Below are 57,671 nucleotides of genomic sequence, written 5' to 3'. Positions count from 1 at the left end.
TTCGATCCCGCGGATACATATGTGTTGTCCAGTTTGGTGGAGTCGCCGCTACCGGGGGCACCATCCCGGCTGATCACCATGCTTGGCCATTACGCTGGTCATGGTCATGAGAGCAAGGGTGATAAAGCAAACAGTAAATATACAGAGGGCACTCATATGTTATCTGCAGGAAGTAAACAATCCACCAACGACCACATCTGGCATGGTCAGGCAGGGTATCAACCTGCGACTGCGACCAATCCAAGGATCAACATAGGCTTGGTGGAGCACTGGCTCGCCCGTTATCTGGACTGCTCACTGCTACCGCTGGTAAGAGCGGCTGGAGAGAAGGGCATTCATTTTGAAGCCCATCTACAGAACACTCTGGTGACGCTTGAGCGGGGCATGCCTGTTGCTTTTATCGTGCGTGATCTGGAAGGGGTAAGTGTTGACCGGGAATTCGTCAGTGAACGACTGCAGGATGAACAGATGCAAGATCAGGCAATTGCAGCAAACAAAGCTACAACCAAAGCCGCAACCAAAGCCGAAGTTACATCTAAACCTATAGAAATAACAGGGCTGTTATATTATTCGCGTGAACAGGCGTGGGCGCGGACCTCGTATTATTTTATCGTCAACCACCTTGGAGCCTTGCTTCATGTTCTTGCCCGGGATATGGGGGTGCCGGAAGAGCACTTCTGGATGCAGGTGCGACATGCGCTGGAGGCAGAGCTGGCTCGAACAGGCAACATTTATGTACAGCATCTGCTGACGGCAGAGGCTTTTCTCGCCAAACAAAATCTGGTCAGCTGTCTCACGGGCATTAGTCAGACCCCGGCATATGTGCCGGTACGTAACGTCATGAAACGTTTAGGGAGTGAAGCATGTGACAGTCATGGATATCGAAATTAAGACAGGCGAGAGCCCTGTATATGTGGAAGTTCAGGAGCGAATCATGCGGCAGACGCTGGAGGCGCTATGGTTTGAGGGGATTTTGGATTGTCAGGTGAACGGACAGGAGTGGCGTACCAGCGGAACTACAGCTTCAGGCGAATCCGTGGTGTATACCTGTGAGGCGGAGCAAAAGTTTTCGTTTGGCCGAGTGAAGGTGAAGAAAGGATCTATTATGCGTGAGGGCATCGTCTGCTCCGATCTGGATCGGTTTCTGGAGGAAATGGTGTTGAACCACCTGAAGGGTGCGAATGTATCGGCTTTTATTCAGGAGCTACAGGAAACGATGGCCAAGGATAGTCAGTGCCGCGCAGTATTGCCACAGAGCATTCCAATTGGGGATCGGCACTACGATGCACTGGAGAGTCATATGACTGACGGTCATCTGTATCATCCAAGCTACAAGTCACGGCTAGGGTTCTCGCTACAGGACAATCTGGCCTACGGCCCCGAGTTTAATGCAGACGTTGCACTGATCTGGGTTGCGGTGAGAAAGGAACTGGCCCAAACGGCTGTATCCAGCGGTTACACTTGTGAGTCTTTGCTTGAGCAGCACCTGACCGTGGAGGACAGGCAGCAGTTCCGCCAGAATCTTTTGGCTAAAGCAGGTTCGAACGATATCGGTTCCTACAGCTTGATTCCTGTTCATCCTTGGCAGTGGGAGCATGCACTGGAGTCTATATTTGCCCGGCAGCTGATGGATGGCGACATCGTGTATCTGGGGGCTTCTTCCTCCACCTACCGTGCGCAGCAATCCATTCGTTCTCTCTCGAACCGGAAGAATAAGCAGGCCCCTTATATCAAGCTGGCTCTGAGCATTACCAACACGTCGAGCACGCGTATTCTTGCCCAGCATACAACGCAAAATGCGCCTCTGATCAGCGATTGGCTGGATGAACTGGTGCGTGAGGATGAGCTGTTGCGGCAGGAGCAGTTTGCCATTTTGAAAGAAATCATGGGCCTTTCGTTCCGCTATGAACAACTGCCTGTCACTCAATATGGGCGCGCTTACGGCACTCTCGGTGCAATCTGGCGTGAAAATGTATCCGTTCACCTGAGCGCAGGTGAGACGGCTTGGCCGCTGAATGCCCTGATGCTGGTGCAGCGGAACGGAGTTCCTTATGTGCAGGAGGCCATTCAGCGGTATGGGGTACAGGAGTGGGCAGAAGCGCTCGTTCGCACACTTACCTTGCCGATTATTCATCTGTTATATGCGCACGGGATTGCGCTTGAATCTCATGCCCAGAATATCATTCTGGTGATTGAAAACGAACTGCCCAAACGCATCATCATCAAGGATTTGCATGATGGCGTCCGGTACGTCCCGGATCAGCTATTGCACCCGGAACGTGCGCCCAAGCTGCATCCCGAACCGGAAACACACCGTAAGTTCAACCGGTATTCGTTCATCTACGCTGGTGATGTGTCGGAGGTGCGTGACTATACGTATGATGCTTTCTTTTTTATCTGCATGACGGATATTGCGCTGGCACTGGAGCCCTTCGGCCTGTCCGAAGAAAGCTTCTGGAAGCTGTGTGCAGGTGTCATTCTGGATTATCAGCGGCAGCATCCCGAGTATGCGGAGAGGTTTAAGATGTTTGACCTTTTTGCAGCAGATGCCTTGATTGAAGAGATGACCAAACGCCGGCTGTATGGGGATGGCGAGCTATATTTCCGCAAAGCAAGTAACCCGCTCAAGCTGGCTAAGGATACGCTCCAACAGAAGGCAGAAGGCCAATGAGGGTGAATACACTCAAGGATAAGATCGCTCGTAAACAGGAAGTATTCGGCCTGTTTGTCTCTATTCCGCATCCCATCATCATAGAGTTGATCGGTCAGGCCGAATATGACTTTGTCATTATTGATCTGGAGCATACAGCGACGTCGATGGAATCCGTAGAAGAATTAATTCGAGCGGCCGAGCTGGCTGAGCTTACACCCTTGGTGCGCATCTCGAGGGTGGAGCGGACCGAAATTCTGAAAGTGCTGGACTGCGGGGCACAGGGCATCGTCATTCCGCATGTAGAAACGCTGGCTCAAGTGAAGGAAGCGGTACATCATGCGTATTATCATCCGATAGGCATGCGTAGTCTGAACAGCGGACGGCCTGGAGTATTCGGCAAGTTTCCGCTGATAGACTACATTGCGGAGGCCAATGAACAGGTGATGATTGTGCCTATGATTGAAAGCGTGAAGGGTGTGCGGCAAAGCCCGGAACTGATGTCTCATCCGCAGGTGAGCTTTGTGCTGGAAGGGGCGGCGGATTTGTCGCAGTCGCTGGGTGTGCCTTGGCAGACAGATCACCCGGACGTGCAGGATGCGCTGCGGACACTCCATGACACTGCACAGCAGTGCGGCGTGCCCTATGCCACGGTGACAAGGGGAATCAAGGACATGCAGGTGTGGCGTGAACGGGGTGTGCACATCTATGTGCTCGGGGATGACCGTAATACAGCATTCCGGGCATATACCCAAAAGCGAAACGACTACAGAAATGCAGGTGGACAGACATGAAAGCAGGGGTACAGCAAGCGCTGGAGGAACTAAAACGGGTAAAGCTGGACGAGCCAATCTGTTCATATATCTACGATTTGGCTGGAATACAGGCACAGGTGCGTGAAATGCTGCAAACGATGCCTGTGAACACGAGATTGTTCTATGCGATCAAAGCGAACCCTGATCCACGTATTATTGAAGCCTTGCTTCCATGGGTGAAGGGCTTTGAGGTGGCTTCTATTGGCGAGCTGCTGAAGGTGAGGGCGGTAAGCCGCGATGTTCCGATTCTGTTCGGAGGCCCAGGCAAGAAGGAAAGCGAGCTGAAGCAAGCGCTGGAGCAGGACGTGAGCTATATCCATGTGGAGAGCGTGCTGGAGCTGAGGCGTATTATTGCCATTGCGAAGGAGCGCATTGTAACACGTGATGAACATATGAAGCAGTCAGAGCGGAATGATGATCGCGAGCCAGAAGAGCAAGTACAGCAGCAACGGAGGCAAGCAGGGAGAGAAGCTGGTGAGCTGGCGGTTAAGCTGGCAGATGAGCAGGTAAGTGCGCAATCAGGCAAACGGACAGGTGAGCAGGAGGACGATACGGAATACTGCGCCCACAAGATGGTGCTGGAACACCCGGAGCAAACATGGGAGGTCGCAGGTCACAGGGGAGATGTGCCTGAGGTTCGTGTGCTGCTGCGAATTAACCTGCGAAGCAGTGCGCTGCCGCAAACGAAGATTGTCATGGGAGGCAGTCCGAGTCCATTTGGAATGGATGAAGAGGATCTGGAGGAGGCGATCGAGCTGCTCCGCGTGGAAGGCGCGGGGGTGATTCGGTTGTGTGGATTCCATTTTCATTCCTTGTCCAACAACATGGATGCAGGGCTGCATGCCGAGATGATTGAGCTGTATTTGCAAAAGGTGGAGCAGTGGCAGCAGCGATATCACGTGCAGGTAGACATTGTGAATGCGGGTGGTGGCTTCGGTGTGACGTATGATGGCAGTCCTGGCTTCGACTGGCCTTTGTTTACGAAGCTTCTGGAGCAGAGTGAGAGCAGAAAGCGCCTTGCTGCCCGCGGAGGTGAGCTGTTCTTCGAATCAGGTCGCCTGCTGGTTGCCGAACACGGTTATTATGCAGCAGAGGTCACGGATATCAAGCGTTCGCATGGAGAGTGGTTTGCCATCGTGCGAGGAGGTACACATCATCAGCGTCTGCCTGCCTCATGGGGACACAATCATCCATTCCAGATTGTATATACAGAACAATGGCAACATGCGTTCAGCAGACCCGAAGTCAAGCAAGGGCGAGTCCACATCGCAGGTGAGCTATGTACACCGAAGGATCGTCTGCATTCAGATGCAGAAGTGGAGAGGTTACGGGTAGGTGATATTGTTGTTTTTGTTAAATCCGGTGCGTACTCCTGGACGATCTCCCATCACGATTTTCTGGGACATCCGCACCCGGCATTTCACTATTTGACGGAGGAGGATGAACATGTCAACGCTAATTCAGTGTTCCAGTCGGCAAGCCGCTGAGCTACGGGTGATGTCTGATCTGATGAATAGTCTGCTGGCGGAGCAGTTGCTTCCGCTGGAAGGTCAATCCTTTGTTGATTTGGCCGTTGCTCCTGCACCGCTTCGAAACTTGTATAAGAGATATGAGACTCAAGTGGCAAAGAGCACCGGGAAGCATCATACGCACCATCACCCTGTCGATGTGCAGAATAAACATGAGCACAGTTCTGGTGAGGATACGCCTGCGGCTATGGTGCCTTTTCGTTTGGGATTGCATACAGAGGGTGTACTGTGTCTGGTGGAAAAAGGGGTACGGCAGGCAGTGCAGTGGGTTCCGGGTTCGCCCATCTATGAGGAGAAGCCGGATGGCAGCTGGAGTGAGATTCTCACTCCTGCCGAAGTGGCCCAAGCGGTGCTACAGCGGGCATTGTCTCAGGATGCCTATTCACAGCCCGGTGTGGCGGATTTCCTGGCAAGCGTGAATCTGGCGGTAGAACAGTACGCACTGGGCTGGGATCAGGTACAGACGTTATCTGCATGTCATCCGAAGTCAGCATATGATTGGTTTGTGAAGGGAGAGCGTATTGCTGCACTGCGAGATCGTCCGTTCCATCCATGCTCCAAAGCAAAGGTCGGATTCAGCGCAGAAGATGTTGCCAGATATGCAGCCGAGTTCGGGAAGACGATCCCGCTGCGCTGGGTGGCAATCAAGCGGGATGCAGTGCAGCAGGGATGTGAAGGTGGCATGTCCATTCTGAATGTACTGTATGATTCCCAGCGTGAAGAGATGCAATCGGAATACCTTCGTAGAGGTCTGAGCATAGACGCTTATGTGCCAATGCCAGTCCATCCGTGGCAGCTAGAGCATGTGATTTTGCCCCGCTTCACCAAAGAAATCGTAGCGGGCACGATTGTAGTGCTGGATACACAGGTTGGTAACGTATACGCTACCTCTTCCCTGCGCTCCATGGCTCAAACTGCGGAGTCTGCGCTTATGCTCAAGCTGCCGGTCAGTGTTCTGTCGTTAGGTGCGGCGCGTTATCTTCCGGTGGTTAAGCTGCTGAACGGGCTTGTGGGGGAGAGAATGCTGAGACAGGCAGTGGCTTGTGACGAGACGCTGCAAGACAAGGTGTATATGTGTGAGGAGCAGAACTGGTGGGGATACATGCCGGAGGCCATGGGGCTGTTCGATGATCACCCGCGCCATCTGGCAGCACAGATTCGGGTTTATCCGGCTGAGCTTCTGGACGATGCTTATAAAATCATTCCGATGGCTGCACTTGGCGTAAATCTGGACGGGCACCATCTGCTGAGCGACATTGCAGGCAGGGAGCCGAGTGCGAAGCATGTGCTGGACTTCTATTCTGACATAGCTGCCACGTTCTATGATATTGTCATGCGGCTATTCAAGGTGGGGGTTGTGCCGGAGATTCATGGTCAGAACTGCTGTCTCGTCCTGCGGGATAATCAGGTGAAGGGGCTGCTGTTCCGGGACCATGACTCTGTGCGTCTGCATCAGCCGTATCTGGACAAGCATGGGATAGCCGATCCGGCATATCACATTCGCCCCGGATATTCCAACAGCCTTTACAATGAAACGATCGAGAAGCTGATCTTCTACGTGCAGTCTCTCGGGACGCAGGTGAATCTGGCTGCGATCATGGAGGCTTTGAGCGAAGTGTATAACATCCCGGAAACGGAGTTCTGGGAGATCACGGAGCAGGCCTGGCGGGAAGCGCTGCATGCTGTGCAGCTTCCCGAAGCGGATCGGGCCGCGCTTGCTCGGGTTATTTTCGAGAGCGAGACGTGGCCTGTGAAGTTAGTTGTCCGTCCGCTGCTTGAGGCGGACGGTGTGCCAGGCGCGATGCCGTCGGGCAAAGGCCAGGGGTGGAACCCTTTTTACAAAGGGGAGATGGAAGGATAGGAGCGGAACGAGGCAATGCTTAGGATGCATGAAAATGTTGAATAGGATGTTGATGGTGGCTTTATATAGGATGTCTCTTGCTGGGAAGAGAGATTTAATATCGGGGCTGCTTCTAGATTGTGGGCTTGGTCTTATAGCTAGGGTTCATTGGATTTAAGCGCCCCCACATCTTGTTTATTCTAATGAATTCAGATGAGCTTATCTGAGCGATATAGGACTTCTGGAATTGTAACGATTCACAGAGCCCTTATTTTGCTGAAAACACATGACAAACGCCTATTTTAACATCAATTTCTCCATATAAGATTTCCTCGGATCGTTAGAAAAATGTACATTTCGATTAGGGGCTTTAAAGTCCGGGGGAAGTAGGCAGCTTTAGATTTTAGAAAAGGAGTCCCCATTCCGGCAGTGGCAGCAAAATGTAAGCAGTAAAAGGCAACCCGTGCTCGGGTTGCCTTTTTGTGATGTTGAGTATAAAAATGAAAGCGCCAACTATTTGTAACATTGACTTCGGCCCGTACGGTTCCGATTCGAGAAGTAAGCATGTACAAGTAGATAAACCAATCCTCCTTAAATCATGGCCGTTCCGCTAGAATAGCCCGTGATTTGAAGGAGGATTTTTTCAGTTATTATGGTGTGTTTATCCTTCTGTAAGTGTTAATCCATGTGCAGATCCATGTGCTCCATATACTTGGTGTTATCATTATCTGCCCCTATTCACTTCATCTCATCTATAGTTAATCTGGCGGCGCTGCGGTCCCAAGTGGCATTTAACCCAAGCCCTTGCAGCATTTCGTATGGCGCTGTGGTAGCCCCCGAATAGTTGCCAACTGGCTCACGCAGTGGCACAACCAGTTCTTTCTGCGGATCAAGTGTATTTATACGGGTTACCGTGTATCGCGATTCTTGCGGTTTGATGGTAATCATTCGATCGTTATATTTTAACGTGTAGTGAGTTACTATTCCTCCCGCTCCCGCTGTATGCACCTGAAATTGTGCTCCAAGTGCTGACGCAATATCCTTGATCGGGACCTGGATGGTTTCGGATGTTTCTACGGCTGCATAGATCGACTGGAGCAGCTTGCCTTTCACATCAATATCTGTACCGAGCTTGGCTTGAACTGGCTTATAAACCATACCTCCGTCAGACGTTGCAGGCGCACCTGCCTCCTCATATTTATCTCCCCCCCATCCCCAGACGGTTCCATTGGAGGAACGTGCAAGACTGTGGTAATAACCTGCGGATACATCGGCGATATTGGATAACGATGCTACTTTACCTTGTTTGCCCGTTACGGTTCTGCCATAACTGTATACTTCGCCTGCCGTAGTTACCAGCAATACATAATTCGAGTTGGCATCGATCTTTTTCACTTTGAGTTCGTGATGATAGGCAATTGGTTTTCCTTGTTCATTCAGTCTAAAGACACGGCCTTTAGAGTCGAGGGTTAGTAAATCCTCGCTTTGATCTGTAATGAAGGAGATGTTGCTCAGACCTTTAATTATTTTGGCTTTGGAAGGTTTGCTGTTTGTTTCGCTGGCTTCCTTCCACGTCCATACGGTACCGTCTTTCTTCAATGCATACCCGTCCAGTCCTGCAAGAGTGGTTTGAACGACGTCATTCAATCCGGCGATTTTGTGCAAAGCAGGTTTCGGTTCAGCCTCTGCGCTTGAACGACCGGGCAGCTTCTGCTCGGGATTCGCCCAGGATTGAACGGTCCCATCTCGAAGGAGGAGCAAAGTTGTAGAAGGTCCCGCAGTAACATCAACAGCGTTGGTGATCCCAGAAACTTGGCTAGGGGTTCTGCCCGCTCCCCAATGCCAGGCCGTTCCGTCTGCTTGAACAGCTACACTGTACCCTCCACCTCCGGTAGAGATAGCTGTGATATCGGATAACTGCGGAATACGTACAGGACCGGATGTATGGCGATACCTTACGGTGTCGCTGATCCCAAGCTCTCCTAACAGATTACGGCCCCATGCCCAGACGGAACCATCACTTCTTAATGCCACCGTGTAGTAGTATCCACCTTCTACTTCTGTGTAGTGGAGCTTCTGAGCAGTATTGGAAGATTGCCCGTCATTGGCCGCATACGTTGGAGATACCGAAGACAGCGTGGCAAGGAGCAGGGTGGATACAACTCCAACAGACAACAATACTTTGATAAAGTGATGGGGAAATTTGTTAGTTGGCCGGCTCACTGGCTTGAGATGTGAATATAGGGAGGTTTGTTCTGTTGTTACATGATTGGCTGGATGATTCGAATACATGAGATCGCCTCTTTTTGAAGGGAATGGGAAAGCTGGGTGTGCTGTTAACTAAACGCAGTGGAACGGATTAAGGTTATGGAGAGAGGGAGAGTTTTTACAAATATATTAAGGAGATCCATTCACATACCGCGCATACTTTGTTCAAAAAACGTAACCTATCCCTTACCGGGCATGTTGTACATAGGAGGTGATTTCAATGTGGAAATACTTGCGCATGCTGTTTATCGCTTCCGCACTCATTGCAGGCTGTAGTCCGAATGACAAGCAGCAGACTGTCAAATTGGATGCGGACAGGGCTCCATTCCCTCCAATCATCAGTTTGATAATTATGAGATTTCACATTGAATGAATTAAGGAAAATCTTAAATCGTATTTTTGGGAAATTCTGAAGTAATAGAAACAGAGAGAAAAGAATGTACGAACAGTATCTTATCATGGAAACCCGCAATGATATCATTAATTTGAAAAGTGAAATCATCAATAATGATCTTATTTTGAAGAGAAACAGGTTGATTTCATGCAGGATGCCGTGTGGAAAGAGACTTTGAACCCAAGGTATGAATGATGAAGAAGGGGCATGTGAAGGGTAAGAGGGATGTATTTCATTGGGCGATAGTTATTAGCACACTCTCCGAATGTGCTAATAACATAGTTAAGGCGTATATACTGTGTTTTCCCTAAGGAGAGTGACGAACTTGAAGCTTTCGAAGAAAAGAAAGAGCAATAAGAGCGAAACGTTCGAAGGTACAGGGATCCTGCGCAGATAAGCTACTGCTAAGCAGAGTGCTGTTGCTGAAACAACAATCACAATTGACGTGTAATATAGAAACGGGTGACTCAAATTCAAAGCTACGAGAGTATCAATTAAAATTATCAGTATCTATTCTTCCAAATTCAACATAATTAGCATGAGGCACATTTATTATTTTCTGTGCGCTTTTAGTTTGAATTATTCCCTCCAAAGTTAATCGAGCAAGATTCAAATCATATAAGCTAAGTTTAGTTAAGAAAGTTTTATTCATAAGAATATCAGTTTTCAAATATACACTAATTGTCTTCGAAAAGATCTTCTGTTCTTCTTTAATTAGTGAATTAAACAAAATGATTATTCTTTCTAATTGATCTTCGTTCATTATTGATTCCTCCTGAATTAATTTTAGTCAGTAATGGTTGGAAGGATCTCTTTTATAAGTTGAAAGGTAGTTAAAGTGGGTTTTTTGTTTTGATTAAATGCTTCTGAATCGGCTAATACCTTTTGATTTCTATTATTGATTACTACAAAGAATTGTCTTTTTGTATTTTCTTTCATAATGTCTAAATATCTTTTTTTGATTTCTAATTTAAAATTTTCATTTTTGTTTAATTGCACATTTTCCGCTATTATTTCTGTTTTACCCTCTTCATCTATCCATAGTATATCAACAATAGTGTCATACATAATATTAGCTAATTCTAAATGAGACCAGTTTTTACTTAGATAAAGCTTATCCTCGCGAATCACTTCATTGATTCTATTACCGTTTATATCTGTTAACTTGATGGATGGACGAGGGTGGAACGTTTCAATATCTACATCCGAAATAGTTTGTTCATCAATCATAGCTTTATTTAACTTTACATTATCAATCGTCACTAGACGTATGACACCTGAGTGTTCACCAGAGTAGAAAAAATTATCATTAATAATTGGTATTAATAGTATATCTTCGGAATTGTTTATTGATATGTCAATCTCGAATGGAATTTTTAACATATTGTCGCCTGTTTCAGTATATTTTAAATTAGAAAACCACTCTTTATCCCCAGGTAGTCTAATTGGAGCAAGTTCATTTCCTTTCAATGATATTATTTTTAAATCAGTATCCTTGTTGACTTGTAGACTAAAAATGCCGCTTAAAATATCTTCATTAGAATTTAATATAAAATATGGATATTTAGTTCCCTCATAATGGTTTCTTACAGCAGATTCTGGGTTTATAGTTACATCCATTGAGATAGAAGAGGTATTCATAGCTACTTTATTTTTATTTTTTTCTTTATGTGCTTCAGATTCGTTAATGAATCTAGTATTTAAAAAGCTCTCGTTAAAAGTGGAATCACTTTGAGATATTGTTATCCATGCAATGGATGACAATACTAAAACCAGAGAAGCTAGAATTAAATTTTTTTTCTCAATGTAAAACCTCCAGGTATTTAACTTTTTAAGATATTTAAGTTTTCTTTTTGGACTTATTCAAATTTTATAATTTAACAGTGAACTGTTTTAGAATGGAGTTTTGTTAGTAATATACCACGTTATAAAAAAGACCATTAGAAATAAAACTATATATTCTAGTTACTATTAAGAACAGTTTTTAGAATAAAAACCCCTCTTGTTTGCAAGATTAAGTTCACCAAAATAGATGTCTTATTCTTGTGCATCAAAAGGGGATTAGGAAGATTCAGTTATTGTTCATAAAATTCATTTTCGCTTAGTATCCATTGTTCCGGCGTAATAAATTTGAGTTCCAAAGGCAACGGAATGTGTACCAACAGTTCTATAAGCACCGCTTTTATCTGTATACATTCCAGCAATCGAATAAGTTGAAGATAAGCCTACTGACCTGTCTCCATATCTTTCATTTACAAAATCAGTGAACCCATTATAACTATAAAAGATAGAAGTTTCTGCAGATACTGAATAAAGAATGCTAGTTGCTTTGGTAGATGACTTTGCATCTATGTAAGAACCATTCGGAACATTAGGAAAAGGCGAAATTTTAATTTCAGAGGACCCTGTTGCTGAATTCTTAAATTCCGCTGTTTCAATTAAATCGTTATCTGTAGAGTTTTGGATTGTACCAAAACTTACTTGTGAAGGTATATCTTCACGTTGAGCCAATTCATTCATAAATTGAATAGTATTTTGAGATGGAGTTATAGATACCATGTCCTGAGAGGCAGATGCTGCTCCACTAAATCCAATACAAATTCTTGTGGATTTTGAATCTAACAAAACTAAAGGAACAGTTTGCCTCGAAGCCTAAAAATCTGGAGTATTCCTGTCGTCCAGAGGCGATAGGGGTGCTCTTTTTTTATACTCAAACAACTAATGAAATTTCTCACGTGCTGGACGATAATAGAGTAGAGACCATATTTACCAATACGAAGCAATATCTATGGAGCACAACTACATATCCACAACCTATTCTAACTCTCGCGAGGTACATTCATGAAACAAGGCATATATGAACAGCTTATCAACACCATCACCAGGCAGGAGATTTCGGCGCTGGACCCGGATGTGTATCACATTGGGACAGAAAAGCTGGATGCAGAGGAAGCGCGCAAGCTGTTGTCCACGTATTTGGCGGCGGTGACCCGGCGAGCGCTTAAAATTGTAAGGGAACAGACGGAAGACAAAATGGCCGTATTAGAGCAGATTCGAACCTGTAATGAGATTATAGCAACTTTGAAGGACACGTTGGGGGAAGAGGAGTATAACGATTTGCAACTGGATGAGCAGGGAGAGGTGCTGACCCATGTGTATTCCAGGCTGAACAGCATTCGTGCCATTCGCGATACCAAAATCCTTCGCCCGGATACGCCGATTGCCCAAAGCTCGTTATTTACAGGTGCGAAGTCTGAACCGAGCATGCTGCTGGAGCTGCAAAAAGAGATCGTGACCGCCGACCGGATCGACTGGCTGGTGTCTTTTATCAAATTCAGTGGGCTTCGCCTGCTGCTGGAACAGCTCCAGCAATTCACATCAGGCGGTGGGAAGCTGCGGATTATCACAACCACCTATATGGAGGCCACCGACCTCAAATCGATTACCGAGCTCAGCAAATTACCGAACACCGAAATCCAGATTTCGTATGATACCAAAGTCACCCGACTGCACGCCAAAACGTACATTTTCCACCGCGATACCGGATTCACTACTGCTTATGTGGGATCTTCCAACCTGTCTAACCCGGCCCTGACTAGTGGCATGGAGTGGAATCTCAAGGTGACGGAGAAGGATTCACTTGATGTGCTGCGCAAGATTGAAGCGACCTTCCAAAGTTACTGGAATGACCGTGAATTTACGAGATACATTCCTGAGGATCAGGAGCATGAGGCACAACTAAGAGCAGCTCTGAACCGTAAAAAAGACCAAATCGGACACTTCCACCTCGACATTCAGCCTTATGATTATCAAAAGGAAGTGCTGGAACAGCTTGAAGCTGAGCGTACGCTGTATGGTCGAACCCGCAACCTGATCGTCGCCGCCACAGGCGTGGGCAAAACGGTCATCTCCGCCTTTGATTACAAACGATTCCGGGCAAGCCATGCGGGAGCCAAGCTTCTTTTTGTCGCCCATCGGGAAGAGATTCTCAAGCAAAGCCGGGACACGTTCCGGTATATCCTGAAGGATATGAACTTTGGCGAGTTACACGTCGGGAGTCACCGGGCTGAGGCATTGGAGCATCTGTTTGTCAGCATACAGAGCCTCAATTCCATGAAGCTGACGGAGATCACCAGCCGAGACTATTACGATTACATCATTGTGGATGAATTCCATCATGCCGCGGCACCTTCTTACCAGAAGTTGTTGTCTCACTACGAGCCGCAAATTTTGCTAGGACTTACAGCAACACCTGAACGGATGGATGGTAAAGACATAACCGCTTACTTTGATCATACGATTGCCGCCGAGATTCGTCTGACCGATGCCATCGACCGGAAGCTGCTGAGTCCGTTTCAGTACTTTGGTGTCACCGATACCGTTGATCTGTCTCAGGTGAAGTGGTCGCGCAAAGGCTACGATCTGAATGAGCTGGAGAAGCTCTACACCCATAACAAAATCCGTGCCAACCAGATCATGCAAAGTCTGAATCGTTATGTCACCGATCTGGATGATGTCAAAGGGCTGGGTTTTTGCGTAGGTGTGGATCATGCACTGTATATGGCTAAAGTTTTCAACGAAGCCGGCATTCCATCTATAGCTTTGCATGGCGGGTCGAGTGAACAGGAGCGTCATTCTGCAAAAGGACAACTAGTGAACGGGGAACTGCGCATGATCTTTGTTGTCGATCTGTACAATGAGGGCGTGGATATTCCTGAGGTGAATACGATTTTGTTCCTGCGTCCAACTGAAAGTTTAACCGTATTCCTGCAACAGCTCGGTCGTGGGCTGCGGATGGCGGAGGGCAAAGAGTGCCTGACCGTGCTCGACTTCATCGGGCAAGCGCATCAGGAGTACAGATACCAGGATAAATTCCGGGCTCTGATCGGTGCAACCAAGCACTCCATCTCGTACTACGTCGAGAACGGCTTTTCGAACCTGCCTCGGGGCACGTTTATTCAGTTGGAAAAGCAAGCCAAGGATTACGTGATGCGTAATCTGAAACAAATGAGCCGCAATCGCAGAGCTTTGATCCAGAAGCTGCAAACGTTCCAGCAGGACACTGGACTGCCGCTGACGCTGGCCCATTTTGTAGAGCATCACGGAATGACACTATATGAATTGTATGGCGGGCGTTCTGGCAAAAGGTATTTCCGCGGCCTGTTGGCCGAAGCCGGACTAACCGAGCCAGTGGAGGATGAGCAAGAGGAATATATCCGCAGACTGCCATCCGTGCTGACGATCAACTCTCGCAGCTGGCTGACTTTTCTGATCGACTATATTGAAAAAGGTAAAGAGCCCACCAATGCCGATGAACAGCGCATGTTGATCATGTTCTACTACACCTTCCACCGTGCCGCACCCGAGAAGCTGGGGCTAAGCAGCATCCAAGAAGGGATTACACGCGTCCTGTCTTGCACAGTATTCCGGGCCGAGCTTGTGGATATTTTTAGATATAATCTGGCTCATCTGCGATTTGTGGATAAAAGTAATGCGTTCCCGTACACTTGTCCACTGGATATCCACTGTATATACTCCATCGACCAAGTGCTCGCCGCCTTCGGCTACTGGAATGCCGAGCAATCGCCAACGTTCCGCGAAGGCGTAAAATATTTTGCAGATGAACAGACCGATATCTTCTTCATTACACTGAACAAATCGGACAAAGATTTCTCTCCATCCACGCTATATGAGGACTATGCGATCAATGAGTGCTTGTTCCACTGGCAGACGCAGAGCCGGGTATCAGAGCACACTGCTACCGCGCAGCGGTATATTCATCATCGGGAGACGGGGAATCGTATCGCACTGTTCGTGAGGGAGTATAAGGAGGAGCATGGTTATACATCTCCATTTGTCTTTCTGGGTGAAGCGGATTACGTGAGCCATGAGGGGAACAAACCGATGAGCTTTGTATGGCGGTTAAGAGAAGAGATGCCTGCGAAGATGGTGGCGGTGGCGAATAAGTGTATTGTTTGAGGAATATTTTGAAGGGAGCTGTTAATTTATATGAGAATTATAGACCATATTGTCGAAATATATAAAACAAACGAAAACATTTGGCTAAATTATAATGAAATTTATGATCTTATTAATAAAGATGTGTTTGGACCTAATAAACATGGTGAACGTGGGAAACGCAATATAGTCTACAGACTTTTGTTAAACTATACTGATTTATTTGAAGTAGATGATAACTATAGACCAAAAAAATTCAGACTCGCATTAAATGATAATGAGAAAGAAAATGTAGATTTAAAGAAAAAGTATACAGTAGGAGAGTCTGCTCTATATTTTAATAATAAAATGTTTAATGAAGTTACTTTTTCACTTGAGAGAGAGTATGAGAAAGAAGTGGAGAAAAATCATAAATTCATATTTGGAGAAGGGGCAAATTATTATAGTGTTAAAAAGAAAATCGGTAATAGAATATGTGATGGATTCGTTTATGATCAAGATTTAGGAAAATTACTGGTGATTGAAAATGAGCTAGGAATACATGATTTATGGGGGCACATAATTCCTCAAATTATTGAGTTTTTTAATGGTATGAACGATGAAGATACTAAAATGAAGCTTAAATATAATGTTGAATGGCAAGATAATCATAAGTTATCAGTTATCGAAGCTATAGATAAAGCAGCATATGAAATAATAGTGGTAATTGACCAAATTAATTTCGATATAAAAAAAGCAAGAAAAGATATTAATGAGCTTCTTAAGTATTTCACACGTAACAAGGAAGTAAGGATATATTTTAAAGAATTTAAAGTTTTTAGCTCAGTTGATGGAGAGTTTATCTATCAAGTGAAATAATTATTATGGAGATTCTAATAAAGAAGTATTAGCTTTTTGTGTAAAATAGGGGGATTGAGTGAATAAATGAATGAGTTCATATGGATCATTATTGGTGTTGTTATATTATTTGTTATTGCTGGAATAGTACAACCTTCTAAAAAGAAAAAACGAAGAAACTCTAACACGCGTAAGAAACAAGCTATCAAAAAGCCAACAAGTAATAGCTTTAATCGTTCCTCCTCTACTTGCAGATCAGACGATGTGATTCTAGCTTTACCATTAGATAAGATGACAGGAGCAGAGTTCGAACGATTACTGACTCTGTATTTTAGAGACAATGGATATACGGTAAAAGAAGTTGGTGTTGGAGGTAGAGATGGTGGAGTAGATTTGGTTATTACTGATAAGCGTGGCGAAAAAACAGCTGTTCAGGCAAAATGCTATGCTGATCATAATAAGGTGCAGGTGATGACTGTTCGGGAACTGGTAGGTGCGAAGAGGAATTATGATTGTATCCTATCTTTAATCGTAACCACTTCTGATCTTACGGGTCCAGCAAGAAAAGAAGCTGATCAATTTAAAGTAGATTATTGGCACGGCGGTTTAGTGGACAGCAAACTGCGCAGTTGGGGAAAGTGGGTGCCATCTAATAAAAAGATAAAAACAGCTACCACCAAGAAAGAGCAAGCTTTATCTAAAGCAGTATCAAATGTTAAATGTAGTTGCGGGGCTGCAATGGTAAAACGTAAAAATAAAGCAGGATCGGAATTTTGGGGGTGCAGCAATTTCCCAAATTGCCGCAAAACAAAGGCTATCTGAGTAGACTTAACAGAAATGAAGAACCAAAAAAGGCAGAACGGCTTATATCGTTCTGCCTTTTGTCGCTGTGTACTTCGGGGTTCACTTTAGAATCTCGCGTATCACATTTTTGACCAAATGAATACTATCTGGAGAAGCTTCTCTTAGCATGGCTACAATCTCCTGTATAACTATTTCTGACTCAGTAAAATGAAATTGTTCCTCCACATACGCAAATAATTGAATCAAATTTACATCAAGGGACTCAGCGATCTTTGCCAAGTTCACCAAAGAAACGTTCTTTTCACCGCGTTCAATCTGACCTATGTATGAAAAATGAAATCCACCTTTTTCTCCGAGGGATTCTTGTGAATACCCTCTTTCTTTGCGTAGTGCACGGATTCTGGCTCCGACCAATTTTAAAACTTCTCTGTCCTCGTTCATGGTATTTCACCTCTATGTTCAAAAGTGTAGACAAGTTTCCTAAAGGTAAACACCAAACGAAGAATACAAAATAAATAATTGATTACTATAAGTATTATTTTATTGTATAATACTGGTATTAACTCATTGGAGGGATGACAATGGCAAGCAATTGGTCCATTACCGAAGCGCATTGTAATCACCAAGTAGATTTTACCCCACCTTTTCAAGAACGTTATAATTCTATGCAATCTGTGTTCAGACATAATCTAGATGACTATAGACTCCGTAATACAATGATGGGCTATCTCCAGCATTCAAAATATCACATCAAACTTGCCAGCATCATGCAAAGTCACAATCAGTTCCAAGCCTGTCTGATACTCTGCGATTGGTCACTTTCCTCAATGATTAAGGCATTATATATCCAAAAGTATCGTACAGTACATTCACCGAAAGAACTCACTATGAATGAGATTTTACCTTTGGTGCATACGGATACTGTACCTGGGTTGGATATTGCTTTGTTCATTGGTACGATTCAACATATGTCCTCCATGGGGGAGTCTAAACAGGATCAGACTCTAAAGGCAAACAACATCAAGAAGCTTCTTCAACGAACAGAAGAAATAATGAAGGAGTTAGAGAAGCGGTTGAAGCATGAACTATCAGAGCTGAAATAATCTATTGATTCAATGTGTGTATAAATTGCTCAGTTTTTTTGAACATAGGACTCTAAGAGCACAGGGGCTTAAAGAACACTTTTGATAACAAGGAAAAATCAGGATATTGGACGGATGTATATATCACGTACTTCTGCTAACATAGTAAAATCTTATTTACTTCGGAGAGAAATCTATGAGTACAATTAAAGTAACACCAGAGCAACTACTACATGTATCTAAACAGATTGAGCAGGGAAGACAGCAACTGGAATCGATACGGAATGACCTGACTGCAAGAATCGGCTTTATTGAATCTCAGTGGACAGGAGCCACACAGGAGCGGTTCTTCTATGATTTTCAGCAATCTCGTTCTGTACTGAATCGTGCACTGGAGAGTATAGTGAAGTCCTCTCAGGATCTCAGGGCCATTGCCGAGAGGTTCCAACAGGTGGATCAGGAACAGGTGAGCTTGGGGGCCGTTATTGGGCAGATTGCTGCTGGCAGCATAATGAATCAGGATACAGCTAACCGGGAAGAGCAACAAAGAATGGTATACAATCCTTTGTTTGGTGTTGTTATGCCTGCCAGTGAAGCTGAGGATGGGATGCCAGGACAGAAGGAACTAAGAGAATACTTTAATAATGGTGGTTCATTAGAGGAAATGAGAGCAGGGCCGAAGCAATCCGAGTCTGGTGGGGGAGATATATACGAGGAACAAATTAAGGCATTTGAAGAAGGTCGACATCCCATTACCGGAGTATCTATACCTGCATGGCAAGCAGGAGTTTCTATCGCAAGTTTACAACTCGGTAAGATCGCGATGGCTTTTACGGGGATGTATAATAAGGGCTACAAGGTTAAGAAAAATGGATTGAAGCTCTTTCCTAAATCTAAAATGGAAAATCTTAATGTAAGGCATTCTGTATATGTGAATAAAGAAACTGTGTTAAGTTCTGCGACAACTTCCAAGAAAGGCGGTGAGACCATCGTAGGACATGCCTTACAGAAACATGCGGGGCGAAATCCTGATATTTGGGGAAAAGTTCGGGGTGGGCCCGATCAGATAAACGAAGTAGCCAAGAAGCATCTACAAGATATACTGGATTCCCCAGGAGGATTTGATAAAGTTACAAATGATAGAGGTATAACATTTCTTGAAAAAAAATTACCTGATGGACGTGGGGTAAGACTTAATCGGGATAGATCATTTAAGGGTTTTATTGACCAATAACGGAGGCTGTAACTGTGGAAAGTTTAGAAATCATCCTATTAGATTTCAAAAAAAGCAATCTGGATCAATTCATTAAAAAAGATTTGAGTATTCAAACGAATCAAATTCGAAGTTCTCACTTTTATGATAATAGTAGGGGAAAGGATACTGAATTTCAGGATATAACAAGCTTCGAGGAGATACTCTCCCCTAAGGGGACGGGAAACCTGTTTCTGTCTGACCTTAACTTAGGGCACAATTTTATTGATGTGATGATTGTGTTTTCGTTTGACGAGCAATACGGAGATATTACAATGAATTTTCCTGAAGAAGAGTTGTACAGTGGAGAGAAATCCGAGACAGCGTTAAAAGCTGAAGGATTAATACGATATATCTTTGATATGATGGACAAGTACGAAATTAAAAAGGTTAGAGTCGGATATGAACCAGCTACGGACGATGACACATGCTTGGTGGAGATCAATAAAGAAACGAAGAATTTCAATGATATTGTTACAAAGTTATTGGGATAGATTCATTTAATCGGAAGCCCATTTCAACTCCCGAATGAGTAGTTATGGGCTATTTCTATTTCCTCAATCCGCTCCCATCACTTTACAAAATCCACCTCTATCCATCCATGGCAAATGGTATAATGGCAAAAAGGGAGATTCTGGCGTGAAGCTGGAGAGCTTCCACAGCAGAGAGGATGATAAACCACATGCCTACATACAACAAATTGGTGCGGGACAAGATTCCGCATATTATCACATCCAGCGGTAAGGAGTGTCGGACGCGCATTCTGGACCCGGAGGAATACAAGGAAGAGTTAAGAACAAAGCTGAGCGAAGAATCGACAGAATACATGAATGCTGGAAGTGATCAGGAAGCGCTGGAAGAACTGGCGGATATGCTCGAAGTGATCCGGGCGCTGGCAGAGGTTCATGGTGCCAATGCGGCGCAGCTGGATAAGCTGCGTGCAGATAAAGCCGAGGCGCGCGGAGGATTTCAGGAGAGAGTGTATCTGATCGATGTCGACGAAGCTTAATGTAAAACTGATTACCGACAATCTGGCCGATGAACTTATTACCCGGATGCAGCATGCGTCCGGGATTTATATTATGACCTCCTTTATTATGCAATCTGGAGTCAAGCTGCTTGCTCCGCATTTAAAGCGAGCGGCAGAACGTGGGGCAGAGGTGAGGATGCTCGCAGGAGACTATTTGTACATCACACAGCCCGAAGGATTGCGGGCGCTCTGTGAGGTTGATTCACGAATTGAAGCAAGGCTATGGCGAAGCATGGGCACTTCTTTTCACCCCAAAGCATATCTGTTTGATCATGAGCATGGGGAAGGCATGCTGATTGTTGGCTCTTCGAATTTCTCATTCACGGCGCTCAAGACGGGGTATGAATGGAATTTGGCAATGAATGCGGAGGCAGAGCCATATACGTTTCAGTCGGCATTGGAAAAATTTATGCAGAGTTTCTATCACGAGACAACCTTGCCAGTAAACCCGGATTCCATCGCACTGTATGAAGAAGAGTATCGACAGTATCACCAGAAAAACCCAGAGATGATCCAGCGGATCACCGAGATGGAGGAAGCGGAGTTAGGCATGAGGCTGCCAGAGGAGGAAACCGAACAAGAGTCTGTTGTCTTGCCTCTCCAGCCTATTCAGCCACGATTTGCTCAATTAGATGCCCTCGAAGCATTGAATGCCACGATGGAGGAGCAGTACGAAAAAGCTATGGTGGTCATGGCGACTGGACTTGGCAAAACGTATTTGGCGGGCTTTTTCGCCCAAAGGTTTGAGCGGATTTTGTTTATAGCGCATCGGGAAGAGATCCTGAATCAGGCGAAAAAGTCGTTTCGGCAGATCATGCCTGAGCGCAGTCATGGGATATTTAATGGCAAGCAAAAGGATGGAGAGGCAGACTGTGTATACGCTTCGATCTATACGCTGAGTTTGCAACGACACCGGGATGTATTTGAGTCCGATGCATTTGATCTGATCGTGGTGGATGAGTTCCATCATGCGGCGGCAAAGACGTATGTAAAGGTCATTGAATACTTCCATCCGCAGTTTTTGCTGGGCATTACAGCAACCCCGGATCGACTGGATGGCAAGGATGTATATGCACTGTGTGACGGGAACGTCGCGTACCAGATGCATTTTATTGAAGCGATTCGGCGCGGATGGCTGGCGCCTTTTCAATACTATGGCGTATTCGATGATACGGACTATTCGCAGATTCGCTGGCTTGGCACTAAATATGATGAAGAACAGCTCATGTCTGTTCAACTGCAAGAGGAGCATGTGGAAACGATCTATGCGGCTTGGATACGGCACAAGCAGACAAGAACCATCGGTTTCTGCTCATCCATTCGTCAAGCGGACTACTTGGCTGCGTATTTCAGAAGTCAGGGAGTGAGGGTGCTTAGCCTGCATTCGCGTACATCGGAGATGTCGCGAGAGGAAGCCATCCGGCAGCTTGGAGCGGGTGAACTGGAAGTTGTGCTGACCGTAGATTTGTTTAACGAAGGGACGGATATTCCGAGTGTAGATACGTTGCTTTTTGTGCGTCCCACCGAGTCACTTACGGTATTCACCCAGCAGGTGGGGCGAGGTTTGAGGTTGTCAGAAGGAAAGTCTCACTGCGTTATCATCGACCTGATCGGGAATTACCGCAATGCGGATGTGAAGCTTAGTCTGTTTGATGTACGTGGAAATGAGGAACGTAGTGGAAAAGCACTGGACTCGGCTATACCGGAAGTTCCAGACAACTGCGGTATTCATCTGGAGACCCGAGTGGTGAACTTGCTTCAGGAGCTAAGCCGCAAACGAATGCCACGCCGCGAGAAGTTGCTTCAGGATTTTCTGGATGTCAAACGTGAGCTGGGACGTATCCCGACCTATCTGGAGCTTCATCTTATGGGGCAGTCTAAAAGTATCGGATACCGGAGTGAATTTGGCTCATATGTCGGTTTCCTGTACTGGGCGGAGTTGTTATCTCCTGTAGAGGGAGATATCTATGTTCGGCATGAAGCATGGCTGCGAGATATAGAAAAGACAATCATGAACAAAAGCTACAAAATGATCGTGCTGCTTTATATGCTGGATCGAGGCGAAGCCCACTGGCTGGACCCGGTCACGCCGGGAGAGATGGCTGAATTTTTCTATAGGTATCTTACAGAGAAGGAGTATCGGAAACGAAAGGACTTTTCGGACAAAGGTAAGGCTTCGCTCGTGGAATGGAATGAGAAAACGGAAATGGAGATTAGAAAGCTTATTATCGATATGCCCATGTCCAAGTGGAGTGGGGCAAAGAACAGTATGACCAGATTCGAAGATGGCGTGTTTTCACTGAATGTAGAAGTGCAGAATACGGAGGAACGTGCAGTGTTATATCGCTGGACACGGGAAGTATGTTTGTATCGCTTGCATTCATATTTCGAACGGGGATAATCTCTCCTCACATTGAAAAACATAATATGGCTTTATCTTCAGAGGGGATTGAAAATCTCCAATAGAACTAGTACAGATCATTCAAACGAAACCCAGACTAAAACACCGTTTTAGAGTATATAGCTTCTGGTTTGCAAGTATTAACACTTCTTTACTTAATAAAACTGAGATCTCTAAGGTGTGTACTACGAAGAGATATATTAATTGGCATCTGTAATTATAAAAAAATGCCCCCTAAGACCTCATTGATTAAACCGCGGTGGAGTAATCAATGCCTGTTTTAAAGGGGGCAAATAATGATTGATTTATTAAATTTGTTTCCTGCATCTTAATGCTCCAAGGTTTTCTTACCTGTGAACCACTCCAGTACACTAATGACCAGACATAAAATGAGGATATGCCATGAAATTGTAAACTCGGGGATAAATGTTATTAAGGAATAAAGCATAAAATAAATACTATCAATCAAGATTGAGACTCCTAATACTTTCTTTGCAGTTGCTTGTTTGGTTAGGAGAAATATTATTGCTGATAAAAGTACGATTACTGCTATCACTACAGAAGGTAGATAAAGAATACTACTTAATTCCATATGATAAAAAGGGAAGGGGTTGCCATGTATGAAAGGTACAAAATGATAATAACCTCTGCTTAAAATGAGAATTATAACGAGAGTTTTCGCGACAATCCAATTACTTTTCATATGATTTCCTCTAACTTTCCTTATGGAATAGTAATCTCTTTGGAGTCAAACGCATAAATAGGTACTGGCCCTGCTTGAACTACTCTTGAAGCTATGGAGTAAAGTATAAACTTATTACTACTTGTCGAGGGTTGTTTTATTGGATAATCTTGAAAAGGTTGTGTAACATCAAAAGGTGTTGTATACACGAAACCATAAGGAGAATCTACATTTTTAATTCCAAAAGAACCAAAAGGTCCTAATTTTTCAATAGTTGCATTAAGTTTATCAAAATAAATTTTAATTCCATCCGGATCATTAGTGTATCTAGTATAATATAATGTACCATCATTGTAACCCGTTCTTACGAATCCACCCATTTCAGATGATTTATGAATTAATCTAACATTCAGATCTTTTGCCGTTGAAAAGGTAGAAAATCCACCTTGTTCTTCAAGTAATATTTCCATTTCTCCTTGTCCATCATTGATAGTATCAATAATTTGTTGTGAATTTTTAACAGTTTCTCCTGTATTATCGATAACAAAAGCATGATGAACTACTTGATGAGAATCAAAAACCACGCCACTTAATCCGTATTCATTAGTTACTATGTCTGTTTTTAAATAATTTTCACCTACAAGAGCTGTGCCGGAGTAGCTATCTAATTTATCCTCTGAATACTTGTCTGCCTGAAGATCGATAGCTACATTATTTAGCATATATGATACAGATAGATGTGAATCGGAAATAGAAACTTCAATGTTATTCAAATCGTCAGACTTCGAGAAAACATTATCTGTAGAATTATAGCTAAAGCCACTAAGTTCTCCTTTCCAATTACTTTCATTCATAGCATAACTAATGCTACTTAGAGAAAGACTAAGAAATACACTGGTACAAAGAAGTAAGATTTTTCTTCTTAATTTCATTTAATACCCTCCATTGGAAAATTATATATGCTTAATAACCGTAACAGATAAAGTTATTGTAGTAAATGTTTTAAGGGGAAATATGTTGATTTGAACCTAAAGTACCATTTTTAATGGTTCTCTGGGATTAAAAGAAAGCTTATAGGAACTGGATCATCTAATTTGAGTTATTACTTGGCCAGTGAAATAATCTATTCAATTCAATAAACTAATAGATATAAATGAGCTACATAACAAATGCCATATCATAAGTTATCCTTAAGAGAAATAAAAAAATGAAGATTTTAAATTATATAAACGACATTTTTGGGACGTGTATGGATTTGTTTTTTTCAGAGAGGAGACTTTTCTATGAAAAATAACATTCTTAATTATCGCCCCTCTATGCGTTGTTACAGTAGTCGGAGCACTTTATGCCTCAGCCACCAAAGTTAGCGCAGCGGCATCCGCACCATCCTACACTTTAACTGTGAACGGCAAAGCTATTCAGACGAGTAGACCCGGACTGATTCCTTTCGAGCTAAAGGAAACTGTCTTAGTGCCTTTACGCGTTACGGCAGAATCTCTGGGGAATGAGGTTCAATCCAAGAAAGGCGTAACGTATGTGCCCGCTTCATTCTTCGAATCTTTCTTCAACGAGGTAGTTGTACAAGAGAGGAACGTGTCCATCTCAGCGCAGATGTCGAGCATTCAATAAGTTTAAACCAGTGACAATCAATGTGTTTAGATACCCGTATGGGTTGATGTAAGGAGAATGTTCATTGAAGCCCGATCAATCTGAAACCTAACCTTTGAAGACCCTACTCCGCAATAAAGTGCACCGCCTAGAATTTCATCGGCTAAACCCAGGATTTTTTCCAATGTCTATTCTAAGGGGTGCACTTCACACTATTTTACGAAGTGGATCTGCTGAAGTGGATAAGCCTTACATTTTTACTATAGTAAATTCGGAAAATTTATCGGTCAGATGCTGGAATCAGCGTCCCCGCAATGTGAATTAACTCTTCCAGAGGAACCACACCTTCTCGAACACCAATCGTATAGTGGTATGCATACTTGGTTTTCGGCTCCTGATAGACCCACATGAGTTCTGTGACATCACCGCCGTATGTTCGCGCGATCACATCTTGTCCGTTTATATTTATTTTGCGACTGGTGGTGTTGAGATCCTCATCATATGAAGCGATCAGCGGTTCGTTATCCTTGTTATTCATAATACTTAGCGAGATTTCATTCTGTCCGCTAACGTAAGTCATGGAAGAGAGCCAGAATTGATCGGTTACAGGCACAGGCATTAGCGCATGATCCTGACCTGAGGTTTGAGCTTGAAGGCGCAGCTCTTGAACCAGGGCTTCTTTTTTCTCATCCGAAAGCTCGTATACATCCTGCTTGTACTCCATACTTACACTAGCCTTCTGAAAAGTATATGTACGTGAAGCACCTATAAGTTCTTGAGATAACGGTATGCCAGGGACATGAACCATGTGGCTTAATTGCTCAACATTTTCAACTCTAAGCGGGTTAGACCGGATATCAAACTGATGATGTGGGTTATTCGGAACGACATAGATCAATGCGGCTTCACCCGGTTTAATCTCATTCATCCAGATTTCATTCATACGCTCCATTCGGAGCTGTTCTTCTTGAGATCGTTGGTGGACTGGATCAGCAGTGAGTGGTTTTTCTTCCAAAAGCACATCGCCATTGTCGTTGAATAACGACTGATAGTTCATCGCCGCAAAGCCGGTGGATGCTGTCAGCAGCAAGCCTGCCACAAGCAGGACCCCGACACGATGTTTGACGATGAATCGCTCTTTCTGTGCGGATTCTTTGTGAATCTGGCTCATGATCCGATCTTGCAGGGTAGTGCCTGAAGGTTCAACTTTTTGAAATAGTGGTTTCAGCTCGTGTTCGGGACCGCTGTGCTTCACTTGGCTTTTCCTCCTCTTGGCTGACGTAGTTCTTTCTGAATTTGGCAGCAGCACGTTGAAATTTTTTGCGTAAATAAGCTGTATTCTGATGGAGAATAAGGCTGATATCGTTGTAGCTTTTGTCTTCGACACAGCGCAGAATCAACAAGCTCCGTTCTTCTGCGGACAGCACGGCGAGTGCGTGCAAAACGGCAGGGTTATAATATTTGTGATCAATTGCCTGATCGACGTGATTGTTATCCCGGTCATTTTTGTACAAAAAAGGCAGCAGCCTTGTGACCTTGCGCTTGCGAAGTATATCAATGGAATGGTTGTAGGCAATGCGGTACAGCCACGCTTCGAAAGGTCGATCCGGTTGATAGGTATGCAGTCCGCGATAGGCCTTCAGAAATACCTCCTGGCTACAGTCCTCTGCTTCACCGTAATCTCCCAGCATATGGTAGCAGTAATTAAAGATGAATTTCTCACAGCGAATGACGATCAAGGTATACTTATCTTTTTCTCCTCTCAGCACATCCGTGATGATCTGTTGAAATGCTTGTTCCAAGCGATTCCCCCCTAACATATAGTATGACGGAATCAGAGATACAAAATGTGACAGGTAGGATGAAAAAAGAGAGAAGAGATTTGTTTGCAGTATGAAAAAAGCTGCCTCGCTTAAATCGAAGCAGCTTTAACGTATAGGATATTATGTAGGAAAGTTTCACTGAGAATTTAAGAGAAGGGAAGTCATAATACAGAGAAACTTTTGTATATGGATCATTCTCAAGATGCCCCTTTAAAACCATTGTTGAAGAGATAGGGATATTGATGTAAAATTCAGTAAATTCTACTTCGACATTATAATATTTCTTGAAGTATTCTTGCCCGATAGGTATGGCTTTTTGATAATATGTATTTTTCTCTGTATTGGATAAACCTCCACATCCACTAGTCACAGCTACAACCCCTAAAAATGATATTCCTAAGCGGATGATTTTGAGCAGCCTGTAGAATCATTGTTTAAGTCTACCTTTCGAGAGGGAAAACTAAATTTCACTGAGTACAAACTTCATCCTCACTCTTTCTTTTTTTTATAAATTCTCCTGGTCCACATTCTGAATCAATCTCTAGTGAAGGAAGGCTAAATGAGAGCGATACCCAATTTTGAGGAAATATTTGAGCAATCCAATTATCCACATCTGTAGAAGGGTTTCAGCTGTAAGCTTCATTGGGAGTTAGCCTCATCCTCGCTCTTTCGTTTTTTTATAAAATCTCCAGGTCCTCCAGCAGAATTTACTTTTAAAGATGGAAGAGAAAGAGACAAAGAAAGAGAAGTGTACGGGTCATCTTTAACATGACCATATAATACAATTGTTGATGACATTGGTAAATGTACCTCGTAACGATTGAACTCAACCTCAGCATCATAATATTTCTTGAAATATTCCTGTCCAATAGGAATGGCTTTCTCATAAAATTCTTGTTTCTCAGCCTTAGAGAGGCCACCACAGCTTGTGAGAATAGCTACGAAAAATAAAATCATTGAAGTCTTACTAATCCATCTTAACATAATAAAAATTCCTCCTAATATGGAAAAAGTGTGTAGCATAGTATACTATAAACCTAAAGAAAGGAGAATAGTAATGAACGTCTATATAACAGAAGAAACATATCATAGTATATCTAGGAAAGTGTACGATACGGAGATTAATATTGGGCAGGAATTTGACGATATCCCCGGCTGGAAAATTGTTAAACCCCAAGCTACATTACACGACAGCAAGACTGGATTTGACGCTGAAGTGTTCCACAATGAAAATACCAATCAAATTATTATAGGATACAGAGGTACAGAACCCGGAGACCGACCTCTGAGCACAAAGCTTCCTGATTTGGAAACAGACGTAATGGACGTTGTGCTTGGAAGAGCAAAACAGCTTGAAAATACATATAATCAGCATCAGAGTGGAGTAGAACGACTGCCAGGCAAATATAGCCAAAAATTGATGAATGAAGGATATAAGGATACACAATTTTATCAGGCAGAAGAACTGTATAAAACTGTTAAGAAGGAGTACCCTACAGCCGATATCACGACAACAGGGCATTCATTGGGCGGTGGATTAGCCGAATATGTCGCGGCACGAAATGATCTATCCGCAGTAACTTACGATCCAGCCAATATATTGCCTGTTTTGTCAGATGATATTATCAAGAAAATAGATAACGGAGATTTTAAGAACAAAATTTATTCCATATCACATCCCGGGGATGTTGTTAGTTCTGGTGTCATGAGCGCTAGGAAAAATGTAGGTACAGGTGTGTTCATTGATAAAACATACGATGAGGCAAACCAAAGGATATATATCCCCATCCCAAAGTCTGATAAGTATAGTGAGTATAACTTTTTCAAAAGCTTTTTGGGTATGCAAGACAAATATTATATCCCGATCGAAATCCCATTTTTTCACCAAAATCCAATTCAGAAGTTTTTGAACTCTTTTGGCAACGAGAAAACGCATGATTTAGCTTATTTTCAGTTTGATGAACATGGATTCATTAAGAACAAGTTGTTTTCAACAGTAGATGGACAGCCGATTGATGGGAACCTGCGTTTTGATACATATTTAAAATCACTGGTTGCACAAGATAATATGCAGAAAGCATTTGATCAACTTTTACAGAAATATGGTTCCAAAATGGGAGCATATGGACAATATGCAGCAGCGGCAAACGGTGTCACCATACAGCTCTCTGTTGAGGATTTGAAAGCAGCCGGTCAGAAGATGGAACAGCATGTACAGGAATTTCTGGCAAGTTTGCCAACGGCAATTAATTCAATCTTGCGATTGATCGAGACCAGCGAAAGCCGGTCATTAGAACCTATTGTGGACCGATTGACGCATGATTTACACAAATTTAGCCGATGGTACGAAGAAGAGGCTCATGTTATTGCGACATATATTAATAAGAAGGCAGAGGACTTCCGAGCAGCTGACGAGGGCCAAATAAATTGATCTGACTAAGTATTATCGGATGGAAGAAGCAGAACGTGCAGAAACCCATTAGCAACTCAATGTATAAGTGAAACAAAATAATCATTAAGTACGTCTGAAGCTTGATCCAATCTACATTCTAGGAAAGGGATGAGATTCCTATGAAAAAAATGATGATGTTCATCGCTGCACTATGCGTTGTATCCGTGGCCGGATCATTATATGCTTCAGCTGCCAAAGTCAGCGCAGCCGCGTCCACGCCAGAATACAGCTTAACGGTCAATGGAAGAGTTGTAGAAGTTAAACGCGCAGAGCGGATGCCTTTTGAACAAAAAGGAACAGTGATGGTGCCTTTGCGAGCTACGGCGGAAGCCCTTGGCTATAAAGTTAGCTGGATTGCAGCGGAGAAAGCTGTGAAGGTAGATGAGAGTATACAGTTTGCAATGGTGAAGGAAGGCAGTATGCAAGTTCAATATACGGGCAAGCTCAAGATTATTAATCTGAGTCAGGATGTGGAGCTTCCTGCAGCTGTTCAGTCGATTAAGGGTGTCATGTATGTCCCCGTGACATTTTTTGAGCCTTTTTTTAACGAGATCATTGTCAATGAAGGTAACGTCTCCATCTCTGCACAGTCGGCAACAATCCATTAAGCTCACATACAGTCATAGTTGCTGTTCACCGTATGTCTCGGACCTTTAACAATCTGCTCTATATGGGAGCGAGTCTTAAAGGTTTTTTTTATTTTGTAGAAACGTCATCAGGAACTGCCATAGTTTAGAAGAACTTTCTTCTCGACATGTATAGTCCCACATCAATTTAATAAAAATAAGATAGAAATGATAACGTCGTTCTGTATCTCTCTGTTCTCTTCTAGGGTATATGTTACGCATCGGAGGATCCGGCCTCTCCGCATTTTTCCAAATGGACATATGTTTCAAAAAACGCTTCCAAAATTTCAATTCTGCCCTACCTTTTCGGCTCAGAAGCTGAGATAATGGGGATGGCTAATCCGATGAAGGATTTTAGACGACATAAGGGATAGCGGTTACATGCCGCTTGCATATGAAATGGGAGGAATAGAGATGACCACACAGGTAACACAGCTTATTCAATCAACACAGGGACATGCCTTGCTTGCACAAATGTACGGACCACAGCATGTAGAGGAGCAGGGGGCGCGTTATGTGAAGCTGGATGCTTCATTCCGTGAACACTTTGGTGAGCAGGAGAACATGCATCTGTTCAGTTCCCCGGGCCGTAGCGAGATCGGCGGCAATCATACGGATCATAACCATGGTAAAGTGCTGGCGGGAAGCATCACACTGGACACGATTGCAGTAGCAGTACCGACAGGCGACAACGTGATTACGTTCTACTCTGAGGGATACGACAAAAAGTATGTCATCAACCTGGCAGACTTGAAGCCTAATACGGAAGACGATGGTACAACCGGATTGATTCGAGGTATGGCTGCAGGATTTGTGGAGCTCGGCTTCAACATTGGTGGATTCAAAGCGGATATCTCCAGTAACGTATTTGCGGCTTCGGGTGTAAGTTCTTCCGCATCCTTTGAAATGCTGATCTGCACCATCCTGAACCATTTCTACAATGATGGCAAGCTGGATGTGGTGACACTGGCAAAAATCGGACAGTATGCGGAAAATCATTACTGGAACAAACCGTCCGGCCTGCTGGATCAGATGGCTTGTGCATACGGCGGCCTGATTTCGATTGATTTTGCTAATCCGGCTGAACCTGTGATTGAGCCTGTGGAATGGAACTTCCAGGAAAACGGATATTCCTTGGTCATCGTGAATACGGGCGGCAACCACGCCGACCTGACGGAAGATTATGCTGCTGTTCCGAACGAGATGAAGGCTGTCGCGAAGGCACTTGGTGCTGAATACGTGCGTGAAATTTCGGAAGAGGACATCTATGCGAAGCTGCCTGCGATCCGTGAAGCGGCTGGAGATCGTGCGGTATTGCGTGCGCTGCATTTCCTGGCTGAGAACAAACGGGTGGATGGACAAGTGGCGGCTTTGCGTGAAGGTCGTTTTACTGACTTCTTGTCACTGATCACTGCATCCGGGAACTCGTCATGGAAATGGCTGCAAAATGTATATCAAAGCGGTGCGACTCGTGCACAGGAAATCTCAGTGGCGCTTGCGCTGACCGAGAACTATTTGAGCAATCTGGGAGACGGCGCATGCCGAGTGCATGGCGGTGGATTCGCAGGCGTTATTCTGGCGATTGTTCCTAATGCCAAAGCAGAAGAGTATATGAACTGGATGCGCGGCATGCTGGATACACCAGTGATCGTGGTTAACGTGCGTCAGCACGGTTCGATCTGCTTGAATGCGGAACTGAATCAGGCTTAATCATATAGTCATACGTAGACTATAATTTACCGAAAAGCGGGCTCAAGTGGGAAGTATCCCACGGAGCCCGCTTTTTTCTTAGTTCTATTTTGAGTGTACATAATGAACTACATCATGATATGGACGACTGCTGCTGTTGCTGCTCAGATACATTTCGCATTTTGGAGGCAACCAGCAAGCAGGCGACGATGTAAACCACACTTAACAGCAAGTAGGGCAACTGCAGGGAGAACAGACGATCAAAGAAATTTTCGCTCACGCGAACGAGCAAGCCGCCCAGCATGGTGCCAATGGCGCTGATGCCAAAGGATAGGAAACGGAACACACTGCCTACACGCCCAAGCAGTTCATTAGGGACGAAGCGCTGCAGGATCGACGAACGAACTACATTGTAGACAACGATGAAGAAAGCTGCGCAGAAGTACAGACCGCCAACAAGGTAAGCATTGGATGTCAGACCAACTGCTCCATAGAGCAGGCCCATAGCTAGGATAGATAAAAGGATGAGCTGCTTCGAACTCCAGCGTTTACCCATAGAAGCCACAGCCTGACTGCCCAGAATACTGCCGAAAGTGGCGATCGAGATCAGGATACCAAAAGAGTAGGCTTCAAGCTGCAGCACTTCACGTACAAAGAAAATCTGGGTTACGAGAATCATGGAGAACATCAGCGTAATGGTAACTGACAATATAGCCAAACCGCGTAGAAACTGATCCTGAAATATATAGCGAATCCCCAGCCACATTTCCCTTTTCCAATTTTTCATTGGACGGGCCTGCTGCTTGTTCTCCTCCTGGGTTGTTTGTTGCTTGGAAGTTGCCGTAGACGTTTCCTGAGCTTGGACTGCTTTCGTGATATTCGGCTGGAAGCTGCCGCGTAAGCCAATGATTAGCAGAAGGGAGAGCACCGCTGTTACGGTGTCGATGGCAAAAGGATACACGATATGCATCGTGATAATAAACCCGCCGAGGGCTACACCCAGAATATCGCTGGTAATCAGCTGCCCGGCTGTGAACTGGCCATTGGCCTTTTCCAGCTTTTTTTCCTCCACAATCTGCGGAATAATCGTTTGCACCGTACTGTCAAAGACAACACGACTCAGACCGATTCCGAACATAAACAAGGCAAGCAACGGTATGCTGATCCAGCCTCCCCAGATACAGATTGTCAGCATCAATAGAAACAGCATGCGGGTAAAGATGGCTCCAACGAGCATATGCTTGCGTGAATATCGGTCAATGAGAACGCCAACCGGCAGACTGAAAATTAGCCAAGGCAGACGTAAGGCTGTCATCGTAATAGATGCATATAACGTATCTGTCGTTAGGGTGGAGACAAGCCAGGGTACAGCAGCGAGCGTTAATCCATCTCCTAGAAAAGTAAGGGAAAAGGCACCGAACAGCTTGGCGTAGTTATGTTTCACAGCGTGTGCTTCGTTCTTCATTCCTTCCTCCGTTTCGTAGATGTAGATGTAGATGTAGATGTAGATGTAGATGTAGATGTAGATGTAAAAGTGAGTGGTTTTCTGTCAAAATTAGCAAGGAAAAATGATAAACTTGGCATAATACCAATGTATGTTATTGTAAAATGGATTTCAATTCTGATATTGTAAGCTTTTTCTGATATTTGTTTTGCTGATATACATGATATAAAACATGCTTTGCATCAAACTTTTTTGTCTCTGGAGTGTTATTTATTTTATGGAATACAGAAATGAACGAAGAGGAGGGATATTCATGAATACAACAAAGTTTGAAGCAAGTCAGACAGAGGGGCATTTGTATGAGGAGCTTGGTCATGTACTGGGCGAGTTTTCGGAAGGGGAACGGCGGCAGGTTATGCAGCGTATGATCCGTCAATTAAGGTTCAAGCATTGGCGCAATGAGCGCTTGAGCTGGATTAAAGATTCCTGGAATACTGCTAAACCAGTTAAGCTCTGGGTCTGCATCGCCACTGGAGCGCTGGCACCTGTTGTATTTTTCTGTGTATTCATCTGCGTATCTCTTTGGGTAGAGTAGCGGTATAAGAAACAAAAAAATAGTTAGAATCGGGAGAGAACAAGCTCCGACTCTAACTATAGTTCATTATTGTTTATTCATCATTTTGACCTGACCCTGCACATATTCATGGTAGTCACGAAAACTGTTGATATGCTGCAGGGCATCCGTTTTCGCAGACTGGATTTTAATTTTCCCGGCTTGAGGTTTGCTTTTCATTTCGGTCACTGCATTCTTGGAGCCTTCGATGTCTCCTGACATCTCCTGAATTCGTTGTAGTAAAGCAGGATGACCGTCATACTGTAACATCTCGGCGAGTGGTCTCATCTCTTCAAGTTTCTGACTGGAACGTTCCAGTGTTGTCATGACCTGATCCTCATCCGTACTTACGCTCAGGGACACCATGCGATGAATGTGATCCTTCTCCATGCGTTCAAGTGCTTCAAGGTGAGAGGCTTCCAGGCGTTTAGGGTCTCCCCAGCTTTGGGCCTGTTCATTAAGATTAGGCTGATCTACGGCCGATCGGCTGGTATTATTGTTCCCGTTTCCACACCCCCATACCAAGGATGTACATACGAATATGGCTCCTATAGCGACTAATTGTTTTTTCAAAATCATACCGTTACTCCTTCCGTATTTTTCTAAAGGTAGTGTGAGCTATGGCATTCAAAAATATGCTTGAATTTCTATTGTTTTTCCAAGAAGGAGGAAGCATGTCAATCTATAAAAAACCAATCTGGCGCTGGACAATCAACCTTCTGTATCCTGCGATCATTTTTATGTTTCAGAGCTGGGGACCAATCTTGGATTCATGGGTTTTTCCCATACTATTTGCAGCTTTGTTTTGTTTCTTATGGAGTGATGTGAAGGATTTGCTGGTCTCTACCGTGCTAGCATGGGGAGTAGCCATTCCAATATGGTTTTATGTTATCGAGCGGCCAGAGTCTTCGTTCGGAGCAGAACACTTTGCTGCGCATCTATGGTTAATTGTGCTGCTATATGTGATTTTTGTATTCATCCCGCAATTTTTAATTCTCACAACACGATTACGAGTGATGGACTATATAATAATGAACGGCAGTAAGAGGACAGAGGGGACACGATAAAAAAACAAATAAAGAAGCCCTTCCGATACCTGTTTCATATGAGCAGTGGAAGGGCTGTTGCATCTTTGTTATCTTTGTCTGTTACACTTTCCGTTTATATCGGCCTGTATATGGAATCGTCAGGTGAATGTTTAACTCTTCAATGGAATCCTCGGTAAGAATCAGATGCTCTCCATCCCCGCTCAGCTTGTGCCACAGCTTCGGGTTTTTACGGTACAACTGCTCCTGCAGACCATACACATCCACCCCTCGCTTCAAGCCGTTGCGATAGGTTTCCATAATCTGCTTTTTGAGGGTTTCCTCGCTAACCCGGGTCATTTCATCATAAGATATAGGCACCAGATATTCGTACAGAGCGGTCAGATATTTGGCATCTATTTCGAATGTGACCCGTTCCCCCCGTATAATTGGCTTGATCTTGATTGTAGGTAATCCTACACTTAACGCCCCATAGATGACATCATCTTTTTGTATAAGCAGTGGAGCTCTGCGCATGCCTTTGATCAGCCAGTGATAACCAGGCAGCTGATTTTTAGGCATAAACTCAAATTTCTCACCCATTCGCTCGAAAAACGCGCCTTCAATCAGGAACAATTCATGCTTGTTTTTGTTCTGCAGCCACAGCTCTTTATTTAAGGAGATGGCGGGTAGATACGTTGTCGTTGCCGGATCATTGTGCGTTGCAATCAACTCAAAGCTAAGTACAGGCTTAAACAAGGAATTCTCCAGATAGCTGGGTAGCGGATTATGCAGCACACTGTCCAGCGGTGACAGATTGTAAATTGATGCGGTGCTGAGAATATCCAGCAGAGAATCTTTGGTACCGTACACCCATGTCGTGTAACGCGCTTCTGGGAAGCGGCCCATCATATCAAATACGTCCTGAATATGCTTGGTGTTCAACACGCTTTCTGCTAGAACGATGGCGGTGACGTGACCCCAGGCAATGTGAAGCTGGGAGGCGCGCCACAATTCATTCATGGCAAGGCTCATCGTTTCGCCTTGAGCATGGCCTACCCAGATCGGCGGAGCTTCCGACGTTTTGCTGGAGTTTTCACTTTTGGCCACACTGGAGAAGTCCAATGTCTGGACATAGAGGTGGTACATGCCGTCCTTGTATTCAACACCGATGGCTTTGGCGTAATCGACCTGCTGAATCTCGTAAGAACTCCAACATCCGGTTGTCATGAGGCAAAGAGACAGGCTAAGCAATGCCAACAGGAAACGTGTAAGGAATCGGTTCATTTCCTTTTTCCTTGTTTGCTCGGTTTTTGTGTCTCCAGATAGACGGGACGGCGTTTTCGGAGACTGGTGGGCATTTTGAACAAGGATACGAGGGCTTGCCGGATGTTAAGCGGTGATAATGGGGTCAGATACGGGATGCCGAAGGACCTCAGGTCTGTCAGATAGATCAGAAACAGAATCATGGACAGAATGAATCCGTAGATTCCTAGTGTGGCTCCGAGTATGAAACACATGAAGCGCAGAATCAGAATTGAACTGGTCATGACCTGATTGACTATGGTCGCACCGGCTACGATGGTTAAGGCGATGACAACAATCATCAGCGGTGAAACCATGCCTGCCCGGATGGCAGAATCACCGATAATCAGACCACCTACAACAGTTAGTGTCTGACCAATCGCACTAGGCAAGCGAACCCCTGCTTCACGGAATAATTCCATAAGCAGCATAATCAGAAACATCTCCACACCAGACTCCATCGGTAATCCCATCCTGCCGACAGAGATCGTTGCCACTAGAGGGAAAGGAATCTGGTCCATATGAAAAGAGGTCAATGCAATATAGAAGCCTGGAAGAAAAAGGGTGATAAAAAGACCGATGAATCGCAGCATACGTCCCATATTGACTGACAAAAAGGGAAAGCTTGCATCCTCTGGTGACTTGAGCAGAAGAAACAAATTAACGGGACCGATAATGGCGCTCGGATTGCCATCGACAATGAGAATAAAACGACCGTTCAGCAAGCATTCTGCTGCAAAATCAGGTCTTCCCGTATAATGCGTTAACGGGAACAACGTAATTTTGGCAGGAGACAATAACTCCTCCAGTTCGTTGGCTGTCATCAGACGTTCGGTCTGGATGGTGCGCAGACGATGTTTTACGTCATCAATCAGCCCGGGGTTGGCTATGTTTTTCATATACATCAATGCTACCTTGGTTGCAGATAGTGAACCGATCAGCTCAATGTTGCAGGCCAGATCAGCCGTTCTCAGCCGGGTACGAATCAAAGCGACATTTACCGCTAAAGGTTCAATGAAGCCATCCCGTGCTCCGCGAATAGATACCTCGGTCGTAGATTCCTGAGGACTTCGTGTCGGGATGTTGGATATATCCATACTCCACATCCTCTGGAGCGAAGGCAGACCAATAAGCAGGTGCCCTTCAAATACACGAAGTGATATCAGCTCTGCGCCGTATTGCGAGTCCTGAGTATCAATAACATTCCATTCTAGACTGATATGCTTCTCAATATCGGACAAACGTATGAAACGGGTCAATTCATAGGCTCGTTTGAGTTCCGGCAGGATGATATCATAGATAATCTGGGTATCAACCATACCGCTGCAGTAGGCCAGCAGCAGCTTCGCTTGTCCATCTCCAAGGGTATGACTGTCTATAATGACATCATCCGATCCCGAGAAAAAGGTTGTCAGGTGATGCTGCGTGACGCGGAAAGGCTCATCCTCTGGATGCATTGGTGTCGTTCGCGGCGGAAGGGGCATGCGAAGATTCCTCCTTGTCCTTTTTATGTATTAGAGAAGCCAAAGTAAGCAAAATAGTGACGATTGAGACGTAAGACAGCATGACAGGAAATTGAATGTGGTCCACATAATAATCGACATAATCAATTCGCCACCATTGGATGGCTAAAGCACACATAAGCAGTGTGACACTGAGGATAGCAATGTACCGTTTTTTGGGTCTGCGGAAGTTGAGCAGATCAACAATCAGGTACATGGAGATCGCTACACGAGCAAAAGATCCGCTGAGCCACTGATAGATGGATAGGAAATCCACGTGTTGAAATAACTTCCCGATATTGACCAGCTTCCATTGTTCAAATGGACTGTTTCGCTGTTTTGCTGCCTCTTCTGGTCCGAATTCCACAATCGCACCGATTGTGGGGCCAATGGCCATACTGATCATAAAAATGCCCAGCAACAGAATATGCCACCAGCGAAACCTGCTTTTGATCTCATGCTGAAAGAGCATCAGAATCCAGATTTCCATCAGCCCCGCTAGTGAGTAGATTACACCTCGCATCACGGGAGCCCAGCCATTCTCCAGCATAGGAAACAGCTGGCTATAGTCCTTGTATTTCATATTAGCGGACATTACAAAGTACCCAAGCACAATGACAAGCGGCAACAGAATGCTAGAGGTCATCGCGATGGAGCGAATCCCTTTGGCGGCGGACCATGCAGCAACCAAGGCTCCTCCACCCGCGAGTACATAAGTTGGCGTAAAAGGAAGGTAAGTCGATACGGTCCAGTTGGTCGTTTCATATAAGGTATGTGTCCCTAATGAAAAAAGCAGAAGGGCTGCGGTAATGCGAAAAATCCATGCGGTTACGCTACCGAATTCCCTCGCAATCCAGTCCGGGAGCCGCTGCCCGTGAATACGACGCATAATGATAAACATCATAGCCAGAAAAAGCAGAAACAGCGGTGCTGCTGCAAGCACAGACAGCCATCCGTCCCGACCGGCCATATCCAGAATAGCGGGAATGGACAAGACATGGCAGACGAGCCCTGCGCTGAGTAAAATAATTGAAATGGATAACCAGATTGTAATCTGTCCTTGTTCCTGCCCCATGTGAATCTCCCTTCCGCTTCACTACGTTTCCGTTAGGTTGTACAGTCTATGAGAAAATGATTCGTTTTTCAGTTTTTTTCACAGAAAATCCAGCCCGAGATAGACGGACCGGGTAGAAAGCTATAACATATAGATGAAAGAACCCATGAATCCCGTAAATCGTATGGTACTACTACCCGGCTCCCTCCAGTTCAATTCCTGAATATTGGTCATTAGAGCCATCTCAGTCTCAGCTCAAGACAACATGACGGAAACGTCAGTTTGTTTTAGAGTAGAAGGTGTGTGGAGTAGTTGATTAAGCTAGCGGTATCGGTGGAAGGTGTGACGTAAAGGTTAGATCTGGGGAGGACTGCTTTAAAATTCGAGTCGAGGCTTGCAGGGGTTGAAGCTTTAAGTTGGAGAAGTGAGTAATGGGTGAGTTTGAAGCCGTTTGAGCCGGTAATCCAGGATGGGATGAGGGTTCAGGTTGAGAGTTACGATGTATGATATAAGTATTCGCTAAATAGCGTAAGCGTATTGTTTCTCACGTAACGATCTGCAGAAGCTTTATTTCGCTAAAAACACATGATTCGCTCTCAGTTTGATATAAATTTCACCGAATAAGGTTTCCTGAGATCGTTAGAGAGGAATGCGATAAATATTCACCCTCTACACTCTTGTAAGCTGAGGTCGGGCCCGGCTCAAGGAAGTGTAGACGAGCACTATATCACGCAAGGAACAGGGAGGAATCTGCAATGACACAATCGGTAAAATCACCTGAAGAAACTAAAGTAGGCTTTATTGGAACTGGCGTTATGGGCAAAAGCATGGCGGGTCATATCCAGCGCGCAGGATATGCACTTCATGTATACACTCGTACCGCTGCTAAAGCAGAGGAGCTGGTGAATCAAGGGGCTGTCTGGCATGAGACACCTGCTGCATTGGCAGCGGTGTGTGATGTAATTATTACGATGGTCGGTTATCCGAAAGATGTGGAGGAGATTTATCTCGGGGAAAATGGGCTTGTGGCTCACGCTAAACCGGGCTCCTACCTGATTGACATGACGACCTCCAGTCCGCTGCTGGCCGCACGCATCTCGGAGGCAGCTGCAGCCCGAGGGCTGCATGCGCTGGACGCGCCTGTATCCGGCGGCGATATCGGCGCACGGGACGGCAGGCTGTCCATTATGGTAGGGGGGGACGCAGATGCCTTCGAGGCCGTGCGTCCGCTGTTTGAACAAATGGGCACCAACATCGTGCTGCAGGGCAAGCCGGGCGCCGGACAGCATACCAAAATGTGCAATCAGATTGCCATCGCTTCTGGCATGATGGGTGTATGCGAAGCACTCGCCTATGCCAAGACGTCGGGACTGGACGCGGAGAATGTGCTGAAAAGCATTGCGACAGGCGCAGCCGGAAGCTGGTCTCTCAGCAACCTTGGACCGCGTATGATCAAAGGCGACTATGAGCCTGGATTTTACGTGAAACATTTTATTAAGGATATGGGAATTGCTCTTGAGTCGGCCCAAGCAATGGGTATGAAAACCCCTGGACTGGCTCTTGCTGAATCGTTGTATCAGGAAATATCGAAGAATGGCATGGACGAGAAAGGTACACAGGTGTTGTACACTTACTATCTCCAGGCTTAGCATAAGGCGTGAACAATACAAAGGCAGCAGCGAACTCTTGGATGTATGGCAAGGGGCTGCTGTTTTTTCTTGAAATTTTAGTTATTTATTTGGAGTGGGACATGTGTCTGAAGTCGCAGATTGGGGTATTACACATCATGTGCTTTTGACATAACCATGAAATTGATCCAATGCCCTTTACTTTTGTTCGACTTTATCCGACATAAGGTATAGAAGTATTGCTTGATTATAAGGTGCCGAACCTCTGCACGATGTGGGGTAACGAAACATCTACATCATAAAAGTTGCCACTCTAAATAGAACGGAGCTTGCCCATGTTCAAGAAAATTCTGTCTCTGTTCAAGACACGACCGGAGCTTGCAAACCCACTTACAGATGCTATTCCGTCTGCCGCTTCCGTTTTGTCGCCAGCTACAAGTATTCCCCCTCGTATGACACGCAGTCGGCGCAAAAAGAAGAAGAAGTCTGATCCCGATTGGAGCAGCACGCCGCAAGAGCCTTCAACAGCCGAGCTTCTGATGGCTCTGCCTCGTGAGTATAGCGTGCTGAACGATCTGCTGGTCAGCAATCCGAAGTCGCGTTCAGGATATTCACAGGTTGATCATGTCGTTGTGGGACCGCGGGCGATTTTTGTGATCGAAACCCGGAATCTGACAACAGGAGAGATTCGCGGCGGTCGTCGGGAGGCCAATTGGTCTGTCAGCAGCAGTCGGGTCAAAATGTACAATCCGCTCATGCAGCACCGTGCCCATGTGGAAGCCATTCAAGCTCATCTTGGCGATTACAAGCGGGTTCGGGTGGTTTCTATGGTCACGTTTACGAATCGCTGCCGCATCAGCGTAGACCCGGCCATAAGGTACGTGAATTCTGATGAGCTAGTGATCTACGACCATGAATTAGTGGAAACGATTCAGCGCAAGACCGAACGGCTGGAGTCCGAGCTTCCCGAGACCTTGTATAAAGAACAGGATATTCTAGCGATTCGGGACATGCTGCATGCCGCGAATTCAACGGATCAACAGATTCGAGCCGAGCATATGGCTAAGGCCAAAGGGATTAAGTAAGACTGCTGCGATGCAGCGCCTGTTTTCAGGTAATGGTCCTAATTTTGAGGTAAATCGAGCATGACAAGTATCAACAGGATATCCTGAGTCTGGCTTAACAGACAGGGTATCCTTTTCATTTTTTTACTACAAATTGTAGTTCCCGAATGGTGGATTTCAGCATCTTGTTTGAGGTTAATAGTAAGAATGAGAAGAACGTAACGATGTAAAATGGAAAAATGCGATATAATAGTCGTATAGGTTACGTGAAATTTTACATAGAGTTAAAGAAAGAGAATAACGGAGCTGATGGCAACAATCTGGCGCAGGATCGCCTGAACGATGCTCCGGGCTGGAGGAATGGGAATGATCAAGCTGTTTGTTCACTTGAAAAAGTACCGGGTCGCCGCCATTGCAGCGTTAGTGATGATGCTGATTGAATTAACGGTGGAGCTGGCTCAGCCGTATCTGATCTCCAAAATTATTGATAACGGTATCCAGCAAGGGGACCTGAATGTCGTGTGGATGTGGGGAGGCGTGCTGGTGGTAAGTGCGCTGATCGCTTTTGCCGCAGGCATTGCAAGTTCATTTTTTGCCTCTCATGCCAGTCTGGGATTTGGATATGACCTGAGGGAGAAGCTTTATGAGAAGATGCAAACGTTTTCCTATGCGGTGTTTAACCGCTTTGCCACTTCATCGCTCATTACCCGATTGACCGGCGATGTCAGTCAGGTGCAGGATACCATTTTCATGAGTCTGCGCTTCATGACACGAGTGCCGCTGGTGGTGATTGGCAGCATGATCATGGCGGTGGTGGTGAACCCAAGGCTGGGATTGCTGCTGGTGGTTATGATACCTGTGCTGCTTGTCTTTGTCATCTGGATGATCAAAAAGGCAGCGCTGCTGTTCCGTAATGTGCAGCGCAGACTGGATGCCGTGAACGGTGTCATCCAGGAAAATCTGACAGGCATTCGGCTGATCCGTGTTTTTGTTCGGATGGGCCATGAGATTGAACGCTTTGCCGGCTTCAGCGGCAAGCTGATGAAGGGTACAATCTCCGCGCTGCGCCTGACGGAAACGACCATGCCGTTCATGCTGCTGATGATGAATGGCTGTATTATCGCCGTGTTATGGTTCGGGCGACTGGATATCGCCTCTGGTTCAGCAACAGTGGGTGAGGTCGTTGCTGTTATCAATTATCTGCTGCGTACGATCGGAGCGATGTCGGCGTTATCGTGGATTCTGGTTACCTTTTCTCGGGCAAGTGCTTCAGCACAGCGTCTGAATGAAGTGTTCGAGACAGAGGATACGTCGGAGACGGAACGGACGGAGCAGCGGAGCTTGGCTGGTCGGTCTGGACAGATGGGGCATCGTGAAAATGCTAGAACAGGTGTATCCGAGCGATGGTCGGATCGTGCTGACTCCACAAGTTCAAACCATCCTTCAGGAGGCTCTGGTTCTACACGCAACGAACAGAATTCTCGTGCTGTACAGGGTGCGGTGGAGTTTCGCAACGTTCGTTTCAGTTACCCCAATAGCGAGATTAAAGTGCTTGAGAATATTTCGTTCTCAGCCAAAGCAGGGGAACGAATTGCCATCATGGGCGCAACCGGATCAGGAAAAACATCTTTGGTGCAGCTTATTCCGCGATTGTATACCGAAGAACAGGGCGAAGTGTGTATTGATGGCACCAATGCGTCAGCGCTGGATTTGCCGACGCTTCGCGGTTCAATCGGCTATGTGCCTCAAGAAGTCATTTTATTCACTGGCTCCGTGCGGGAGAATATTGCTTGGGGACGTGAGGATGCGACGATGCAGGAGATTGTGGAGGCTGCGAGGGGTGCGCAAATTCATGAGACGATCGAGCAGCTTCCGAATGGATATGATACGTTGCTGGGTCAAAGGGGGGTTAACCTTTCCGGTGGGCAGAAGCAGCGTCTCTCGATTGCGCGAGCTTTGGTGCGCCGTCCAAGCATTCTCATTCTGGATGACAGCACAAGTGCACTGGATGTAGCGACCGAAGGTCGCCTGCTGGATGCGTTAGAAGAGCTCTCCTGTACGACGTTTATTATTACACAGAAGATCAGCTCGACGACTTCGGCCGACTTGATCCTGTTATTGGACGATGGCCAGCTAATTGGACAGGGCAAGCATGAAGACTTGATGGAGTCGTCGGCATTGTATCGCCGAATCCATGAATCACAATACGGGGAGGGTGCTCAGTATGTTCAAAGCATTCATTGAGCCGTTCCGTCAGCCACGGCCTGCACTTGATCCCGAATCACTTCGTTCAGGCAGTGGACGCAAGCCGAAGGCAAGAGCCAAGAACTGGTCAGGTACACTGGGGCGCATCTGGAGCTACCTTGCACGCCGTAAGGTAAAGCTTTCGCTAGTGCTGCTAATGGTTTTTGCCAGCTCTGCTCTGGCCTTGCTTGGTCCTTATATGGTCGGCGTGGCGGTGGATCAATTTATTGACGGAAAAGCGACTAGCTCTAGCTGGATCACTTTTCTGCTGGGACTGACAGCGGTGTATATCCTCTTTTCACTTACCTCTTGGCTGCAAAATATATGGATGATTGAGATTGCTCAGGAAACGGTATTTCGAATGCGTTATGACCTGTTCTCTCATCTGCACAAATTGCCAATTCCGTTCTTTGGTAAACGTCAGCAGGGGGAGATTATGAGCCGGGTGACCAATGATATTGAGAATGTCAGCAGTACGCTGAACAGCTCGGCTATTCAGATTTTTTCAAGTGTGTTAACCTTGCTTGGCACACTAGGGGTAATGCTGTGGCTTAGTCCGCTGCTGACCTTGCTTACATTTATCGTTGTGCCTCTGATGGCTCTCGGCATGAGATGGATTACCCGCCGAACTGGCCCGCTTTTCAAAGAGCGGCAGCGCAATCTGGGCGAACTCAACGGTTATATTGAGGAAACGTTATCCGGGCAGCGCATCATCAAGGCTTTTTCACAGGAGGAGCGGGTTATTCGCGGCTTTGAAGAGCGGAATATGCGTATCCGCATCTCGGCCTTCTGGGCGCAGACCATATCTGGTTTTATCCCGAAGCTGATGAATGGGCTTAACAACCTGAGTTTCGCGATTGTAGCGGGGATCGGGGGGATTTTGGCTATTCAGGGTTCTGTGACCGTGGGAGTCATCATTATCTTTGTAGAATATGCGCGTCAATTCACACGTCCGTTAAACGATTTGGCGAATCAGTGGAACACGCTGTTGTCTGCGATTGCGGGTGCTGAGCGGGTGTTCGAGGTGCTGGACGAGGATGAGGAGGCCAAGGACGAAGGGGCAGCAATTGCTTTGGATAAAATGGAGGGCAACGTCCGGTTCGACAACGTATCGTTCGGATACGATGAAGGGCGTGATATTTTGCGCGGTATTAGCTTCCAGGCTAGGCCCGGCGAGATGATTGCGCTGGTGGGGCCAACGGGAGCGGGGAAAACCACGCTGATTCAGCTATTATCCCGTTTCTATGATCCGACAAGTGGAGCCATTACCGTTGATGGACATCCGATGACAAGCATTCGGCGTGAAAATCTGCGCTCACATATGGCATTTGTGTTGCAGGATTCATTTTTGTTTCAAGGAACGATCCGTGAAAATATCAGGTTCGGACGGCTGGATGCCACGGATGAAGAGGTGGAGGCTGCCTCTAAAATGGCGAATGCACACTCCTTCATCATGCGAATGAAGGATGGATACGACCGTGTGCTTCAAGCAGATGGAAGCGGCATCAGCCAAGGGCAGAAGCAGTTGCTTGCCATTGCCCGGGCCATTTTGGCTGACCCGTCCATTCTGGTGCTGGACGAGGCCACCAGCAGCATTGACACCGTGACCGAGATCAAAATTCAGGAAGGGCTCGAACGTTTGATGCAAGGCCGCACCAGCTTTGTCATTGCGCACAGGCTGAACACGATCCGTCAGGCTGATCGGATTTTGGTGCTGAAGGATGGACAGCTGCTGGAGCAGGGATCGCATAACGAACTGCTGAAGCAGGGCGGATTCTATAGTGAGCTGTACCATAGCCAACTGCGGAAGAAGGCACAGTAGTCTGCAAACGGATTGGATCGGAATGAAGCGATGAGAAGATACGGGAGTACAATAAATCAAAGTAGAGTAAATCAAAGTAAAGCATGGTGCAACGCGCCAATAGGTCAAGCAGGGGCTGAGAATTTTGTGGAAGCAGAGATGTGAATGGGCGTGGGAGCGTACAGCAGGAGATATGATGGTGCAAAGTGCTGCTGCTGTCATATCCGATAGGTGTGCTACTTTCTCTGTTCTGCTGGATGTTTTATCATTTTGGGAAAAACAGGACGGCCATCGCAGTGGCTAATCTTTTTCTCATATGGCTGGTTCCGTTGCTTATTTTGATTGCATTGAAGAATGAATATGAAGTAGAACAAAGAGGACTTCCGTAAAGTCATTGGTTATGACGGGAAGTCCTCTTTAATATGTTACGCAATCAGTCAAGACAGCTTGGCGAATTTGGAGAAGGCATAGGGCAGCTATACTCTAACGTTCACAGGAAACCTTATCTGCCTGTTGTTTTTACCCAAGTCTAAAATGTAACGATTCTGATTGACGCTATTTAGCGAGATGCAGCACATTTGGAGCTGGAATAATGGTTTTCTGGAGGAATGAGGCCACTAGTGATCGCTAGAATTCAGTTCGATGGAAAATGAGCAGAATAAGTTCGCTCAGGATCATTACAATCATTGTGTAGAGGTCTCCACTTCCTGCTCATGCTACCTCTCCGCCCGAGTATCACAGTACACCAGTTAGTGGAGCATACTCCCCGTCGCCTGAGCACCGCAGTATGCCAGTTGATTTAAAAGACTGTCCCCCTCTGTGCGTCTGGACGTTATTGTCACGACCTTTAATACATGACAAGGTTCATATGAACCTGTATTTGCTCCTTTAACAAGTCACCTTCCAGTTATGCACTTCATTTACCTGCAACGGCTGGTGCCGGCGAATATAATCTTCCACGAGTGCCGCCATATCTGTGGCGCCTTCGTGCAGCACTTTTTTGCCCGGATACATCGCATAATCTCCACCGCCTGCAGCACGATAGCTGTTCATCACCACAGCGTAAGTTGCGTCCATCTCCAGCGGTTTGCCTTCACGCTCCAACTGTACCACACGGCTACCAACCGTCTTAGAGATGTCCAGTTCGTATTCGATCCCGGCCCACATGTCGTAATTATAATGCTGAGGTTTGGGCTGCATGTATGCGGGATTCACGGCCACTTTGCCTGAAGCGTCTAGCTCGAAATACCGTGCGGTCTGCTCCAGTGCCTCCCGAATATCCGCTCCGCTCAGTTCAAGCACAGTCAGGGTGTTAGGATAAATGAAGTTTGATAACACATCACGTACCGTAATCTGTCTGCCGAATCCGCGAGCCTCTTCGCTAAGCATCGCTGTGTTGGATAATTGAGCACCTGTTGCTTCGAGCTGTACCTGATGCACAAATTCAATAAAAGGATGCGCCTGAAGCCGAAGCTGCGCGGCGCTCGCAATAGACAAATCACCATCCCCCGCGACTTCGCCAATCGGTTGATCCAGCCATGTCTGTGCGGAGGCCTCCAGCTCTTCAGTCAGCTTCATCACGAGTGGGTCAGGCTTGAGATCGGGGTGCTCATCCAGCAGCAATAAACGCGCTTTTTTGTCCGTCACTGCCCATTTGCCGCCCGGCAGCTGCTCAAGCTGTACTGACACATGACCTGCTGCACTTCCGTTGAATCCGGGTTGAATCACGGTTACCCCATGAATTTCGGCGGTCAACTGGCGGTGCTGATGCCCCGTGAGCAATACATCAATACCTTCGATCTCCCGGCAGATGGCATAGGCCTGATTTTCCCCCGTTAAACGCTCCGCAGGCTCTCCCGTTTCCAGATCACACTCGAACCCGCCATGATAACTGACCACCAGCACATCGGGGTGTTCATATTCACGAATGTATGCCACCCACGCACGAATGGTTTCCAGTGCATCCAGAAAGTGCAGACCTTCGATATTTTTTGGATGTTCCCAGTTGGGAATGTAATGTGTGGTGGCGCCGAGCAACGCAATTTTTACGCCGGAAGAGAGTGTTTTGACCAGATACGGATGGCCAAAAGCAGGGGTGCCCGCCCCGGCAGGTGCGCTAGCGAGTTCTTCAAGGTGCATATTATCCGTGAGGGCAGTGGCATGAAGCTCTTTATGCGAAAGTTCTGGCGTTTGCTGCTCCCCTTTCATCACAATGTTGGCAGACAGCCACGGAAAGGCTGAACTTTTCACCGCTCCGAATAGCAGCTCCTGCCCATAGTTGAACTCATGATTACCCGGCACAGCGGCATCGTATCCAAGCTCATTTAACACGTTAATGAAAGGATGGATACCATCTTTGGCAATGTGCGAAGCCGCATACGAGGCAAGGGGGGAGCCTTGCAGCAAGTCTCCGTTGTCAATGAGCAGCAGCTCAGGTGAGCGCTCCCCTTCCTGGCGAATAAGAGAGGCCAGCAGAGCGAGACCTGCTGGACGATATGCATTGGTATTGTAATGGATCGGGCGAATGGCCCCGTGAAGGTCGCTGGTGAACATGAATTCAACGTTTGTTGTAGGGGGAATGCGAGTCATTTTACAATCTCCTCTAATATATAAGTTTAGATATATGGCATGAATAGCATATACAGAAGACGAAATGACCTAAATCAGAGGCGGAAAGCCTGAATCTACGTGTATTTCATCCTGTATCATCGACCATAATGAGCCTATTTTAACAGATGATCGTCAAGCTGACAGCATGACAAGAAACTTTACAAAACTCCAAAGTTCGTTTCACATCACGCGAATATTTGCCAATTATAGTAGATAAGTATTGAAAAATAGAAAAACTTTTGGAGGGTGTTCGATTGAAGAAGTCTGCTTTATTTTTACCATTGTTAATTTTAGTTCTGTTCCTGAGTGCATGCGGGTCTAACGCTACAACCAATTCATCGAGCGAAGCTCAGGCGAGTTCGGGCACATCCGGCACATCGACAGAACCAGCTGAGAAAGACAAAACGGCTGATGGTTATGTTCCAACGGAATTGACGGTGCAATTCGTTCCTTCCCAGAATGCAGACACCCTTGAAGCGAAGGCTAAACCGCTGGAGAAGCTGCTTGGCGACAAGCTGGGTATCCCGGTAAAAGTCAGCGTATCGACAGACTATAACACGATCATTGAAGCGATGGCTTCCAAAAAAGTAGATGTAGGTTTCCTGCCTCCAACGGCTTATGTACTGGCGAAGGAAAAAGGGGCAGCACAGGTGATTTTGCAAGCTCAACGCTTTGGTGTGAATGATGAGACGGGCGCTCCGACAGAGCAACTGGCAGATTCGTATAAATCCATGATTATTGTGAAAAAAGACTCCCCGATCCAGTCCATTGAGGATCTGAAAGGTAAAAAAATTGCCTATCAGAACGTAACGTCCTCTGCGGGTTATGTATGGCCTGCGGCACTGCTGATGGATCGCGGCATTGATCCGCTCAAGGATGTACAGCCTGTAACCGTTAAAGGCCATGACCAAGGGGTTATCGCTGTATTGAACGGTGATGTAGATGCAGCAGCTATTTTCCAGGATGCCCGTAATACGGTGTCCAAAGACTACCCGAATGTATTTAAAGACACACGCGTGCTTGCATTCACTGAGCCAATTCCGAACGATACGATTGCTGTTCGCAGCGATATGAATGCAGATTGGACTGCCAAGATCAAACAAGCCTTCATTGATATCGGTAAAGATACGGAAGGACATCAGATCATCAAAGAAATCTACACGCACGAAGGTTATGTGGCATCCGATGACAGCAAGTTTGATATCGTTCGTCAGTATAACGAGAAAGTGAAAAAAGAGTAGTTTTTCAGATGATGTGTATCGCTCACAACAGTGAACAGGCCAGTTCAGCGTAATTAGCGCTGCGCTGGCTTGTGCCATTATTACCAGAACTCTCGGCAGGCTGGTACGGCCAGGCATAGCAAAATGTGCAGGAGCATGTAAGAAACTAAGGATGAAAGAAGGATTAACGCGATGATTGAGCTTCACAATGTGACCAAAACGTATGCCAACGGCACGAAAGGCCTGAATAACATCAATTTGAAATTTAAGCAGGGAGAATTTATCGCGGTGGTCGGTTTGTCTGGCGCAGGCAAATCCACATTACTGCGTTCCATCAACCGGCTGCATGATATTAGTGAAGGTGAGATTTTGATTAACGGCAGTTCCATCACCAAGGCACAAGGCAAACGTCTGCGTATGATTCGCCGGGATATCGGCATGATCTTCCAGAGCTTTAATCTGGTCAAACGCTCTAGCGTGCTGCGCAACGTATTGGCTGGTCGGGTGGGGTACCATTCCACACTTCGCACCATTCTGGGCCGTTTTCCCAAGGAGGATGTCGAGCTTGCCTTTGACGCACTGGATCGGGTGAATATCTCCGAAAAAGCTTATTCCCGTGCGGACCAGCTGTCTGGTGGACAGCAGCAGCGTGTAGCGATTGCGCGTGTGCTTGCACAGGAAGCAAAAATTATTCTGGCAGATGAGCCCGTTGCCTCACTTGATCCGCTGACGACCAAACAGGTTATGGATGATCTCAAACGAATCAATCAGGACCTTGGAATTACAACCATTGTTAATCTGCACTTTATTGATCTTGCAAGAGAGTATGCGACACGCATCGTTGGCCTGCGGGCGGGCGAAGTGGTATTTGACGGCCCGGTGGAAGAGGCGACGGATGAGCGCTTTGCTGAAATTTATGGCAGACCGATTCTGGCAGATGAGTTGCTGGACAAGCAGGCTGTGCATGAGCAGGGAGAAGTGCTGGTATGAAGCAAGAAGCTAACGTTTCATTGCAGAATGCAGGTGGATCGGCAGGGAAAGGAAGGGGGCCGGGCTCTGGAGCCAGTCCGAGTCAGGTCGTACATCGTCCTAAACCGCCAGGTCGTACCAAACATGTGCTGACACTGGTGCTCATTTTGCTACTGCTATGGGCGAGTGCGAAGCAGACGGGAGCGGGGATCACTGATTTAATTACGGGAATCCCTGAGATGTGGAAGCTGCTGAAGGAGATGTTTCCACCGCGCTGGAGTTATTTTGACAACATCGTACAGGGCATGCTGGAGACGATTCGTATGGCGCTGCTGGGCACGACAATTGGCGCGATTCTCGCGATTCCGATCTCGATTATCTGTGCGGGTAATCTGGCGCCAAGCCGCTGGATTTATTATCCGGCACGTTTTCTGCTGAACCTTATTCGTACGATACCCGATCTGCTACTGGCGGCACTGTTTGTTGCTGTATTTGGATTGGGGCCGGTTCCGGGTATTCTCGCACTGGCTGTATTCTCGGTAGGGCTGATTGCCAAGCTTACGTATGAAACACTGGAGACGATTGACAAGGGGCCGCTTGAAGCGATGACCGCTGTAGGCATGAACCGGATTCAGCTCATTGTGTACGGTGTTGTTCCTCAAATTGCGGCACAGTTTACGTCTTACGTGCTGTATGCCTTCGAGATTAACGTGCGTGCCGCCGCCATTCTGGGATTGGTCGGAGCCGGAGGTATCGGACTTTATTATGAAGCGACACTCGGGTTCTTGGAGTATGACAAGACCAATACGATTATTATTTTCACACTGGCGATTGTTCTGATTATCGACTATGTGAGCACTAAGCTGCGGGAGAAATTGTTATGATGAAAAATGAAGCGAGCCGTATACGGCCAAGACCCACACAACGGAGAAACCCGCTGCGCTGGATCATTATTTTGTTATTAATTCTAGTCTATGCGTGGGCACTTGCGGGCGTACCGTTTACGGGTTTCAAGGAAACTGCCGGACAAATTATGAAGGCGATAGTTGCAGGCATTTTCTCGCCCGACTGGAATTTTGTCTATTTGCCGGAAGGCGAGGATTTGCTGCGTGGATTGCTCGATACATTGGCGATTTCTGTATTGGGTACCGTGATCTCCGCCGTGCTCTGTATCCCGTTTGCCTTCTGGTCTGCACGCAATATGAGCGGACATCGAGCCATCTCGGGTGCGGGGAAAATGATGCTCAGCTTCATCCGCACGTTCCCGGAGATTATTATGGCTCTCTTGTTCATCAAGGCTGTCGGTCCTGGCTCGTTCGCCGGGGTGTTGGCTCTGGGACTGCACTCGATCGGCATGCTGGGTAAGCTGTTTGCGGATGAGGTTGAGAATATTGATTACGGCCCGTCCGAGGCGCTATTGGCTTCAGGGGCAACCCGGATGCAGCAGCTATGGTTTGCCATCCTGCCGCAGGTCATTCCAGGCTTCCTGAACTATACGCTGTATCGTTTTGAGATTAATGTGCGTTCTGCCACGATTCTTGGTGTGATCGGCGCAGGTGGTATCGGAACACCGCTGATCTTTGCACTCAGTACACGCAACTGGCCGCGTGTCGGCATTATCCTGCTCGGCATCATCGTGATGATCACGATCATTGACCTGATCTCGGGATATATTCGCAAGAAGCTGGTGTAAGTTAAGGAATTGAAGTGGTATGGAAAAGGGCTATCTTTTGCTGGGTTATGCGGCAGGAGGTAGTCTTGTTTCTGTTGGTTGTAGATTCACAGGCTCTAAATCTAGTTATGTGTTCGTAGTTTCTTATCTGTCTCATAAGATAAGTGGTGAAAATATATTTGCAATTTGCTTAATTTTCTATTCAATTATTTGTAAGTTATTCCGATTTTAATATGGGAAGGGGATGAATTTCATTTTGAGAATTATTTTACCTATATTTGTATCGATATTGAGTATTGGTGGAGGAGGGCTTTTTGCTTATTTCTTACTTATATTGATTCTATCAGTGGATGGTGGAGGTTTTAGGATTTTCATTGGTCCGCCCAAAAGCCAGACTCTCCTTATACTAGCCTTGATACTTCTGCCGTTTGTTATCGCCGTATATATCCTTAACAAGAAGAAACAGAATGCTATAAAAAAAACAATCATTGCTTCTTTTGTAGCAAGTTTTGTAATGAGTTTTATATTAATACCATACCAAAGCGCAATTCTCGATTTTTTTAAAACTCCTTCGAAACATGTTCAATCGGAGATACGAAGTCAAGTCCAACAAGTTATTGATCGTAACCAACTGCCATTTGTTATAGATCAGAAAGAAAGCGAAAGTTGGACCGATGACGAAGTAGTACGTACAGTTGTTTATTTGAGAAAAATACAAGAAGGTGACATAGAAAAAAACGAGGTGAGAGCGTTTATTGGTACAGCATTTGAAACGGATGTTAAGCTAGTTTTTAACGACCAATTGGTGGTCAATTATGTCACGGTTATCATTGACAAGGGCAAAGAAGTGGATTGCACAAATGAGTCCTATTGTAAATAAGCTTAGTATAGAAAGAGAGTGAGTTTGTGACATGAGAGGTATATACAGTAGAAATTTTACAATTATATTCATTATTGGAATTATATTTTATTTTGGGGTTTTTAATTTTTTGGGGGTTACAAATGAGGCTTATGCAGCTACAAATGTGTGGGCTGAAAAAAGTAAGGTCGAGTTTGGTGAGAGTATAAAAATTCACTATAATTTCGATGACAGAGAGCATGCAGTGAAGATTAATATTTTTCGGAATGGAAATATGATAGATACACGCTTCAATTTTGATACCTCTATTTCGAATATCTTAAATTATTCCTCGTACAATGAGGAAGGAGCATATAAATTTGAAATTATTCCTCTGGATGTAAGCGGATATAGTGAACAAGTTATTGTTAAGGTATTCAAGCATAGAGTGATTTTTATTCCAGGGATTATGGGTTCAGAGTTGTATTCTGGATCAACAAAATTGTGGATTCCTGGCGGGAATCCATTAAATAAAATTCCTAAATTGGAAATGGATAGAAACGGTGATTCTGTAGATAGGAGTATCTATGCAGGAGCACCTGAAGACGAATTCTATAAAACAATACATGATTATTTAAACAAGAAATTTTTTGTTATTGATTTCGGATATGACTGGCGTTTGGGAGCTAACAAAAATGCTAAACTTTTAAAAGATAAAGTGACCGCTGCAAAGGCATCTTCTCCAGATAGTAAAATATATCTAGTTGCCCACAGTATGGGAGGGATTATTGCTACAGAATATATTAATCTTGGTAATGGGAGCAATGTTGATAAACTTGTAACAATAGGCACCCCTTACTTAGGTGCCCCAAAGGCTGCGTACACATTTGAGACTGGAAATGCAACTGGGTCTCAATGGAAAGATGGCGCAGTAGGTTTCCAAATTAAAGCTATCATGCCTAATATATTGTCTGCCTATGAATTGTTACCTTCAAGAAAGTACTTCTCGCTTAACAATACATATTATCTTACACATAGCCTAGAGTATCTCTCATCTGGAAAAAGGAGTGACAACCGATTAATACAAAAGTTTAAAGATTATGAATCTACAAAGAAACAATTAGAATCAAGACCCTGGTCTAACGACACAATGTTAGAAAATGCAGATAAGCTACACAAAAACCTCAACATTATAAATAATCTTAATTCTGTAGATTCGTATTACATTATAGGAGATAAAATTAGTACTTTAGGAGAAATGAGGACTTACAGTGTTCAACAATCTCTTAATGATCTGAGAGTTATTCAAGGTGACGGCACTGTACCTACAATTAGTGCAAGCGTAGGTAAAAGTCTCGTTCCTAGCAAAACATATTATATTCAGGAAGAGCATACCAAGCTTCCAGGGAATGTAAACGTTCAAAAACAAGTTGAAAATATTCTTTTGGGTAATCCAGGTCAACTTGCACCTAATATTCGTAAATTCACCGAAACTACCAAAACACTGAAACTCAAAATTGAGTCCCCTGTTGATTTGAATGTTTATGATAATTCGGGAAACCACTTGGGATTCGGTGAGACAGGAGAGCTTGAAGAAAATATTCCGTTTGCGAGTTTTTATACCGATGGAGAGACAAAAATTGCTCTTTTGAACGATGGGGATTATAACGTAAAACTACAGGGAACGGGTTATGGGGACATGATCTACTCTCTGGTGTGGTCAAATGAACAAGATGAAGAAGTCAGAACAGTTAGATTTGATGAGATTGCTGTGACTCCTAATACTGTTTTTACTTCTGGGACTAATTCAAACGGTGAGATCGAACTTAGAATTGATGAGAATGGTGATGGGAATATCGACAGTACCATTACTCCTTCAGTCGATTTGAATGCCGCGGGCACTCAAGATGAAATCAAACCAACGATTAGCTCTGCCATGCTAGGTGTAAAAGGTGTGAATGAATGGTATGGAAAAGATGCTGCATATAAATTAACAGGTAAAGATGATGAATCAGGAATATATAAAGTATTTTATAGCTTAGATGATTCTGATTTCAAAGAATACACCGATCCAATTAAATTGCCTGAAACCGGCATTTATAAATTTAAATCTTTTGCAAGAGACAAAAATAGAAACGACTCTGATGTACTTGAGGAAACGATTAAAGTAGATACAACCAATCCTTCCAACCCGAAGATGGTTGTAGAACCTTTGAAATGGACGAACAAGTTTGTCAGTGTGACACTGTTAGATGCGGAGGATAAAGATAGCGGATTTCAAATATATCAATACAAAATTGGTGAGAATAGCAAATGGATTAATTACAAAGAACCTGTAATCATCAGTAATGAAGGATTGCATAAAGTGTTCGCCAGAACGCTAGATAATGTATTCAATTCAAGTGAGGTAGTCTCTGGAGAGGCAAAGGTAGATAAGACTCCTCCCTCCAAGCCAACAGGTTTTAAAACAGTAGTTAGAGATATTAATCAATTAAAAATTAGTTGGGAGAGTTCTACTGATAACGTAGAGGTAGTCGGATACGACGTATACCTGAATTCGACCTATCTCACTAATGTAAGAGATTCTGAATACACATTTACTAATTTAACCAAGGGGACCTCTTATTCTATAAAAATAGTCGCCCGAGATGAAGCAGAAAACTCATCAGAAGATGGACTGTATTATGAAAGTACACCATCTAATCTTATAAGTACAAGGACTAACCATACTATCAGAATGAAGACAGATGGAACCGTATGGAGCTGGGGAAATAACGCGAACGGACAACTCGGCGATGGCACCACAACTAACAAAACGACCGCCGTGCAGGTAGAGGGGTTAAACGACATTCTAACCGTGGCAGCGGGAGACACGTACAGCTTGGCGCTGAAACGGGATGGAACCGTGTGGTCATGGGGAGGTAATGTGAATGGGGAACTGGGCACCGGAGATACAAAAACTTCTCTCGTACCCGTTCAAATTCCGGGGTTAAAAGGGATTGTAGGGCTTGCATCCGGCTGGGATGCAAGCTACGCCTTAAAACGAGATGGAACTGTGTGGTCGTGGGGAGCTAACAACTTTGGACAATTGGGTGATCGTACATCTGATCGACGACTTATCCCTGCGCAAGTCCCATATATCAGCGGGGTCAGTGCATTGTCAGCTGGAAGTGGCTTTGCACTGGCACTTAAAAGTGATGGTACCGTGTGGGGCTGGGGAAATGCCAGTTCGAATCAGTTAGGCAACAAGGGGCAAGTCCAAACGGTCTGGAAAGCTGAAATGATTGCAGGTCTAAGTAATATTAAAGGTATTGAAGCAGGCCGGAGTGCTGGGTTGGCGTTAACAGCAAATGGAGATCTCTATCGTTGGGGATCCGCAGGATTGGACAATGTACCTACACCGAGCAAATGGCAAGTTGGAGTGAAAGCGATGTCCGGAGGCAGTGGTACAACTCAAGTCGTGAAAAATGACGGAAGCTTGTGGGTGCTGGGCCACAATGCGTATGGCGAACTCGGTCTTGGACATACACAAGCCATGACTTCGCTGATACAGAACAGGAATATGAGCAATGTAGTGGCCACAGCTGGAGGATTTAATGCAACGTTTGCCATGAAGTCTGACGGAAGTGTATGGTCTTTTGGACAAAATGACAAAGGTCAGTTGGGAGACGGGACGGTCACGAGCCGCATGGTACCGGTTAAAGTGCTGGATAACGTGGCTCCGCAAATTAAGTTAGGTTACCCGACTGGAAGTCAAGGAACACCACAGGTAGCCAACATTAGTCATCCGTCCATTATGTGGACCCAAACGGATGCAGAACTGACGGTATTTGCCGCGTATCAAGTGCAAATTTTGAATGAAGCGGGTCAAGTCATCGTGGATACCGATGTGATCAACCAGGCGGTGACTGCGGCTATAAATTCGTGGACGGTGGATCAGGAGTTGCCTGTGGGCGTACCGCTGAAAGTGCAAGTGCGAGTAAAAGATGAAAGCGCGTGGTCTAACTGGTCCGAAGTAGGATGGATGACCATTGGAGAAGAAGGAAATACGGGCACGATCGAAGCCCACATGTCCACAAGCACTTCCCACAGCGTACTCGTGAAACCGGATGGAAGCGTATGGAGCTGGGGGAATAACGCGAACGGACAACTCGGCGATGGCACCACAACTAACAAAACGACCGCCGTGCAGGTAGAGGGGTTAAACGACATTCTAACCGTGGCAGCGGGAGACACGTACAGCTTGGCGCTGAAACGGGATGGAACCGTGTGGTCATGGGGAGGTAATGTGAATGGGGAACTGGGCACCGGAGATACGAAAACTTCTCTCGTACCCGTTCAAATTCCGGGGTTAAAAGGGATTGTAGGGCTTGCATCCGGCTGGGATGCAAGCTACGCCTTAAAACGAGATGGAACCGTGTGGTCGTGGGGAGCTAACAACTTTGGACAATTGGGTGATCGTACATCTGATCGACGACTTATCCCTGCGCAAGTCCCATATATCAGCGGGGTCAGTGCATTGTCAGCTGGAAGTGGCTTTGCACTGGCACTTAAAAGTGATGGTACCGTGTGGGGCTGGGGAAATGCCAGTTCGAATCAGTTAGGCAACAAGGGGCAAGTCCAAACGGTCTGGAAAGCTGAAATGATTGCAGGTCTAAGTAATATTAAAGGTATTGAAGCAGGCCGGAGTGCTGGGTTGGCGTTAACAGCAAATGGAGATCTCTATCGTTGGGGATCCGCAGGATTGGACAATGTACCTACACCGAGCAAATGGCAAGTTGGAGTGAAAGCGATGTCCGGAGGCAGTGGTACAACTCAAGTCGTGAAAAATGACGGAAGCTTGTGGGTGCTGGGCCACAATGCGTATGGCGAACTCGGTCTTGGACATACACAAGCCATGACTTCGCTGATACAGAACAGGAATATGAGCAATGTAGTGGCC

The 57,671-nt window shown here is 45.5% G+C and carries 44 protein-coding genes and 1 pseudogene (1 of these 45 only partly in view); 30 read left to right on the top strand and 15 right to left on the bottom strand.

Annotated elements, in window-relative coordinates; genetic code table 11:
* The 5 genes in view from DFQ00_RS29945 to DFQ00_RS20260 are tightly spaced (each overlapping or abutting the next) and all read left to right on the top strand, a layout consistent with a single transcriptional unit that may run on beyond the window.
* Positions 1–891, top strand: partial view of an IucA/IucC family protein gene (locus DFQ00_RS29945; protein WP_244213937.1) — the 3' end only. Its footprint begins 1,098 nt before the window's first position; the window shows 891 of its 1,989 coding nt (coding positions 1,099–1,989); its start codon lies beyond the left edge, outside the window; its stop codon occupies positions 889–891.
* Positions 875–2,671: an IucA/IucC family protein gene (locus DFQ00_RS20275; protein WP_110898333.1), complete on the top strand. Its 1,797-nt coding sequence runs from the start codon at positions 875–877 to the stop codon at positions 2,669–2,671. Before DFQ00_RS29945 ends, DFQ00_RS20275 begins: the two co-directional genes overlap by 17 nt.
* Entirely contained in the window at positions 2,668–3,444 is a 777-nt protein-coding gene (locus DFQ00_RS20270; RefSeq protein WP_110898306.1) for an HpcH/HpaI aldolase family protein, read from the top strand. The genes DFQ00_RS20275 and DFQ00_RS20270 overlap by 4 nt, the downstream gene beginning before the upstream one ends.
* Positions 3,441–4,952, top strand: coding sequence for a type III PLP-dependent enzyme (locus DFQ00_RS20265; protein ID WP_167433787.1), 1,512 nt, complete (start codon positions 3,441–3,443; stop codon positions 4,950–4,952). Before DFQ00_RS20270 ends, DFQ00_RS20265 begins: the two co-directional genes overlap by 4 nt.
* Complete coding sequence (locus tag DFQ00_RS20260) at positions 4,912–6,855, top strand: IucA/IucC family protein (protein WP_110898305.1); 1,944 nt, start codon at positions 4,912–4,914, stop codon at positions 6,853–6,855. The genes DFQ00_RS20265 and DFQ00_RS20260 overlap by 41 nt, the downstream gene beginning before the upstream one ends.
* A gap of 717 nt (positions 6,856–7,572) precedes the next feature.
* Here the strand turns inward: DFQ00_RS20260 and DFQ00_RS20250 are convergent.
* The gene (locus DFQ00_RS20250; RefSeq protein ID WP_110898303.1) at positions 7,573–9,126 is read right to left on the bottom strand and encodes an RCC1 domain-containing protein; all 1,554 of its coding nucleotides are present in this window, start codon (positions 9,124–9,126) and stop codon (positions 7,573–7,575) included.
* Between the two features lie 196 nt (positions 9,127–9,322).
* Here DFQ00_RS20250 and DFQ00_RS29275 point away from each other — a divergent pair, with 196 nt between their 5' ends.
* On the top strand, positions 9,323–9,475 hold the full coding sequence (locus DFQ00_RS29275) for a hypothetical protein (protein WP_167433786.1): 153 nt from the start codon (positions 9,323–9,325) through the stop codon (positions 9,473–9,475).
* 511 nt (positions 9,476–9,986) lie between these two features.
* Here DFQ00_RS29275 and DFQ00_RS20245 read toward each other — a convergent pair.
* The 3 genes from DFQ00_RS20245 to DFQ00_RS28875 form a co-directional block, all read right to left on the bottom strand.
* A complete protein-coding gene (locus tag DFQ00_RS20245) occupies positions 9,987–10,259 on the bottom strand; it encodes a hypothetical protein (RefSeq protein ID WP_110898302.1) in 273 nt (90 codons plus the stop codon).
* Between the two features lie 23 nt (positions 10,260–10,282).
* A complete protein-coding gene (locus tag DFQ00_RS20240) occupies positions 10,283–11,260 on the bottom strand; it encodes a hypothetical protein (protein ID WP_110898301.1) in 978 nt (325 codons plus the stop codon).
* Between the two features lie 327 nt (positions 11,261–11,587).
* Positions 11,588–12,121 (bottom strand): hypothetical protein, encoded by a 534-nt coding sequence (locus DFQ00_RS28875; protein ID WP_146236199.1) that lies wholly within the window; start codon positions 12,119–12,121, stop codon positions 11,588–11,590.
* Between the two features lie 216 nt (positions 12,122–12,337).
* Between DFQ00_RS28875 and DFQ00_RS20235 the strand changes: the two genes are divergently transcribed.
* The 3 genes from DFQ00_RS20235 to DFQ00_RS20225 all read left to right on the top strand — a co-directional run bounded on the left by DFQ00_RS20235 (position 12,338) and on the right by DFQ00_RS20225 (position 17,113).
* Positions 12,338–15,475, top strand: coding sequence for a DUF3427 domain-containing protein (locus tag DFQ00_RS20235; protein ID WP_110898300.1), 3,138 nt, complete (start codon positions 12,338–12,340; stop codon positions 15,473–15,475).
* A gap of 30 nt (positions 15,476–15,505) precedes the next feature.
* Positions 15,506–16,312, top strand: a complete 807-nt coding sequence (locus DFQ00_RS20230; protein ID WP_110898299.1) for a hypothetical protein — start codon at positions 15,506–15,508, stop codon at positions 16,310–16,312.
* A gap of 66 nt (positions 16,313–16,378) precedes the next feature.
* Positions 16,379–17,113: a restriction endonuclease gene (locus tag DFQ00_RS20225; RefSeq protein WP_110898298.1), complete on the top strand. Its 735-nt coding sequence runs from the start codon at positions 16,379–16,381 to the stop codon at positions 17,111–17,113.
* Between the two features lie 81 nt (positions 17,114–17,194).
* Here DFQ00_RS20225 and DFQ00_RS20220 read toward each other — a convergent pair whose 3' ends face one another.
* Positions 17,195–17,536, bottom strand: coding sequence for a helix-turn-helix domain-containing protein (locus tag DFQ00_RS20220; protein WP_110898297.1), 342 nt, complete (start codon positions 17,534–17,536; stop codon positions 17,195–17,197).
* A 140-nt stretch (positions 17,537–17,676) separates the two neighbouring features.
* Here DFQ00_RS20220 and DFQ00_RS20215 point away from each other — a divergent pair, with 140 nt between their 5' ends.
* From DFQ00_RS20215 to DFQ00_RS20195, 5 genes are all read left to right on the top strand, one after another.
* Positions 17,677–18,198: a hypothetical protein gene (locus tag DFQ00_RS20215; RefSeq protein ID WP_110898296.1), complete on the top strand. Its 522-nt coding sequence runs from the start codon at positions 17,677–17,679 to the stop codon at positions 18,196–18,198.
* A 175-nt stretch (positions 18,199–18,373) separates the two neighbouring features.
* On the top strand, positions 18,374–19,411 hold the full coding sequence (locus tag DFQ00_RS20210; RefSeq protein WP_110898295.1) for a WXG100 family type VII secretion target: 1,038 nt from the start codon (positions 18,374–18,376) through the stop codon (positions 19,409–19,411).
* A 14-nt stretch (positions 19,412–19,425) separates the two neighbouring features.
* The gene (locus tag DFQ00_RS20205) at positions 19,426–19,923 is read left to right on the top strand and encodes a hypothetical protein (RefSeq protein WP_244213935.1); all 498 of its coding nucleotides are present in this window, start codon (positions 19,426–19,428) and stop codon (positions 19,921–19,923) included.
* A gap of 188 nt (positions 19,924–20,111) precedes the next feature.
* On the top strand, positions 20,112–20,438 hold the full coding sequence (locus DFQ00_RS20200) for a nucleoside triphosphate pyrophosphohydrolase (protein ID WP_110898293.1): 327 nt from the start codon (positions 20,112–20,114) through the stop codon (positions 20,436–20,438).
* Positions 20,422–22,860, top strand: a complete 2,439-nt coding sequence (locus tag DFQ00_RS20195; protein WP_110898292.1) for a DEAD/DEAH box helicase family protein — start codon at positions 20,422–20,424, stop codon at positions 22,858–22,860. The genes DFQ00_RS20200 and DFQ00_RS20195 overlap by 17 nt, the downstream gene beginning before the upstream one ends.
* A 723-nt stretch (positions 22,861–23,583) precedes the next feature.
* On the opposite strand, the gene DFQ00_RS20185 is transcribed toward DFQ00_RS20195, so the two are convergent.
* A complete protein-coding gene (locus tag DFQ00_RS20185; RefSeq protein ID WP_110898290.1) occupies positions 23,584–24,474 on the bottom strand; it encodes a hypothetical protein in 891 nt (296 codons plus the stop codon).
* Between the two features lie 469 nt (positions 24,475–24,943).
* On the opposite strand from DFQ00_RS20185, the gene DFQ00_RS29590 reads away from it, so the two are divergent.
* Complete coding sequence (locus DFQ00_RS29590; protein WP_146236198.1) at positions 24,944–25,171, top strand: hypothetical protein; 228 nt, start codon at positions 24,944–24,946, stop codon at positions 25,169–25,171.
* 259 nt (positions 25,172–25,430) lie between these two features.
* Here the strand turns inward: DFQ00_RS29590 and DFQ00_RS20180 are convergent, their stop codons facing one another.
* The 3 genes from DFQ00_RS20180 to DFQ00_RS20170 form a co-directional block, all read right to left on the bottom strand.
* The gene (locus tag DFQ00_RS20180; RefSeq protein WP_110898289.1) at positions 25,431–26,405 is read right to left on the bottom strand and encodes a DUF4367 domain-containing protein; all 975 of its coding nucleotides are present in this window, start codon (positions 26,403–26,405) and stop codon (positions 25,431–25,433) included.
* Positions 26,353–26,952: an RNA polymerase sigma factor gene (locus DFQ00_RS20175; protein ID WP_244213934.1), complete on the bottom strand. Its 600-nt coding sequence runs from the start codon at positions 26,950–26,952 to the stop codon at positions 26,353–26,355. The genes DFQ00_RS20180 and DFQ00_RS20175 overlap by 53 nt, the downstream gene beginning before the upstream one ends.
* A 660-nt stretch (positions 26,953–27,612) precedes the next feature.
* Entirely contained in the window at positions 27,613–27,957 is a 345-nt protein-coding gene (locus DFQ00_RS20170; RefSeq protein ID WP_110898287.1) for an outer membrane protein assembly factor BamD, read from the bottom strand.
* Between the two features lie 73 nt (positions 27,958–28,030).
* Between DFQ00_RS20170 and DFQ00_RS20165 the strand changes: the two genes are divergently transcribed.
* The 3 genes from DFQ00_RS20165 to DFQ00_RS20155 all read left to right on the top strand — a co-directional run bounded on the left by DFQ00_RS20165 (position 28,031) and on the right by DFQ00_RS20155 (position 31,761).
* Positions 28,031–29,404 carry a lipase family protein gene (locus DFQ00_RS20165; protein ID WP_167433785.1) on the top strand — a complete coding sequence of 458 codons (1,374 nt, stop codon included), beginning with the start codon at positions 28,031–28,033 and terminating at the stop codon, positions 29,402–29,404.
* 140 nt (positions 29,405–29,544) lie between these two features.
* Positions 29,545–30,033, top strand: a complete 489-nt coding sequence (locus DFQ00_RS20160) for a copper amine oxidase N-terminal domain-containing protein (protein ID WP_110898285.1) — start codon at positions 29,545–29,547, stop codon at positions 30,031–30,033.
* 432 nt (positions 30,034–30,465) lie between these two features.
* On the top strand, positions 30,466–31,761 hold the full coding sequence (locus tag DFQ00_RS20155; protein ID WP_110898284.1) for a galactokinase: 1,296 nt from the start codon (positions 30,466–30,468) through the stop codon (positions 31,759–31,761).
* A 112-nt stretch (positions 31,762–31,873) separates the two neighbouring features.
* Here the strand turns inward: DFQ00_RS20155 and DFQ00_RS20150 are convergent, their stop codons facing one another.
* Positions 31,874–33,205 (bottom strand): MFS transporter, encoded by a 1,332-nt coding sequence (locus tag DFQ00_RS20150; RefSeq protein WP_110898283.1) that lies wholly within the window; start codon positions 33,203–33,205, stop codon positions 31,874–31,876.
* Positions 33,206–33,497: 292 nt separating this feature from the next.
* Between DFQ00_RS20150 and DFQ00_RS20145 the strand changes: the two genes are divergently transcribed.
* Positions 33,498–33,779, top strand: a complete 282-nt coding sequence (locus DFQ00_RS20145) for a hypothetical protein (protein ID WP_110898282.1) — start codon at positions 33,498–33,500, stop codon at positions 33,777–33,779.
* A 66-nt stretch (positions 33,780–33,845) separates the two neighbouring features.
* Here the strand turns inward: DFQ00_RS20145 and DFQ00_RS20140 are convergent, their stop codons facing one another.
* The gene (locus DFQ00_RS20140) at positions 33,846–34,376 is read right to left on the bottom strand and encodes a hypothetical protein (RefSeq protein ID WP_110898281.1); all 531 of its coding nucleotides are present in this window, start codon (positions 34,374–34,376) and stop codon (positions 33,846–33,848) included.
* Positions 34,377–34,417: 41 nt separating this feature from the next.
* On the opposite strand from DFQ00_RS20140, the gene DFQ00_RS20135 reads away from it, so the two are divergent.
* A complete protein-coding gene (locus DFQ00_RS20135; protein ID WP_110898280.1) occupies positions 34,418–34,864 on the top strand; it encodes a hypothetical protein in 447 nt (148 codons plus the stop codon).
* Between the two features lie 81 nt (positions 34,865–34,945).
* On the opposite strand, the gene DFQ00_RS20130 is transcribed toward DFQ00_RS20135, so the two are convergent.
* From DFQ00_RS20130 to DFQ00_RS20120, 3 genes are read right to left on the bottom strand one after another with little or no spacing between them, the layout of a single operon-like run.
* Positions 34,946–36,052, bottom strand: coding sequence for a Ger(x)C family spore germination protein (locus DFQ00_RS20130; protein ID WP_208643807.1), 1,107 nt, complete (start codon positions 36,050–36,052; stop codon positions 34,946–34,948).
* A gap of 53 nt (positions 36,053–36,105) precedes the next feature.
* Entirely contained in the window at positions 36,106–37,611 is a 1,506-nt protein-coding gene (locus DFQ00_RS20125) for a spore germination protein (RefSeq protein WP_110898278.1), read from the bottom strand.
* Positions 37,568–38,704: a GerAB/ArcD/ProY family transporter gene (locus DFQ00_RS20120; RefSeq protein ID WP_110898277.1), complete on the bottom strand. Its 1,137-nt coding sequence runs from the start codon at positions 38,702–38,704 to the stop codon at positions 37,568–37,570. Before DFQ00_RS20120 ends, DFQ00_RS20125 begins: the two co-directional genes overlap by 44 nt.
* A 719-nt stretch (positions 38,705–39,423) precedes the next feature.
* On the opposite strand from DFQ00_RS20120, the pseudogene DFQ00_RS20115 reads away from it, so the two are divergent.
* The 4 genes and pseudogenes from DFQ00_RS20115 to DFQ00_RS20100 form a co-directional block, all read left to right on the top strand.
* Positions 39,424–40,332: pseudogene (locus DFQ00_RS20115) on the top strand (NAD(P)-dependent oxidoreductase); the annotation flags it as partial.
* 314 nt (positions 40,333–40,646) lie between these two features.
* Complete coding sequence (locus tag DFQ00_RS20110; protein ID WP_110898275.1) at positions 40,647–41,396, top strand: nuclease-related domain-containing protein; 750 nt, start codon at positions 40,647–40,649, stop codon at positions 41,394–41,396.
* A gap of 339 nt (positions 41,397–41,735) precedes the next feature.
* Positions 41,736–43,619, top strand: a complete 1,884-nt coding sequence (locus DFQ00_RS20105; RefSeq protein ID WP_110898274.1) for an ABC transporter ATP-binding protein — start codon at positions 41,736–41,738, stop codon at positions 43,617–43,619.
* Positions 43,600–45,441 carry an ABC transporter ATP-binding protein gene (locus tag DFQ00_RS20100; RefSeq protein WP_110898273.1) on the top strand — a complete coding sequence of 614 codons (1,842 nt, stop codon included), beginning with the start codon at positions 43,600–43,602 and terminating at the stop codon, positions 45,439–45,441. The genes DFQ00_RS20105 and DFQ00_RS20100 overlap by 20 nt, the downstream gene beginning before the upstream one ends.
* Positions 45,442–46,308: 867 nt before the next feature.
* On the opposite strand, the gene DFQ00_RS20090 is transcribed toward DFQ00_RS20100, so the two are convergent.
* Entirely contained in the window at positions 46,309–48,009 is a 1,701-nt protein-coding gene (locus DFQ00_RS20090; protein WP_110898271.1) for a bifunctional metallophosphatase/5'-nucleotidase, read from the bottom strand.
* A 275-nt stretch (positions 48,010–48,284) separates the two neighbouring features.
* Between DFQ00_RS20090 and DFQ00_RS20085 the strand changes: the two genes are divergently transcribed.
* The 6 genes from DFQ00_RS20085 to DFQ00_RS20060 all read left to right on the top strand — a co-directional run.
* Entirely contained in the window at positions 48,285–49,271 is a 987-nt protein-coding gene (locus DFQ00_RS20085; protein ID WP_110898270.1) for a phosphate/phosphite/phosphonate ABC transporter substrate-binding protein, read from the top strand.
* Between the two features lie 171 nt (positions 49,272–49,442).
* On the top strand, positions 49,443–50,240 hold the full coding sequence (gene phnC, locus DFQ00_RS20080; protein WP_110898269.1) for a phosphonate ABC transporter ATP-binding protein: 798 nt from the start codon (positions 49,443–49,445) through the stop codon (positions 50,238–50,240).
* On the top strand, positions 50,237–51,103 hold the full coding sequence (phnE, locus tag DFQ00_RS20075) for a phosphonate ABC transporter, permease protein PhnE (RefSeq protein ID WP_110898268.1): 867 nt from the start codon (positions 50,237–50,239) through the stop codon (positions 51,101–51,103). The genes phnC and phnE (DFQ00_RS20075) overlap by 4 nt, the downstream gene beginning before the upstream one ends.
* Complete coding sequence (gene phnE / locus DFQ00_RS20070; RefSeq protein WP_110898267.1) at positions 51,100–51,912, top strand: phosphonate ABC transporter, permease protein PhnE; 813 nt, start codon at positions 51,100–51,102, stop codon at positions 51,910–51,912. Before phnE (DFQ00_RS20075) ends, phnE (DFQ00_RS20070) begins: the two co-directional genes overlap by 4 nt.
* Before the next feature lie 235 nt (positions 51,913–52,147).
* On the top strand, positions 52,148–52,771 hold the full coding sequence (locus tag DFQ00_RS20065) for a hypothetical protein (RefSeq protein WP_110898266.1): 624 nt from the start codon (positions 52,148–52,150) through the stop codon (positions 52,769–52,771).
* A gap of 31 nt (positions 52,772–52,802) precedes the next feature.
* A partial coding sequence (locus DFQ00_RS20060) for an RCC1 domain-containing protein (RefSeq protein WP_110898265.1) occupies positions 52,803–57,671 on the top strand: 4,869 nt, incomplete at its 3' end.

The organism is Paenibacillus barcinonensis (assembly GCF_003217495.1).
In the GTDB taxonomy this organism is placed as follows: domain Bacteria; phylum Bacillota; class Bacilli; order Paenibacillales; family Paenibacillaceae; genus Paenibacillus; species Paenibacillus barcinonensis.
Note: the sequence above shows the minus strand (reverse complement) of the source record. Positions and strands in the feature narration are given on the sequence as shown.

Bases quoted from the DNA above. Each gene is read 5' to 3' on its own strand.
- DFQ00_RS20185 (WP_110898290.1), bottom strand. From the start codon at position 24,474: ATGAAATTAAGAAGAAAAATCTTACTTCTTTGTACCAGTGTATTTCTT.
- DFQ00_RS20245 (WP_110898302.1), bottom strand. From the start codon at position 10,259: ATGAACGAAGATCAATTAGAAAGAATAATCATTTTGTTTAATTCACTA.
- DFQ00_RS20210 (WP_110898295.1), top strand. From the start codon at position 18,374: ATGAGTACAATTAAAGTAACACCAGAGCAACTACTACATGTATCTAAA.
- DFQ00_RS20150 (WP_110898283.1), bottom strand. From the start codon at position 33,205: ATGAAGAACGAAGCACACGCTGTGAAACATAACTACGCCAAGCTGTTC.
- DFQ00_RS20200 (WP_110898293.1), top strand. From the start codon at position 20,112: ATGCCTACATACAACAAATTGGTGCGGGACAAGATTCCGCATATTATC.
- DFQ00_RS20235 (WP_110898300.1), top strand. From the start codon at position 12,338: ATGAAACAAGGCATATATGAACAGCTTATCAACACCATCACCAGGCAG.
- DFQ00_RS20120 (WP_110898277.1), bottom strand. From the start codon at position 38,704: ATGGGGCAGGAACAAGGACAGATTACAATCTGGTTATCCATTTCAATT.
- DFQ00_RS20130 (WP_208643807.1), bottom strand. From the start codon at position 36,052: ATGACAACCGGATGTTGGAGTTCTTACGAGATTCAGCAGGTCGATTAC.
- DFQ00_RS20220 (WP_110898297.1), bottom strand. From the start codon at position 17,536: ATGAACGAGGACAGAGAAGTTTTAAAATTGGTCGGAGCCAGAATCCGT.
- DFQ00_RS20140 (WP_110898281.1), bottom strand. From the start codon at position 34,376: ATGATTTTGAAAAAACAATTAGTCGCTATAGGAGCCATATTCGTATGT.
- DFQ00_RS20145 (WP_110898282.1), top strand. From the start codon at position 33,498: ATGAATACAACAAAGTTTGAAGCAAGTCAGACAGAGGGGCATTTGTAT.
- DFQ00_RS20110 (WP_110898275.1), top strand. From the start codon at position 40,647: ATGTTCAAGAAAATTCTGTCTCTGTTCAAGACACGACCGGAGCTTGCA.
- DFQ00_RS20100 (WP_110898273.1), top strand. From the start codon at position 43,600: ATGTTCAAAGCATTCATTGAGCCGTTCCGTCAGCCACGGCCTGCACTT.
- DFQ00_RS20250 (WP_110898303.1), bottom strand. From the start codon at position 9,126: ATGTATTCGAATCATCCAGCCAATCATGTAACAACAGAACAAACCTCC.
- DFQ00_RS29275 (WP_167433786.1), top strand. From the start codon at position 9,323: ATGTGGAAATACTTGCGCATGCTGTTTATCGCTTCCGCACTCATTGCA.
- DFQ00_RS20090 (WP_110898271.1), bottom strand. From the start codon at position 48,009: ATGACTCGCATTCCCCCTACAACAAACGTTGAATTCATGTTCACCAGC.
- DFQ00_RS20105 (WP_110898274.1), top strand. From the start codon at position 41,736: ATGGGAATGATCAAGCTGTTTGTTCACTTGAAAAAGTACCGGGTCGCC.
- phnE (WP_110898268.1), top strand. From the start codon at position 50,237: ATGAAGCAAGAAGCTAACGTTTCATTGCAGAATGCAGGTGGATCGGCA.
- DFQ00_RS20225 (WP_110898298.1), top strand. From the start codon at position 16,379: ATGAATGAGTTCATATGGATCATTATTGGTGTTGTTATATTATTTGTT.
- DFQ00_RS20215 (WP_110898296.1), top strand. From the start codon at position 17,677: ATGGCAAGCAATTGGTCCATTACCGAAGCGCATTGTAATCACCAAGTA.
- DFQ00_RS20160 (WP_110898285.1), top strand. From the start codon at position 29,545: ATGAAAAAAATGATGATGTTCATCGCTGCACTATGCGTTGTATCCGTG.
- DFQ00_RS20195 (WP_110898292.1), top strand. From the start codon at position 20,422: ATGTCGACGAAGCTTAATGTAAAACTGATTACCGACAATCTGGCCGAT.
- DFQ00_RS20135 (WP_110898280.1), top strand. From the start codon at position 34,418: ATGGCATTCAAAAATATGCTTGAATTTCTATTGTTTTTCCAAGAAGGA.
- DFQ00_RS20260 (WP_110898305.1), top strand. From the start codon at position 4,912: ATGTCAACGCTAATTCAGTGTTCCAGTCGGCAAGCCGCTGAGCTACGG.
- DFQ00_RS20125 (WP_110898278.1), bottom strand. From the start codon at position 37,611: ATGCCCCTTCCGCCGCGAACGACACCAATGCATCCAGAGGATGAGCCT.
- DFQ00_RS20275 (WP_110898333.1), top strand. From the start codon at position 875: ATGGATATCGAAATTAAGACAGGCGAGAGCCCTGTATATGTGGAAGTT.
- DFQ00_RS20170 (WP_110898287.1), bottom strand. From the start codon at position 27,957: ATGTTAAGATGGATTAGTAAGACTTCAATGATTTTATTTTTCGTAGCT.
- DFQ00_RS20230 (WP_110898299.1), top strand. From the start codon at position 15,506: ATGAGAATTATAGACCATATTGTCGAAATATATAAAACAAACGAAAAC.
- phnE (WP_110898267.1), top strand. From the start codon at position 51,100: ATGATGAAAAATGAAGCGAGCCGTATACGGCCAAGACCCACACAACGG.
- DFQ00_RS20265 (WP_167433787.1), top strand. From the start codon at position 3,441: ATGAAAGCAGGGGTACAGCAAGCGCTGGAGGAACTAAAACGGGTAAAG.
- DFQ00_RS20155 (WP_110898284.1), top strand. From the start codon at position 30,466: ATGACCACACAGGTAACACAGCTTATTCAATCAACACAGGGACATGCC.
- DFQ00_RS20165 (WP_167433785.1), top strand. From the start codon at position 28,031: ATGAACGTCTATATAACAGAAGAAACATATCATAGTATATCTAGGAAA.
- phnC (WP_110898269.1), top strand. From the start codon at position 49,443: ATGATTGAGCTTCACAATGTGACCAAAACGTATGCCAACGGCACGAAA.
- DFQ00_RS20270 (WP_110898306.1), top strand. From the start codon at position 2,668: ATGAGGGTGAATACACTCAAGGATAAGATCGCTCGTAAACAGGAAGTA.